The following is a 57,671-nucleotide window of genomic DNA, read 5'->3' on the forward strand; positions in this document are numbered from 1 at the left end:
CATGACCGCCTGATTATCACAAAGGGATATCCGAAGCGCGACGATTCCAGCCGTAGAATTGATGTTCCGTATGACGGATATGAAATCAAGACAATCACACATCCGCACTTCGGCGATAAACCGGTAAAGGTGTTCGCGATAAAGGTGAATATCAGCAATGAATAACAATCCTCGCATTCGCGGGGATTTCTTTTATCTGAACTCGCTACGGCGGGTTTTGTTTTATGGAGATGATAAATGCACTTCCGAGTCACAGGTGAATGGAATGGAGAACCATTCAACAGAGTTATCGAAGCAGAGAACATCAATGACTGCTATGACCACTGGATGATATGGGCGCAGATAGCACATGCAGACGTAACCAATATTCGAATTGAAGAACTGAAAGAACACCAAGCCGCCTGATGGCGGTTTTTTATTGCCTGATTTGCAGGTTCGATTCCCTATTCGGAGATAGCACTCATGCAACACGAACTACAGCCTGATTCCCTGGTTGATTTGAAATTCATCATGGCCGATACTGGCTTCGGTAAAACCTTCATCTATGACCGGATTAAGTCCGGCGACCTGCCAAAAGCCAAAGTTATCCACGGGCGAGCAAGATGGTTATATCGTGACCATTGTGAATTCAAAAATAAGCTCTTAAGCCGCGCCAATGGGTAAAATAGCGGGTAAAATATTTTTCACATCTAAAAAACACCATTCCAATCAATCCCCTGCCGCTTGAAGTAGATGTCTGCAGGGGACACCAGATACCCTTCAAACGATATCTACCTTCACCCCGTAAAAGATAAGTTTGGCAGCACATTTGCCCTATCTACTCATTTTTCCTGCAACAGGTTGAAATCTCAACACGGTCAGAAAACGCTGATGACTAAACAGCCCTGGGCTGGGCGATGTAACCATCACACACAATCCTGATCGCGAAATATGGCGTGACTTGATACTTCACTCCACAATGCTTTCCTTGATGAATTCGCAGGCCCGTGATACACGGGACAGGTCGCTGAATTACGACAATGCCCTGGAAATCAGCGAGCCGTGTATCCGGAGTACATTTGAGCGACTGTACCAGAACATGAATGAGGCGTTTGGATTAGGCGATTATTAGCAGGGCTAAGCATTTTGGTATTATTATTTTCCGGTTGAGGGATATAGAGCTATCGACAACAACCGGAAAAAGTTTACGTTTATATTGCTGAAGGTACTGGCGTTTCCATCACTATTTGCTCACGTTTTTTACTCAGGAAGAAAATGCCAAATAGCAACATCAGGCAGACAATACCCGAAATTGCGAAAAAAACCGTCTGGTAGCCTGCGTGGTCAAAGAGTATCCCAGTCGGCGTTGAAAGCAGCACAATCCCCAACGAACTGGCAATTTGAAAACCAATCAGAAAGATCGTCGACGACAGGCGCTTATCAAAATTTGCCACGCTGTATTTGAAGACGGATATGACACAAAGTGGAACCTCAATGGCATGTAACAGCTTCACTAATGAAATAATCCAGGGGTTAACGAATAGCGCGCAGGAAAGGATACGCAACGCCATAATCACAACACCGATAAGTAATGCATTTTTTGGCCCTACCCGATTCACAAAGAAAGGAATAATCGCCATGCACAGCGCTTCGAGTACCACCTGGAATGAGTTGAGATAACCATACAGGCGCGTTCCTACATCGTGTGATTCGAATAAACCTGCATAAAAGACAGGAAAGAGTTGTTGATCAAAAATGTTATAGAAAGACCACGTCCCCACAATAAATATGACGAAAACCCAGAAGTTTCGATCCTTGAAAACTGCGATAAAATCCTCTTTTTTTACCCCTCCCACATCCGCCGCTACGCACTGGTGTTCCTGATCTTTAAAACGCATGTTGATCATCATAAATACAGCGCCAAATAGAGAGACCAACCAGAAGTTGATATGGGGACTGATACTAAAAAATATGCCAGCAAAGAATGCGCCAATAGCATAGCCAAAAGATCCCCAGGCGCGCGCTGTTCCATATTCGAAATGAAAATTTCGCGCCATTTTTTCGGTGAAGCTGTCAAGCAAACCGCATCCCGCCAGATACCCCAGACCAAAAAAGAGCGCACCCAGAATTAAACCTACAGAAAAATTGCTTTGCAGTAACGGTTCATAAACGTAAATCATAAACGGTCCGGTCAAGACCAAGATGAAACTCATACACCAGATGAGCGGTTTCTTCAGACCGAGTTTATCCTGAACGATGCCGTAGAACATCATAAATAGAATGCTGGTAAACTGGTTGACCGAATAAAGTGTACCTAATTCCGTCCCTGTCAACCCTAGATGTCCTTTCAGCCAAATAGCGTATAATGACCACCACAGCGACCAGGAAATAAAAAAGAGAAATGAGTAACTGGATGCAAAACGATAGTACGCATTTCTGAATGGAATATTCAGTGCCATAATTACCTGCCTGTCGTTAAAAAATTCACGTCCTATTTAGAGATAAGAGCGACTTCGCCGTTTACTTCTCACCATTCCAGTTCTTGTCGACATGGCAGCGCTGTCATCGCCCCTTTCGCCGTTACTGCAAGCGCTCCGCAACGTTGAGCGAGATCGATAATTTGTCGCATTTCTCTTTCATCTGTAGATAATCCCGTAGAGGACAGACCTGTGAGTAACCCGGCAACGAACGCATCTCCCGCCCCCGTGCTATCGACACAATTCACAGACATTCCAGCAAAATGGTGAACTTGTCCTCGATAACAGACCACCACCCCTTCTGCACCTTTAGTCACCAACAGCATGGCGATCTCATATTCTTTTGCCAGCGCGCATATCTCCCGATCGTTCTGTGTTTTTCCACTGATAAGTCGCCATTCTTCTTCCGAGAGCTTGACGACATCCGCCAGTTGTAGCGCCTGCCGCAAACACAAGCGGAGCAAATGCTCGTCTTGCCATAGATCTTCACGAATATTGGGATCGAAGCTGACAAAACCTCCGGCATGCCGGATCGCCGTCATCGCTGTAAATGCGCTGGTACGCGAAGGCTCAGCAGACAACGCAATTGAACAGAGATGTAACCATTCGCCATGTCGCCAGCAGGGCAAGTCTGTCGTCTCTAAAAAAAGATCGGCACTGGGGCGGACCATAAACGTAAATGAACGTTCCCCTTGATCGTTCAGATCGACAAGCACCGCGGATGTCCGGTGCCATTCATCTTGCTTCAGATACGTGATATCGACTCCCTCAGTTAGCAGCGTTCTTTGCATTAACGCACCAAAAGGATCATCCCCCACCCGACCTATAAACCCACTTATTCCGCCTAATCTGGCGATTCCCACCGCAACGTTAGCTGGCGCACCGCCAGGACAAGGCAGTAGCCGCCCGTCTGATTCTGGCAAGAGATCTACGACCGCATCCCCTAAAACCCATACTTTGGCTGGCATTTTTTTCCCTCAAATTCATCTGACTTACGCATAGTGATAAACCTCTTTTTCGCAAAATCGTCATGGATTTACTAAAACATGCATATTCGATCACAAAATGTCATAGTTAACGTTAACATTTGTGATATTCATCGCATTTATGAAATTAAGGGACTTTATTTTTATAAAAGTTAACGTTAACAATTTACCAAATTTGCTTAACCAGGATGATTAAAATGACGCAATCTCGATTGCATGCGGCGCAAAACGCACTAGCAAAACTTCATGAGCACCGGGGTAACACTTTCTATCCCCATTTTCACCTCGCGCCTCCTGCCGGGTGGATGAACGATCCAAACGGCCTGATCTGGTTTAACGATCGTTATCACGCGTTTTATCAACATCACCCGATGAGTGAACACTGGGGGCCAATGCACTGGGGACATGCCACCAGCGACGATATGATCCACTGGCAGCATGAGCCTATTGCGCTAGCGCCTGGAGACGAGAATGACAAAGACGGGTGTTTTTCAGGTAGTGCTGTCGATGACAATGGTGTCCTCTCACTTATCTACACCGGACACGTCTGGCTCGATGGTGCAGGTAATGACGATGCAATTCGCGAAGTACAATGTCTGGCTACCAGTCGGGATGGTATTCATTTCGAGAAACAGGGTGTGATCCTCACTCCACCAGAAGGAATCATGCACTTCCGCGATCCTAAAGTGTGGCGTGAAGCCGACACATGGTGGATGGTAGTCGGGGCGAAAGACCCAGGTAACACGGGGCAGATACTGCTTTATCGCGGCAGTTCATTGCGTGAATGGACTTTCGATCGCGTACTGGCCCACGCTGATGCGGGTGAAAGCTATATGTGGGAATGTCCGGACTTTTTCAGCCTTGGCGATCAGCATTATCTGATGTTTTCCCCGCAGGGAATGAATGCCGAGGGATACAGTTATCGAAATCGCTTTCAAAGTGGCGTAATACCCGGAATGTGGTCGCCAGGACGACTTTTTGCACAATCCGGGCATTTTACTGAACTTGATAACGGACATGACTTTTATGCACCACAAAGCTTTTTAGCGAAGGATGGTCGGCGTATTGTTATCGGCTGGATGGATATGTGGGAATCGCCAATGCCCTCAAAACGTGAAGGCTGGGCAGGCTGCATGACGCTGGCGCGCGAGCTATCAGAGAGCAATGGCAAACTCCTACAACGCCCGGTACATGAAGCTGAGTCGTTACGCCAGCAGCATCAATCTATCTCTCCCCGCACAATCAGCAATAAATATGTTTTGCAGAAAAACGCGCAAGCAGTTGAGATTCAGTTGCAGTGGGCGCTGAAGAACAGTGATGCCGAACATTACGGATTACAACTCGGCACAGGAATGCGGCTGTATATTGATAACCAATCTGAGCGGCTTGTTTTGTGGCGGTATTACCCACACGAGCATTTAGACGGCTACCGTAGTATTCCCCTCCCGCAGGGTGACATGCTCGCCCTAAGGATATTTATCGATACATCATCCGTGGAAGTATTTATTAACGACGGGGAGGCGGTAATGAGTAGCCGAATATATCCGCAGCCAGAAAAACGGGAACTGTCGCTCTATGCCTCCCACGGAGTGGCTGTGCTGCAACATGGAGCACTCTGGCAACTGGGTTAACATAATATCAGGTGGAACAACGGATCAACAGCGGGCAAGGGATCCGCGTCTCTCTTCCCCCTTCACGACCTTCAATAATATGCAATGCAGCTTCCCGCCCGATAATGTCATGTGGAAGCTGAATTGTGGTCAGCGGCGGTAAAAACAGATGCCCGACGCCAACCAGATTATCAAAGCCCATTACGGCGACATCCTGCGGGATACGTACCCCCTTCGCCAGAAGAACCTGATAAGCCACAAAGGCTGCGCGATCGTTACCACATATCAGAACATCAAAATCTGGTTTGCCAGATTGGAAGTGGGCATTGAGTAAACTTTCGAGATCGGTGTAGTGATCATCACCTGTTGCCATGTAAAATTGTTTCACCTCAGCCAGATCTCGTCCAGCATCACGCCAGGCCTGCTCAAATCCCTGCCGACGATACCCTGTTGCCAACGCACTTTCCGGTAGCCAGAAGCATAACGGTTGACGATAGCCCGCCGCGAGCAAATGCAGTGTTGATTCATATTGTGCAGTGTAATCATCAGGGATATAACTGGGTAACGCTGGGTCATCCGCCACACAGTTCGCCAATACAATATTTTCACCATACAGAGACTCAGGCAGCGTGATATGTCGCAGCCCCATTGTAGTATAGATAATGCCATCCGGACGGTGGGCAAGCAGCTGACGTGCCGCGCGGGCAGCGTCATCTTCAGAAAAAATATTGATTAAAAAACTATTCCAGCCGAACTCGCTGGCGGTTTGCTCAATGGCAAGCAGAATATCAACAGAGAAAGGAGTGGTAGCAGTGTCCTGTGCCAGCACGGCGAGAGTCGACGGCTTACGTCCTTGAGCGCGCATTTTACGGGCGGAAAGATCAGGAACATAATTCAGGGTCTGGATTGCCTGCAATACGCGGTCACGCGTTGCAGGACGCACAGATTCTGCATTATGCATCACCCGGGAGACTGTCATCATCGACACTCCCGCCAGGCGTGCGACATCCTTTAATGAAGCCATACCCAAGCCGTTTGCCGTAAAACGGGCACTGTAGCAGAAACAGACGTCACTGGCGAGATCCAACGATATTCTCGACGCCCTATCACCCGACACGGCAATACAATAAAAAGTAACAATAATTCCCGGACAATTGTACCCAATTTCGCCTCTGTTCTCGCCAACGAGTCACCATGTAGGCAAGTAGGTAAAACATGCCAACCTGGAGAAGAAGATATAAATATGGATCATTGTGCTGCCGCTGTATCCCGACATCAGCCCGGAAATTATTGCGATTGCTATCGGTTCCGGTGCGATTGGCTGCACGATCGTTACGGACTCGCTTTTCTGGCTGGTGAAGCAATATTGCGGCGCTACGCTCAATGAAACATTTAAATACTATACGACAGCGACATTTATCGCTTCAGTCATCGCTCTGGCGGGCACATTCCTGCTGTCATTTATCATCTAAGCGCAAAGAGACGTACTATGGAAAACGCTAAAATGAATTCGCTCATCGCCCAGTATCCGTTGGTAGAGGATCTGGTTGCTCTTAAAGAAACCACCTGGTTTAATCCTGGCACGACCTCATTGGCAGAAGGTTTACCTTATGTTGGCCTGACCGAACAGGATGTTCAGGACGCCCATGCGCGCCTGTCTCGTTTTGCGCCGTATCTGGCAAAAGCATTTCCTGAAACGGCTGCCGCGGGGGGGATTATTGAATCAGAACTGGTTGCTATTCCTGCTATGCAAAAACGGCTGGAAAAGGAATATCACCAGCCGATCGCCGGGCAATTGCTACTAAAAAAAGACAGCCATTTGCCGATTTCCGGCTCCATAAAAGCACGTGGCGGGATTTATGAAGTCCTGGCCCATGCTGAAAAACTGGCTCTGGAAGCGGGTTTGCTGACACTTGAGGATGATTACAGCAAACTGCTTTCCCCGGAGTTTAAACAGTTCTTTAGCCAATACAGTATTGCTGTGGGATCAACCGGAAATCTGGGGTTATCAATTGGTATTATGAGCGCCCGCATCGGCTTTAAAGTAACGGTGCATATGTCTGCTGATGCCCGCGCCTGGAAAAAAGCGAAACTGCGCAGTCATGGCGTTACTGTCGTGGAATACGAGCAAGATTATGGTGTTGCTGTCGAGGAAGGACGTAAAGCAGCGCAGTCTGACCCGAACTGTTTCTTTATTGATGACGAGAATTCCCGCACGTTGTTCCTTGGATATTCCGTCGCAGGCCAGCGTCTTAAGGCGCAATTTGCTCAGCAAGGTCGCATCGTCGATGCTGATAACCCTCTGTTTGTCTATCTGCCGTGTGGTGTTGGCGGTGGTCCTGGTGGCGTCGCATTCGGACTTAAACTGGCGTTTGGCGATCATGTTCACTGCTTTTTTGCCGAACCAACACACTCCCCGTGTATGTTATTAGGCGTCCATACCGGATTACACGATCAGATTTCTGTTCAGGATATTGGCATCGACAACCTTACCGCTGCCGATGGCCTTGCAGTTGGTCGCGCATCGGGCTTTGTCGGGCGGGCAATGGAGCGTCTGCTGGATGGTTTCTATACCCTTAGCGATCAAACCATGTATGACATGCTTGGCTGGCTGGCGCAGGAAGAAGGTATTCGTCTTGAACCATCGGCACTGGCGGGTATGGCCGGGTCTCAGCGCGTGTGCGCATCAGTAAGTTACCAACAGATGCACGGTTTCAGCGCCGAACAACTGCGTAATGCCACTCATCTGGTGTGGGCGACGGGAGGTGGAATGGTGCCGGAAGAAGAGATGAATCAATATCTGGCAAAAGGCCGTTAATAACGTTTCAACGCAGCATCGCCATCCTTTCCCTGGGTGAGCGATGCTGCCGATGACGCAGACTTAAGATTCTGCCGTTTTACCTGCTATAGCCTCCTCTTTTTCCATCACCCAACGCCTTTCGCTGTAAACGGCGGTTTCGCAAACCAAACCAAAACCGTAAGTAAGATAAAAGCAATAGCCGCCATACGGAAAATCTCATTTGCAGAAATAGAAAGTGACTGCTGAGTTATTTCATTATTAATTTCATTAAGAACTCCTGAAAGCGAACCATAGTATTTATCCATAATTTGTGACGATGAATTAAACACGGGGTTAAATTGATCGATGGTTGCTGTCAACTGACTATGGTGTAACGATTCGCGGCGTCCCCACAGTGTCATTGTCAACGACGTACCAACTGATCCTGACAAGGTGCGAAAAAAATTACTCATACTCGAGGCATTGGCAAATTTATTATCTGGCAAGCCTGAAAACGAAATCGTTGTTAAGGGTAAAAAGAAACAGGCAACGGCGAATCCCTGAAAAAACTGCGGCAAAATGATGCCTGTAAAATCAATCGTTGGCATAAATGTCACAGAACGCCAGTAATAGCAAACCGCATACATCAAAAAACTAAATGCCACCAACAACCGCATATCAATTTTGTTGCCATAACGTCCTATCAAAGGTGATATTAATAGCGGCATGATACCGATGGGCGCATAGGCAAGTCCGGCCCATATCGCATTATACCCCATCGTTTCCTGGAGTAACTGCGGCATAAGAACTATCGCTCCAGAGTAAAATAAATACGCGCATGTGATACTCACAATACCAATGGTGAAATTACGGGACTTAAACAAACTGAGGTCAAGAATCGGATTCTCTGAGGTCGACTCCCAAATGACTAAAGAGATCAGAGAAATAACTGATACTACTGTTAGTAGTATTATTGTACTCGAGTTGAACCAATCCAGATCGCGCCCTTTATCAAGCATAATTTGCAAGCCACCAACACCGAGCACTAACAGGGTCAGTCCTGGTAGATTCATTTTGACCGGTGAAGTCTCAGTTTCTCTTCCTTTAAGTAAGGTTAAGCATAATGTCAGGACGATAATCCCCATAGGGACATTGATTAAAAATATCCAACCCCAGCTAAAGTTATCGCAAATATAGCCGCCCAATATCGGCCCACATATCGGAGCGATAATCACGGTCATTGACCATAATGCCAGAGCAAATGTTCTTTTTTCTGGTGGATAATTCCTTAATAATAAACTCTGTGACAGTGGAATTAACGGCCCCGCCATTAACCCCTGAACGACTCTAAAAAATATCAGCACATCTAGATTGGTCGATAAACTACACATTAATGAAGACAGCGAAAAAAAGGTTACTGAAAGTAAAAATAACCTTAATTCGCCTATTCTTTGTGCCAGCCTGCCGGTAACAGGGATCGCAATGGCATTTGCTACGCCAAACGAGGTGATAACCCAGGTGCCTTCGTCTGTTGATGCTCCCAGAAAGCCAGATATTGTCGGTATTGCGACGTTAGAAATAGTGGAATCCAACATTTGCATAAACGTCGCTAATGACAATGCAATAGTGACGCACCATAACGTCCCACCGGTTAATGGTGCAGGAGTTGATTTAGTGATTGCCATTAAAGTTGTCCATTATGCGAAATAATGTTGCTAATTTCTTTTTCTATCGGACTGGTATCGATAACTAAAGCCTTACTGGTATAAGCAGGCATGGACGTCACGGTTGAAGCCAGATCGGGCATCTCGGCAATGTCTTCATTCTTCGTATCAATAGTTGCAGTCATCGATAAACCAATGCGCAAAGGGTGTTCCATGAGTTCTTTTGGATCCAGAGAAACTTCAACCGGTACACGCTGAACGATTTTGATCCAGTTCCCTGTCGCATTTTGTGCAGGTAATAAGGAGAACGCATTGCCGGTTCCCATATTGATCCCTGTCACCCGACCATGAAACACAACATTTTTACCATAAAGATCGCTGATAATATTGACCGATTGACCAATCCGTACATCCGTGAGTTGTGTTTCTTTAAAGTTGGCATTAACCCACATTTGACGCGCCGGTACGACAGCCATTAATGATTGTCCGGGACTCACTGTTTCGCCGACCTGAACACTTCTCTGGGCAATATAACCGGTAACCGGACTCTTAATATCCGTACGTTTAAGCGCCAACCAGACTTCTTTGGTTGCATCTGCAGCTTCAATGACTTGTGGCTGACGGTTTAATGGTGTGTTCATTACTAAAGCTTTATTCGCTTTATAAGCCTGGATAGCAGCATTCAATGCCGCTTTGCTACTTATTAACGTATCTTTGGTATGCTCCAGCGCTTCTTTTGAAATAACCCCTTGCTTCGCTAAAGGCACACGACGGTTATAATCTTCTAAAGATTGTTGATACTGAATACGTGCTGAAGCGACTTCGGCACTGTATTGTTTATCCTGTAAGTATAGTTTATTCGTTTGCCGAACAATATTTGCCAGATTATTTTTAGCTTTATTGAGTGCGATAGTGGCATCAGTTTTATCCAGTGAAACTAAAATGTCACCTTGTCGAACGTAGTTCGTATCTTTATGATTAACGACAGTGACGCTGCCTGAGACTTGTGCAGAAATTGGATCTGCATTTCCCGTGACATAGGCGTCATCTGTACTAATCATGTCTTTTAATTCCATTGACCAATAGGCATAGGCACCTGAAAACGCAATAAATAAAACTACCGCTAACAAAGCAAAATATTTTCTTCTGTCAGAATGTTTTTTATTTGAATTAATCTGTTCCACTATTATCTCTCATTTCGCATAGATGAAATTTATGAATTGAATGAAAAGAGTATTCATTCCTCATATCAAACACAGTGCATGTTTTGCACATTATCCCGGGAACGTTGGAGGGCTAATTTAAATGAAGTGCAAAAATAACAACAGAGGACTAAACCGCGGCTTTTGCAATACAATTCTTACGCCTGTAGGATTAGTGAGAAAACTTATAGTGCTCATTTGAAACTATAAATCATCGGTATCATCCCTGATTTTATTGTTGACATTTTATTTATGCCGACTATTTATATGGTATACTTGTCGAATTATCTTAAAGGAAGCTCAAATTTTCTTATTTTTATTGAGAAAATGAGATGATACCTTATGTCTGTATTACTACAAGGAGAAGGGAAATGCTTCATTGCAAAGGGAATAATCTATGAACGCAATAATTATTGATGACCATCCTCTTGCTATCGCAGCAATTCGTAATTTATTGATCAAAAACGATATTGAAATCTTAGCAGAGTTGACTGAAGGCGGAAGTGCCGTTCAGCGGGTGGAAACACTTAAGCCTGATATCGTCATCATTGATGTCGATATCCCCGGAGTTAACGGTATCCAGGTGTTAGAAACGCTGAGGAAGCGCCAATATAGCGGAATTATTATTATCGTCTCCGCTAAAAATGACCATTTTTACGGGAAACATTGTGCTGATGCTGGCGCTAATGGTTTCGTGAGTAAAAAAGAAGGCATGAACAATATCATTGCGGCTATTGAAGCTGCAAAAAATGGCTACTGCTATTTCCCCTTCTCTCTCAACCGGTTTGTTGGAAGTTTAACGTCCGACCAGCAAAAACTCGACTCCTTATCGAAACAAGAAATTAGTGTCATGCGGTATATTCTTGATGGCAAGGATAATAATGACATTGCTGAAAAAATGTTCATCAGCAACAAAACTGTCAGCACTTATAAAAGTCGCCTGATGGAAAAATTAGAATGTAAATCACTGATGGATCTTTACACATTCGCACAACGTAACAAAATCGGCTAACCACATGAAGTTTTTACCCTATATTTTTCTTCTCTGTTGTGGTCTTTGGTCGACCATAAGTTTCGCAGACGAAGATTACATCGAATATCGTGGCATCAGTAGTAACAACCGTGTCACACTTGATCCACTACGTCTGAGCAACAAGGAATTACGTTGGTTAGCGAGCAAAAAAAATCTTGTGATTGCAGTACATAAGTCCCAAACGGCTACGTTGTTGCATACCGATTCGCAGCAACGGGTTCGTGGTATTAATGCTGATTATTTAAATCTTTTAAAAAGAGCGTTAAATATCAAATTAACACTCCGGGAATACGCAGATCATCAAAAAGCAATGGACGCGCTTGCAGAAGGTGAAGTCGATATAGTGTTATCACATTTAGTTACTTCGCCGCCTCTTAATAATGACATTGCTGCAACCAAACCATTGATAATTACCTTTCCGGCGCTGGTAACCACCCTTCACGACTCAATGCGACCGCTTACCTCACCAAAACCAGTAAATATTGCTCGGGTAGCAAATTACCCCCCAGACGAGGTAATTCATCAATCATTTCCAAAAGCAACAATTATCTCTTTTACAAATTTATATCAGGCATTAGCATCCGTCTCAGCTGGGCACAATGATTACTTTATTGGTAGTAACATCATTACCAGCAGTATGATTTCCCGCTATTTCACTCACTCCTTAAATGTAGTGAAATATTATAACTCGCCGCGTCAATATAATTTTTTCTTGACCAGAAAAGAATCTGTCATTCTTAATGAAGTACTCAATAGATTTGTTGATGCTTTAACAAATGAAGTTCGCTATGAAGTATCACAAAATTGGCTTGATACAGGAAACCTGGCCTTTCTGAACAAACCATTAGAACTCACTGAACATGAAAAACAGTGGATTAAGCAGCATCCCAATTTAAAGGTGCTGGAAAATCCTTACTCGCCCCCCTATTCTATGACGGATGAAAATGGCTCGGTTCGGGGCGTTATGGGGGACATTCTTAATATTATTACCTTGCAAACAGGTTTAAATTTTTCTCCGATCACCGTTTCACACAATATCCATGCTGGAACACAGCTTAGCCCCGGAGGATGGGATATAATACCTGGCGCTATTTATAGTGAAGATCGAGAAAATAATGTTTTATTTGCTGAAGCCTTCATAACAACGCCTTACGTTTTTGTCATGCAAAAAGCGCCTGACAGTGAACAAACATTAAAAAAAGGAATGAAAGTTGCCATTCCATATTATTATGAGCTGCATTCGCAATTAAAAGAGATGTATCCGGAGGTTGAATGGATACAGGTCGATAATGCCAGCGCTGCATTTCACAAGGTTAAGGAAGGTGAACTTGATGCTCTGGTCGCGACACAGCTAAATTCGCGTTACATGATCGATCATTACTATCCTAATGAACTTTATCATTTTCTTATTCCTGGCGTTCCGAATGCATCGCTTTCGTTCGCTTTTCCTCGCGGAGAACCGGAACTTAAGGATATTATTAATAAAGCACTGAATGCAATTCCCCCAAGCGAAGTTCTGCGCCTGACGGAAAAATGGATTAAAATGCCCAATGTGACCATTGACACATGGGACCTATATAGCGAGCAATTTTATATTGTTACGACATTATCCGTTTTATTAGTTGGCAGTAGCCTTTTATGGGGATTCTACCTGTTACGCTCAGTTCGTCGTCGTAAAGTCATTCAGGGTGATTTAGAAAACCAAATATCATTCCGAAAAGCACTCTCGGATTCCTTACCGAATCCAACTTATGTTGTAAACTGGCAAGGTAATGTCATTAGTCATAATAGTGCTTTTGAACATTATTTCACTGCGGATTACTACAAAAATGCAATGTTACCATTAGAAAACAGTGACTCACCCTTTAAAGATGTTTTTTCTAATGCGCATGAAGTCACAGCAGAAACGAAAGAAAATCGAACAATATACACACAGGTATTTGAAATTGATAATGGCATCGAGAAAAGATGCATTAATCACTGGCATACATTATGCAATCTTCCTGCAAGTGACAATGCAGTATATATTTGTGGTTGGCAAGATATTACTGAAACGCGTGATCTAATTAATGCACTCGAGGTAGAAAAAAATAAAGCGATAAAGGCTACCGTAGCAAAAAGTCAGTTTCTGGCAACGATGAGTCACGAAATAAGAACACCAATAAGCTCTATTATGGGCTTCCTGGAACTTCTGTCGGGTTCTGGTCTTAGCAAGGAGCAACGGGTGGAGGCGATTTCACTTGCCTACGCCACCGGACAATCACTCCTCGGCTTAATTGGTGAAATCCTTGATGTCGACAAAATTGAATCGGGTAACTATCAACTTCAACCACAATGGGTCGATATCCCTACTTTAGTCCAGAACACTTGTCACTCTTTCGGTGCGATTGCTGCAAGCAAATCGATCGCATTAAGTTGCAGCAGTACGTTTCCTGAACATTACCTGGTTAAGATCGACCCTCAGGCGTTTAAGCAGGTCTTATCAAATTTACTGAGTAATGCTCTCAAATTTACCACCGAGGGGGCAGTAAAAATTACGACCTCCCTGGGTCACATTGATGACAACCACGCTGTTATCAAAATGACGATTATGGATTCTGGAAGTGGATTATCGCAGGAAGAACAACAACAACTGTTTAAACGCTATAGCCAAACAAGTGCAGGTCGTCAGCAAACAGGTTCTGGTTTAGGCTTAATGATCTGCAAAGAATTAATTAAAAACATGCAGGGCGATTTGTCATTAGAAAGTCATCCAGGCATAGGAACGATATTTACGATCACAATCCCGGTAGAAATTACCCAACAAGTGGCGGCTGTCGAGGCAAAAGCAGAACAACCTATAACACTACCTGAAAAGTTGAGCATATTAATCGCGGATGATCATCCGACCAATAGGCTATTACTCAAACGCCAGCTAAATCTATTAGGATATGATGTTGATGAAGCCACTGATGGTGTGCAAGCGCTACACAAAGTCAGTATGCAACATTATGATCTGCTTATTACTGACGTTAATATGCCGAATATGGATGGTTTTGAGTTGACTCGCAAACTCCGTGAGCAAAATTCTTCCTTACCCATCTGGGGGCTTACAGCCAACGCACAGGCTAACGAACGTGAAAAAGGGTTAAATTGCGGCATGAACTTATGTTTGTTCAAACCGTTGACTCTGGATGTACTGAAAACACATTTAAGTCAGTTACACCAGGTTGCGCATATTGCACCTCAGTATCGCCACCTTGATATCGAGGCCCTGAAGAATAATACGGCGAATGATCTACAACTGATGCAGGAGATTCTCATGACTTTCCAGCATGAAACGCATAAAGATCTACCCGCTGCGTTTCATGCACTAGAAGCTGGCGATAACAGAACTTTCCATCAGTGTATTCATCGCATCCACGGTGCGGCTAACATCCTGAATTTGCAAAAGTTGATTAATATTAGCCACCAGTTAGAAATAACACCTGTTTCAGATGACAGTAAGCCTGAAATTCTTCAGTTGCTGAACTCTGTAAAAGAACACATTGCAGAGCTGGACCAGGAGATTACTGTTTTCTGTCAGCAAAATGACTAAATAGCGGCTCCCACAATGTTCAAATGTGGGAGCTATTTACCAGCACATCTTACATTTATGATGAGAACTCCTGGCGAATTTGTTCCCCATGCTGGTCGAGCGTTGCCGCTCCCGGCATAACATGCGGGTCCGCGCAGCCGCTGATTTTTATCGGATTACCCGGCATCATTATTCCCCCGGCTTCAATCAACATATTTCTCGCCTGAGTTTGTGGTAAATTAATGGCCTCAGCCACACTTAATAACGGCGCGACGGGCACACCAACTTCATGTATTCTGGCTAACCAAACTTCAGCTGCCTGCGTTTTTAACGTCCGCTCAATATATTCTTTAAGAATAGCCTGGTTATGTACGCGTAAAATATTGCTGCTAAATCGGGGATCATTAACCAGTTCCGTAAGCTCCAGTGCCTGGCATAACGCAGAAAAAAGCTTGTCATTACCACAACAAATCGTAATCGGCTTATCCTGAGTATCGAAAACATCAAAAGGTGCCATGTAGGGATGGCGATTTCCCAGACGTTGTGGTGACTTCCCAGTTGCGATATATGCCATCAGACCATGCTCCAGAAAACTCAGCGTGGCATCAAACATCGCTATATCGACATGCGCCCCTCTCTGGCTCTTTTCGCGGCCATAAAGTGCACTCACTATTCCGCTGAATAAATAGACACCGCCGCATAGATCCGCAAGAGATGTACCAACGCGCACTGGCGGAGCATCAGGATATCCTGTTTCCATCATTATCCCGCTCATTGCCTGAATGATGGTATCGTAGGCAGGAGCATCTTTTAGCGGACCGGTATGTCCGAAACCTGACGATGAAGCATATATGAGGCGCGGGTTTATTTCTTGAAGCGTTTCCCATGAAAACCCCAGTTTTTCCATTGTACCTGGGCGAAAATTCTCAGCTAATACATCAGCTTGTTTGAGCATATTTATAAATATACTTTTATCGTGATCATTCTTTAAATCAAGAACCACACTCTCTTTGCCATGATTAATAAAACTGTAATAGAGTGACTGTCCATCCACATAGGGACCAAATGTGCGGGTATCATCACCATGACCCGGCGGCTCAACTTTAATTACCCTTGCGCCCATATTACAAAGAAGTTGAGTTCCGAAAGGTCCATTAAGGACATGTGTCATATCGATAACTAATAAGCCTTCAAACGGCCCTTTGCTTTCATTATTTGTCATTTGCTTATGCCTTGAAAAAAGCCGAAGGTGAAAAGACACTTCGGCATTTATGTAAAATCAATAACATGATTAATTATGAAACCAGTCGACTGACATAAATCCACAAGGGAGCCGTGACGACAAAGCCCAGTACGCTCACAGCCAATGACGCTGTACCAGTACGGGTGTAGACATTAAACCGGCTGGCAATAATGATTCCGGAGAATGCCGGCGGTAATGCGCCTGCCAGTACCATCATCTGCAGATGTTCGCTGTTCAAATGACATGCCATACCAACGAGAAGCAGTGCCAGTGGCATCAGAATCAGCTTCAGGAAGGTGTTATAAGCAATTTCGGCACTGAACTCGAATTTATGTGCAGCCAGAGTCAACCCCGCAGCGAATACCGCTACCCCTGAGTTAGCCTTCGCAATCAGATTAAAGGTTGGGTCCCATGCTGCCGGAATTTTTACCCCAACCAACACCAGGATCGTTGCCAGAACAGGTGCCCATACTACTGGCTCCTTTGCCGCAGAAATTAATGCGCTCAGATTACTATTCTTCTTACCATCCGCTCCTGAGGAAGGATTCAGCAAATACAGACCAATAGGAATAGTAATTGCGTTAACAATAATAGAAATAATTGCTACCACTAAACCTGTTGATACGGAATCACCATAAATAGGATCGAGAACTGCAAACCCCAGGAATCCAATGGTAGGTGAACCTGCAATTAATGCACATACTGCTGCTTCTGCATGGGTACGTTTAAAAAATTTGTAGCAACCGAACCAGGAGAAAAAGAAACATCCGACAATAACCACAAGTGATACAAGGGTCAGGCGAGTGTCCGCAAAAATCATTTCCCTGTTTGCCCGGGTAATAGAAACAAATAGAGCCGCAGGAAGAGCGTAGTTTAATACCAGTTTATTAAATGCCCGAGCTTGATCCTCTGAAAAAGTTTCTCGTCTGCCGCTAAAATAACCCAACAGCATGATTACGATAATAGGCAATAAATCGCCAATAAAAAATGTTAGCATAATAGTATTTCCGATAAGGGTCCCCTTACCATCGCATAATAAGTTGGCAAGAGGAGACGATGTCAGTATTTAATTACCAGCGACTTGTTTTGGGTTAAGTTTGGTAATATGGCCACTTTCAGTTCCTGCTGCTGGGTCGATGACCACATTAATAATGGTCGGTTTGCGCGACTGAATTCCGGTGGTTAAAGCATGACGAAGTTCATCTGTCGTGGTGACGTTATAGCCAACGCCACGAAACGCATCCATTAATTTGTCATACCTTGCATGGTGCAACAGATCCGTTGGCGATGGTGCACCAGCGCCGCTGAGGTCAACACCGTCTCCTCTGTAGATGCCGCCATTATTAAAAATAACGATCGTCACCGGCAGGTTATATCGACAAATCGTTTCAATCTCCATCCCACTGAAACCAAAAGCACTATCACCTTCAATGGCGACAACCGGAGAACCAGAGGTCACGCTAGCACCGATGGCATAGCCCATACCGATGCCCATGACACCCCAGGTGCCACAATCCAGACGACGACGTGGTTTATACATATCAATAATATTTCGTGCATTATCCAGGGTATTTGCCCCTTCATTAACTAAATAAATATCCTGGTTCTCGCGCAAAACATCGCGCACGGCACCCAATGCATTAAAGTAATTTAATGGTTGGGTATCTGTACTTAACTTTTCATGCATTTTTTGTGCATTTTGCTGCTTGTGGATATTTAAAATATCGCGCCACACCAGTGGAGTCGTGAATGTGTTTTGTTTCAATTCTGCCAGCATACCTTGCATACTGGATGCAATATCGCCAACGACTGGCACAGCAATGGGGCGGTTGCTGTCAATTTCCTGCGGTTCAATATCCAGTTGAATAAACTGTGTATCTGCCGCCCATCCTTTTTTACCGTGTGCCAGTAACCAATTCAGTCGTGCACCAACAAGCATGACAACGTCAGCATTTGCCAGGGCAAACGAACGCGCAGCTGCCGCAGAAAGTGGATGCGTATCTTCGAGGATCCCTTTCGCCATAGACATTGGCAGGAATGGAATCTGGGCACTTTCAATAAATTCACGAAGCTGTTCATCAGATTGTGAATACGCCGCGCCTTTGCCAAGAATAATTAATGGTCGTTCAGCTTTTGCTAAAAGCAAAATTGCGCTAGTGACTGACTTCGGGCATGGCAATAATGCTGGCGACGGATTTTCAACTTTAACAATCGTGGTTAACGCTTCGTCTTTTTCCATCGTCGCGGCCAGGACATTTGCTGGCAAATCAAGATAAACACCGCCAGGACGACCCGATACTGAGACCCGGATAGCGCGTGCCAATGCAATGCCAAGATCCTGCGGCTGATTAACGCGAAATGCTGCTTTGGCATACGGTTTTGCCGCATTCATTTGGTCCAGCTCTTCATAATCACCTTGCTGTAGGTCGACGATCGCGCGGTCGCTGGAGCCGCTAATCATGATCATCGGAAAACCATTTACCGTTGCATTGGCCAATGCGGTCAAACCGTTGAGGAATCCTGGCGCAGACACTGTCAGGCAGATCCCTGGTTTTTGGGTAAGAAAACCGCTTGCTGCAGCGGCATAGCCTGCCGACTGCTCATGACGAAAACCAATATAACGAATGCCTTCCGCCTGGGCATGGCGCGCCATATCCGTCACAGGAATACCTACAACACCATAAATAGTGTCAATATTATTCTGTTTTAATGCTTCAACGATGATATGCATACCATCTGTCATTTGAAGTTGATCTGACATGATTAATAACCTCGAAATTTTTATAAATTGGGAGCCAGAAGCCCCCGTTAATATCAGATGGCGTGGTTTTGCTTCATTGCAGCAATTTCATCGTCGCTATAACCCAGCTCCTGCAATACAGCAGCGGTATGTTCACCTAATAGCGGCGCAGCTTTAATATCCGGCGTAAAGGCAGAGAATTTCATTGGACAACCAACTGTCAGATATTTTCCACGCAACGGTTGTTCCACTTCGACAACACTGCCACTTTGGCGCAAAGAGGGATCAAGTGAAATTTCTTTCATACTTAAAACCGGTGCACAAGGAATATCAAACTGAGTCAAATAGGCCACCGCTTCATGTTTATCAATAGTGACAGTGTATTTTTCGATTTCAGCAAAAATATCGAAAATATGTGGCTGTCGGGCATGGGCTGTACTGTATGCCGGATCGGTAATCCATTCTGGTTTGCCGATGGCTTTACAGGTGTTTTCCCAGTTTTGCTCCTGAATAGTGAAATAAATATAGGCGTTAGGATCGGTTTCCCAGCCTTTACATTTCAGGATCCAGCCAGGCTGACCGCCACCACCCGCATTACCACCGCGGGGAACTGCATCACCAAATGTGCCATTCGGATACTGCGGGTATTCTTCCAGATACCCCAACTTATCGAGACGCTGCTGGTCGCGTAATTTCACGCGGCAAAGGTTCAACACGGCATCCTGCATTGACATGGTGACTCGTTGCCCACGCCCCGTTTTTTCGCGATGCAGCAAAGCAGCAAGTAAACCGATCAGCAAATGCATTCCTGTGTTGCTGTCACCCAACGCTGCAGCGCTTACCAGCGGCGGACCGTCCCAAAAACCTGTAGTAGATGCCGCGCCACCCGCTGCCTGAGCAACGTTTTCATAGGCTTTTACATTCACATAAGGCGAACACTCATCAAACCCTTTGATCGAACCAAAAATCAGACGTGGATTGATTTCTTGAATATGCTCCCAGGTGAAGCCCATATGATCAATGGCCCCTGGATGAAAGTTCTCGACTAAGATATCAGCTTCGCGGATCAGCTTTTCCATTACCTCTTTGCCTTCCGCTGTTTTGGTATTTAATTCAATAGAACGTTTGTTACTGTTAAGCATGGTGAAGTAAAGCGCATCGATATCAGGAATATCTCGCAGCTGGTGGCGCGTTACGTCACCAACGCCGGGACGTTCAATTTTAATGACGTCAGCGCCAAACCAGGCCAGCATTTGAGTACAAGATGGGCCAGATTGCACACCGGTGAAATCGAGAACTTTAATTCCTTGAAGTGGAGTTGACATAGCAATACCTATTAGTTAATTAAATATGTGTTAATTTAGCGTTTATTTAAGGCATAACGCCTCTATAAATAATCTGCAAAATATCGTCGTAGCTGCACTCGATATTTTTAAATTCCTGTATCAAGTGCTGAAAATCATTTCATCGCTACTTCCAATTCCTTTCTGCATGGTAAGTAGTGAGGACGAAAAGAAGAATATAATAAATATTGGTTCGCGGTAATCAGAGAGAGCCGCGACATTTGTGATGTTATTCTTACAACTGTAAGAAGTGTCAGTGATGTACAAGTAAGGGTATGATTACACTATTTAAAGCGTACCATAAAATATAACATAATAAATGATTTGTGATAATATGGGATTATTGCGGTTTACTTTGAGGAAGATAAAATGCGAGTTTATAGAACCGCGAGCGCCAAATAATTTTATGACCACAACCTGTCGTATTGTGGTCATAAAAAATTGTCGACTGGAGGGAGTTAAATCCTTTACCTCAATATATTGCCTGTCAGGTTTAGTTCACAAACAGTGCTTCGCTATCAACGATGATTCCATCTTCCGCACCTTTAAGCGCCAGGTTTGCCTCGTAGTATTGCTTTTTATCAAGCAGTTTCTGCGCATCAGCAAGTGCATTACGAGTCTGTTTAAGCGGCATCAAATATTGGTTTTCCATTACACCAACACCGGCCAGGCGAAGCTCTTCCATTGCACCCTTTTTATCCCCTTTCGCCATTTTTTCGTTGGCAATTTTTATCGCGGCTTCTTTTTCGGGTGTCGCTACATAACTCTCAGAAATTCCGACAGATGCATTAATGACAATATATTGGTCATCATTGACGTTGGTCTTTTTACCTGGTTTAGCGAACTTTGCCCATTCGGTACTATCATCTGACAGCAAAGCGGAAGCTTCATTGGTCAGTTCTTTTGCCTTTTCCGGATCGCCATGAAACAGAGCCAGGCGCGCTACCTGCACGTCACGCATCGCATATAAACCTTGTTCAGAGATACGCTCTGCTGCTGCCGTTTTCTGGGTTTGCTTAACTTGCTGAGTTTGCTGTTGTGCCGCTACCGGTGCATTATCAGCAGCCCATACAGTTGAAGATGCCAGAATTGCTGTGACCATCGTAGCCATAATTAAACGTTTCATACTTACCTCATTCTTTAACAGTTTTAGAAAACGCCGCCATCATATTGGGTGAGAATGAAATGAGAAATCAGAGAGCAACGGACATTTTGAAAGGGTTATCTTACAACTGTAGTTATTATCGCAAAGCCGCTTTTAGTCTTACAGTTGTAGGAATCTGCTTCCTGTCGCAGAGAACTATTCTTATATACCACAAAGATATGTCATTTATTATATCGATGTAAATACTGATTAATTAAATATAAATACAGCTATAACATCGTAGGTTTTCAGTGAACCATTTTCAGGATATTTTCTATGAAAGTAAACTTAATGCTTTTTAGCTTATTTTTATTTGTCTCTATTATGGCATGCAATGTTTTTGCATTTTCTATTTCTGGTGGTGGTAGTGAGGCGAGCTATAAAGAGACAGAAAAAACGTCAGTGATGACGACAACGCATTCTACAAAACTTCAGCCATCACAGGCGATTTTGTTTAAGATGAGAGAAGATGCACCACCATTAAACCTCACAGAAGACATCACGTCTACTTATCCGACAAAGGCGAATTATCTCATTCATCCTTTGCGATAGCGTCTGTCACCTGGCAGGTGAACAATCATGTCTGATGCTGATGTGAACACCTGCCCAAATGAGCCATCCTGACCCACTATCGCCTGCCATACCCCACCATAAAGCGAATCATCAAGCCACAAGCCGGGGCAAGAAACATAAATATCCCCGTCACCAGTTCATTACCGCCAGTTAACCACATGGTGAAGTAATAAATGAGTGCAGCGAGGATCACCATGCCGAAGAAAGAAGAGATCGCCGATACCATGTTCAGTACCTGACCGATGTATCCGCTTACGCAGACAATACACAGGGCGAGAAACATCCATAAATAAATCATAGCTCAACCTCCTGCCGCGCTAAAAAACCTGTAACTTCAGTCACTTTAATAGTAAGACAATCCTTAACCTCTGGCAATTTTTGCTAAGCATCAATCAAAACAGCATGTTAAATGCAAGACTGTTACGTACGGAAAAATATTTACTTTGCACGATTAATAATCAGTAGCTGAAAGCAGTCAGCGAGTGATAAAGTACAGATACCGCATTCATGCTCCTCGTGGTTATGTCCTGACTAGTCTTTACACTCTTTACAGGAACCATTGTCGTACATGATGGCCTAATCAATTGAGTGTACCGCTGTCGACATGGAATCTTCTGCGATACAACAATTCGTATCTACAGAAGGTAACTATGTTTCCAAAATGCAAATTTTCCCGCGAGTTTCTGCATCCTCGCTACTGGCTCACGTGGTTTGGGCTTGGTGTACTCTGGCTTTGGGTACAGCTTCCTTATCCTGTTCTCTGCTTTCTCGGCACGCGTATCGGCACAATGGCGCGACCATTCCTGAAACGTCGTGAATCTATCGCCCGTAAAAACCTGGAACTTTGTTTCCCGCAGCATTCTGCGAAAGAGCGCGAGAAGATGATTGCCGAAAACTTTCGTTCACTCGGCATGGCGCTGGTAGAAACCGGCATGGCGTGGTTCTGGCCCGACAGTCGCGTACGTAAATGGTTTGATGTGGAAGGGCTGGATAACCTTAAACGCGCACAAATGCAAAATCGCGGCGTAATGGTTGTCGGCGTCCATTTTATGTCGCTGGAACTGGGCGGTCGGGTAATGGGACTTTGCCAACCAATGATGGCCACCTATCGCCCGCATAATAATCAGCTGATGGAATGGGTGCAGACCCGTGGTCGCATGCGCTCTAACAAAGCGATGATCGGCAGAAATAATCTGCGCGGCATTGTCAGTGCACTGAAGAAAGGTGAAGCGGTATGGTTTGCTCCCGATCAGGATTATGGTCGTAAAGGCAGCTCCTTCGCGCCGTTCTTTGCGGTGGAAAATGTCGCCACAACCAATGGCACCTATGTCCTCTCTCGTCTCTCTGGCGCAGCCATGTTGACCGTAACGATGGTAAGAAAAGCGGATTACAGCGGATATCGTTTGTACATCACCCCAGAGATGGAAGGCTACCCGACAGATGAAAATCAAGCCGCTGCCTATATGAACAAGATTATCGAGAAAGAGATCATGCGCGCACCGGAGCAGTACCTCTGGATCCACCGTCGCTTTAAAACGCGCCCGGTGGGTGAATCGTCGTTATACATTTAACAAACGGCGCTCACTCTTTCCCTCCTCAAATCAGCCATAATAACCTCATGGTTTTTATGGCTTTTTTCTTAAGGTTTTTTCCTTCGCTGAATATCTAATTATTACCGTCAGAAATTAAACTGTCGCCGATATGAGACACCTGTAAGTTACTAAAAGTAAATAAGAAAATGCCTCTTGTCTCGTTTCAGTTTTAGGCGTACATTAGCGCCGTCTCGAGCAGTTTAGCTCAGAATTCTGGGATGATGCCCACGGTAAAATACAGGACTTTTAAGGTCGTTTTGCCCGGTGTCAACTCACTGTATCAGGTGTAATGAAGTCATTCAGGCGTAACAGTAATTACGCGGAGAGATGTAAAGTGAAATATTTCTTTATGGGCATTTCTTTTATGGTCATCGTTTGGGCCGGTACTTTTGCCCTGATGATCTAAAAGCAAACTGTGCAATGAAAAACAGGAGCCATCAGGCTCCTGTTTGCATTTCTGGCGAAGGCGTTATTCCGCGTTTTCGTGAATATGTTTGCTGCTGGCAGGTAGTAAACCGTCGGCACGGAACATCGCTTTAATCCCACGAATCGCCTGACGAATACGGTCGCGGTTTTCAATCAGTGCAAAGCGCACATGCGTGTCGCCGTAGTCGCCAAAGCCAATCCCCGGAGAGACACAGACCTTCGCTTCGTTAAGCAATTTCTTGGCAAATTCCAGCGAGCCCATGGCAGCATACGGTTCCGGGATTTTCGCCCAGACATACATCGAAGCCTTCGGCATTTCGACCATCCAGCCCGCTTCATGCAGCCCTTTCACCAGCACATCACGGCGGCGTTTGTACTGTTCGGCAATATCACGCACGCACTGTTGATCGCCCTCCAGCGCCGCAATAGCCGCCACCTGCAACGGCGTAAAGGTGCCGTAATCGTGATAGCTTTTAATACGTGCCAACGCGCTGACCAGCGTTTTGTTACCGACCATAAAGCCGATACGCCAGCCCGCCATGTTGTAGCTTTTCGACAGCGTAAAGAACTCGACCGCCACGTCGCGTGCACCTGGCACCTGCATGATTGACGGCGCTTTCCAGCCATCGTAGACGATATCGGCATAGGCCAGGTCGTGGACCACCAGCACATCGTAGCGTTTAGCCAGCGCCACAACCTTCTCAAAGAATTCCAGTTCCACGCATTGCGCGGTTGGGTTTGACGGGAAGCCGAGGATCATCATCTTCGGTTTCGGATAACTTTCACGAATGGCGCGCTCCAGTTCATTGAAGAAGTCGACACATTCCACCAGCGGCACTGAGCGTACCTGCGCCCCGGCAATCACCGCGCCGTAAATATGAATGGGGTAGCTTGGATTCGGCACCAGCACTGTGTCACCATGATCCAGCGTCGCCAGCATCAGATGCGCCAGGCCCTCTTTCGAACCAATAGTGACGATGGCTTCTGATTCTGGGTCGATTTCAACGTCGTAGCGATCCTGATACCAGCGGGAAATGGCGCGACGTAACCGCGGAATGCCGCGTGACGTGGAGTAACCGTGCGTGTCCGGGCGCTGGGCCACCGTACATAATTTTTCGACGATGTGCGGCGGAGTCGCACCGTCCGGGTTACCCATACTGAAATCGATAATATCTTCGCCGCGCCGACGCGCAGCCATTTTCAGTTCAGCGGTAATGTTAAAAACGTAGGGCGGGAGACGATCAATGCGCGTAAAGCGACGTTCAGGGCGAGTGTCAGCCATAATTTCCTCAGATTAACGTTAGCGCCCGGACCGTCCGAGCGACGCTGCCACGATGGTGGCTGTTTTGAAAATAGCCTGATTAATTTCTGTCTGTCCAGCGTTTTAGAACATTTTTATCAATGGCTTTAAATGAGGAACTCCACTTCAAAAACAGGAAATTTATCTACGCTAACAAGAAAATTACCACTCATTTTATTAACATTATAATTTCAATAAATTTACCAACCAGATGTGCATTATCAAGAGATGCATTGCTAATACACCATTTATCTTTCAATCCCCTTTTAAAATTGTGGTTTTTCCTCAAAAACGGCCTGCTGGTCATCAGCCTTCAGGTTACCTATCATAGAGGTTTAATCCTTATTCAGAGTCACCCGTGCACGAAATATTCAACATGCTGCTGGCGGTCTTCGATCGGGCCGCGTTAATGCTTATCTGCCTGTTTTTTCTCATCCGTATCCGCCTGTTTCGCGAACTGTTGCACAAGTCGGCACACTCACCGAAAGAGCTGCTCGCCGTTACCGCCATTTTCTCGCTGTTCGCCCTGTTCAGCACCTGGTCCGGCGTTCCCGTAGAAGGCTCGCTGGTGAACGTACGTATTATCGCGGTGATGTCAGGCGGAATTCTGTTTGGCCCGTGGGTGGGCATCATTACCGGCGTGATTGCGGGTATTCACCGTTATTTAATTGACATCGGCGGCGTAACGGCGATCCCCTGCTTTATCACCAGCATTCTGGCGGGTTGTATATCGGGCTGGATCAACCTGAAAATCCCCAAAGCACAGCGCTGGCGCGTCGGTATTCTCGGCGGCATGTTGTGTGAAACGTTGACCATGATTCTGGTGATTGTCTGGGCACCAACTACCGCATTGGGGATCGATATCGTCTCTAAAATCGGGATTCCAATGATCCTCGGCAGCGTCTGTATCGGCTTTATTGTGTTGCTGGTACAAAGTGTTGAGGGAGAAAAAGAGGCCAGCGCCGCGCGGCAGGCCAAGCTGGCGCTGGATATCGCCAACAAAACGCTGCCGCTGTTTCGCCATGTCAATAGCGAGTCATTACGCAAAGTCTGCGAAATTATCCGCGATGACATTCACGCCGATGCGGTGGCGATGACTAATACCGATCATGTGCTGGCCTACGTTGGCGTGGGTGAACATAACTATCAGAATGGCGATGACTTCATTAGCCCGACTACCCGCCAGGCGATGAATTATGGAAAAATCATCATTAAAAACAATGATGAAGCCCACCGCACACCAGAGATTCATTCCATGCTGGTGATCCCATTGTGGGAGAAAGGCGTTGTGACCGGAACGCTGAAAATTTACTACTGCCACGCGCATCAGATAACCTCGTCATTACAGGAAATGGCGGTCGGTCTGTCACAAATCATCTCCACGCAACTGGAGGTGTCACGCGCCGAGCAGCTGCGTGAAATGGCAAATAAGGCAGAGCTTCGCGCCCTGCAAAGCAAAATTAATCCCCATTTCCTGTTTAACGCTTTGAACGCTATTTCATCGTCAATCCGCCTGAATCCGGATACTGCTCGCCAGCTGATCTTTAATCTGTCGCGTTATCTGCGCTATAACATTGAATTAAAAGATGATGAGCAAATCGATATCAAAAAAGAGCTGTATCAAATTAAAGACTATATTGCCATTGAGCAGGCCCGCTTTGGCGACAAGCTGACGGTTATCTATGATATTGATGAAGAGGTGAATTGCTGCATTCCCAGCCTGCTGATCCAGCCGTTGGTGGAAAACGCCATTGTCCACGGTATCCAGCCTTGCAAAGGTAAAGGCGTTGTCACCATCAGCGTTGCAGAGTGCGGTAATCGGGTACGTATTGCGGTGCGAGATACCGGGCACGGCATCGATCCAAAGGTGATTGAGCGGGTCGAAGCGAACGAAATGCCGGGCAATAAAATTGGCCTGCTGAATGTCCATCATCGCGTGAAGTTATTGTATGGCGAGGGGCTGCATATCCGCCGCCTGGAACCAGGAACGGAAATTGCGTTTTACATTCCTAACCAACGCACCCCAGTCGCCTCACAGGCTACGTTATTGCTTTGAGCCGGAGTGATATTGTGAAAGTCATCATTGTTGAAGACGAATTCCTGGCACAACAGGAACTGAGCTGGCTAATTAAAGAGCACAGCCAGATGGAGATTGTCGGCACCTTTGACGACGGTCTGGACGTGTTGAAGTTTTTGCAGCATAACCGCGTCGACGCCATTTTTCTGGATATCAATATTCCGTCGCTGGATGGTGTGTTGCTGGCACAAAACATCAGCCAGTTCGCCCATAAACCGTTTATTGTGTTCATCACCGCGTGGAAAGAACATGCGGTAGAAGCGTTTGAACTGGAAGCGTTTGACTACATTCTCAAACCGTATCAGGAGTCACGCATTACCGGGATGCTGCAAAAACTGGAAGCGGCCTGGCAACAACAGCAGACCAGCAGTACGCCTGCCGCGACGGTAACGCGTGAGAATGACACCATTAATCTGGTGAAAGATGAGCGAATCATCGTCACGCCCATTAACGATATCTATTACGCCGAAGCGCATGAGAAAATGACCTTTGTCTATACGCGGCGTGAATCCTACGTAATGCCGATGAACATTACCGAGTTTTGCAGCAAGCTGCCGCCGTCGCATTTTTTCCGCTGCCATCGCTCATTTTGTGTCAATCTGAACAAAATCCGCGAGATCGAACCGTGGTTTAATAACACCTATATTCTGCGGCTGAAAGATCTGGATTTTGAAGTGCCGGTCAGCCGCAGCAAAGTTAAAGAATTCCGCCAGTTAATGCATCTTTAATCGGGAACTTTCATGAAAGCACCAGGCTTGCCCGCCGATCAACAATTTTTCGCCGATCTGTTCAGCGGCCTGGTGCTTAACCCGCAACTACTGGGGCGCGTCTGGTTTGCCAGCCAGCCTACCTCATTGCCAGTGGGCAGTTTATGTATTGATTTTCCCCGTCTGGATATCGTGCTACGCGGCGAATACGGCAATCTGCTGGAAGCAAAGCAGCAACGTATGGTGGAAGGAGAAATGCTGTTTATTCCGGCACGCGCGGCTAATTTACCGGTCAACAACAAACCGGTGATGCTGTTAAGCCTGGTGTTCGCACCGACCTGGCTTGGCTTATCATTTTACGATAGCCGCACCACGTCGTTGTTACATCCTGCTCGCCAGATCCAACTTCCCAGCCTGCAACGCGGCGAAGGTGAAGCGATGCTTACCGCCCTCACCCATCTTAGCCGTTCGCCGCTGGAGCAGAATATCATTCAGCCACTGGTGTTAAGTTTGCTGCATCTTTGCCGTAACGTGGTGAATATGCCGCCGGGCAATTCGCAGCCGCGCGGCGATTTTCTCTATCACAGCATTTGTAACTGGGTTCAGGATAATTATGCCCAGCCGCTCACCCGCGAGAGCGTGGCGCAGTTTTTTAATATCACGCCCAATCATCTGTCAAAACTGTTTGCTCAGCATGGAACAATGCGTTTTATCGAGTATGTTCGCTGGGTACGAATGGCAAAAGCGAGGATGATTTTGCAAAAATATCATCTGTCGATTCATGAAGTGGCGCAGCGTTGCGGGTTTCCGGATAGCGACTATTTTTGTCGCGTTTTCCGGCGTCAGTTTGGTCTGACGCCGGGAGAGTATAGCGCACGTTTTCAGGGCTAACGTCAGAAGGTTAATTCCGTTTCCAGCAGCGTCAGAATACTTTGTGCATCTTGCGCGGCAAACAGCGACTGGCGGAAGTTTTTATTCACCAGTTTACGCGCCAGCTGCGAGAAGACTTTCACATGATTCATCCCTTCGTTAGCGCCCAGCGTCAGCATGATCACCAGTTCGACTTCGCCCATTTCTGACTGCCAGTCAACCGGTTTCACCAACCGGGCAATGCTGATACTGGAATGACGGATCCACTGTGATTTGGTGTGCGGGATCGCCACGCCAAAACCAACGCCAGTAGTAACAATCTCTTCCCGCTGCCAGACATCTTCTTCCAGCTCGAACGGATGTTCAGTACGCCCGTTAACACCGAGGTTACCGCACAGGAACTGGATCGCCTGCTCTTTATTACTAAAGGACTGATCAACAAAGATATTCTCTAGTGCCAGCAGTGGGCGAACGTCTTCTTCCGGCGCAAACGCGGTAAGTAACGCTTCAATTTCCTGCGCGCTGCGGCACTCGCACGCCTGACGCGCCAGTTCCCGACACGCCTCGCTATCCAGTTGACGAAGCTGGCTTTTCACTGCCGGAATACGCGGGCTACTCATGCTTAGCTCATCCAGGCCCAGCCCTAGCAGTAGCGGCAGATAACGACTTTCACCGCCCAGTTCACCGCAAATACCTACCCATTTGCCGCGCTGATGCGCAGCGGTAACAATCTGCTGCAACATGCGCAGGAACGATGGCGTAATCGGGTTATACAGCGGCGATACGCGCGGGTTATTACGATCGACTGCATACAGATACTGGGTCATATCGTTAGAACCGATACTGAAGAAATCGACCTCATCGCAGAAGTGGTCGATGATGTAGCACACCGACGGCACTTCCACCATGATACCCAGCGTAATCGTCTCTGCATGACGCAGGCCATCGCGCTTAAGCTCAACGATCGCTTTTTGGAGCTCACCCTTCACCCATAAGATCTGATCGAGACTGTGGACCATTGGGATCATCAACTGGGCGTTGCCGAAACTGGCAGCGCGCAAAATCGCCCGCAATTGAGTACGGAACAGGCCAGCAAATTCCGGGTAAATACGTACCGCGCGATAGCCGAGGAACGGGTTCTCTTCCTGGGGAATGTTGAGGTAAGGAATGCTTTTATCGCCACCGATGTCCATCGTGCGGAAGATAATCGGCTTGTCGCCCGCCGCCAGTAGCACCTGCTGGTACGCTTCAAACTGTTCCTGCTCGTCCGGCGCGCTGTCGCGATCCATATAGAGCATTTCGGTACGAAACAGCCCAACGCCTTCCGCGCCGTTAGCAAACGCGCCTGGGGCTTCCAGAGCGGTGCCAATATTCGCCGCAATATCAATACGTTTGTTATCACGGGAATAGGCCAGCTGCGCGGCAGCTTGCGCCTGTTGTTTTTGGCGTTTATCCGCCAGCGTCTGCGCCACCTGGTAATAACCGCTCACCGCATCGTTGGGATTAATTGCCAGTACGCCGCACTGGGCATCAAGCACTGCAGGTTGCCCGGCATAACGGGCAATCGCATCCAGCGGCAGGCCGCTCAGTACCGGGATCGCCGAAGCGCGGGCCAGAATCAGGGTATGCGAGGTGCGCCCGGTTTTCTCCAGAATCATGCCCGCAAGATTTTTTAAATCGAGGCTCAAAAACTGGCTTGGGGTTAAATCTTCAGCCACCAGAATGGTCGGTTTTTCAAGCACCAGATTATTGCGCGGTTTTAGTTCCGGCCAGGTGATATGCAGCAACTGTTCGCTGATATCGCGAATGTCGCTGACCCGCTCGCGCAGATAATCGCTGGCAGAAGCAGAAAGTTTGGCACAAATCTGCTCCATATTGCTGATGATCGCCGCCCCCAGCCCCTGATGCTGTTCTGCCATCAGGTGACGGATATTGCCTGCAAATTCATCATCCTGAATCAGCGACAAATGGGCGCTGAGGATAGTTTTGCTTTCGCCGTCACGCTCACGCAATTGCTGGTTCAGTTGCTCGGCAAGCGTTGCCAGACTGTGCTCCAGTAGGGTGGAATCTTGCGCACTCGCAGGGATCACCCGATAACTGTCGAGGCTGTCGCTCTGTAACAGGGTCAGTGTACCCACGCCAACGCCGCTTGCCAGCACGTTGCCGTACAGTAAATCCGGGTTCAGGCGGCTTAATGAACGCGGCAGCGGATGCGCCGTCAGTTCTGCCAGCGTCGGCTGGACGCTATCGCTGTCGATAAAGCGCACCTGGATATACTCTTCCAGCACTCGCCGCGCCTGCTCTTCATCGCTACCGCTAATGTTCAGGCTGCAACTGTCATTAAATAAAGTGCCAGTGCCAATCAGCGCCAGCGAGCTTTTCGCATCGGCCTTTGCGTTCTGGCGATGGTTAATAAAAGTGATTTCGCTTTGCCACTGGCTGCACTGCTCTTTAAGTTCCCACGCCGGACGAGCATGTAGACCGTTAGGCAAAGGACAGAGAAATTGAATCGTTAACATAACCGCTCCGGGTTAATCAGGAGATCATCTAAAATCCGTCAGTTGAACAACCGTCTCACGCGTAAGACGTTGAATAAGGGCAGATAAAAGTTGCTCCATCTGCAAAATGTCACGGCAGTCGGCAATCGATGCGGCGCAATGTCCGTGGCGGGTTGCAGGCCCCATCACCACTGTGGGTACGCCAGTGCCGGTTAAATGCACCGCCCCGCCGTCCGTTCCGCCGTTGCTGAACATATCTGACTGCAACGGTACGCCAATTTCTGCCGCCACGGTTTCGATCCACGCGGTAAGTTTTGGCGGCGCAATCAGCGACTTGTCGCTTAACACCAGCATCGGGCCGTTACCAATCTGGCGATGGTTAGCCGCGCCATAATCAAAGTTTTTCGCCCAGCAGGCGGTATCAAGCACAATGGCGACATCCGGCGACACCGCGCGGGTGGCAGTTTGCCCGCCGCGTAAGCCAACCTCTTCGCTGGAACTTGCCACCAGCCACACTTCCGCAGGCAGCTCGGCGTCGTGCAGCTCACGCAGTAACGTCACCAGCAGATAGCAACCGAGGCGGTCATCAAAGGCTTTCCCCATCACCCGCTGGTGAGGGAGAACCTGAAAAGTGGTATCGAAGGTGACGCGATCGCCTGGACGAATTCCTGCCTGCATCACTTCGTCACAGGAGCGCGCGCCAATGTCCACGCGCATGGCGCTGACGTCATTCCCCTGCCGGTCGCCGTCAAGCAGGCCTGGAATTTTGCACTCTTCACGGGTAGTGATACGCACCGACTGAAGCTGGCGGGCAGCCATGCGTACATTGCCAACCGGCAACACATCGATCGCCCCTTCGCGGGAGATGCTGCGCACCATAAATCCCACTTCGTCCATATGCGCACAGATCATCACCTTCGGACCTGTCGACTCATTGAGTCGGATCAGCACCGATCCCAGCCCATCAAATCGCACTTCTTTTTGCAGGCGATCCGCTTCTTCCCGCAGGATCTGCCGTACTTCCTGTTCTGAGGAGGCGATCGCATCTGCCTCGCTCAACGCTTTTAAGAGCGATAAATCCATTATGCCTCTCCCGTGAGCAACACTGTTTTCGGCATGGCGTAGAGCACTTCTGCGCCTTGCGGGGTGACCAGCACGACATCTTCAATGCGCACGCCCCCTTGTCCTGGCAAATAAATCCCTGGCTCCACGGTCAGTAACATACCTGGCTGTAGCGTCGTAGTGTCCCGCGGTGAAAAACGCGGTTCTTCATGGACTTCAATACCGATAGCATGACCGGTGTTATGGCCGAAAAACTTGCCATAACCGGCCTCGGTAATCACGCGGCGCGCGGCATCGTCAACCTGCTGGCAGCGCACGCCGGGGCGAATTACAGAGATTGCCGCGAGCTGTGCCTGCAGGACAATCTGATAGACGTTAAACAGCGGGTGAGATTCGGCGCTCACCCCTTCGCCATTCACCAGCAAGGTGCGCGTCATATCAGAGCAGTAGCCCTGATACAGCGCACCGAAATCGAGAGTGACAAACTCGCCCGCTGCAACAATCTTGTCGCTGGCTTTACCGTGCGGCAGCGCCCCACGCCAGCCACTGGCGACAATGGTATCGAAAGAGGCTTTTTCTGCGCCCTGCCGGCGCATAAACCACTCCAGTTCAGCGGCTATCTCGCATTCGCTCATCCCCGCCTGAATAAAGCGGCGAATATGCTCTGCGCCACGATCGGCAATCCCGCAGGCAAGGCGGATTTTCTCCACCTCTTCTGGCGTTTTGATTTGCCGCAGCACATCCGGCGTGGCGCTCACCAGTTTCGCATTGAGTTCGAACTGCCAGCGGTGCGCGGTTTCCCAACTCACCTGCTGGCCTTCAAAACCGAGCGTTTGCAACTGCTCATCGGCAATGATTTGTCTGACGATGGTGGCAAGCGTGTGCATCGCGTCGAGCAAATGCAGCTGGTAACCTTGCGTGCGGGCTTCTACATCCGCGTAATAGCGCGAATCCACCAGAATGTGCGCACTTTCACGGCTAATCACCACATAACCTGATCCGGTGGAGATCCCCAGATGCGGCTGTTTGTTCTGCCGTGAGGAGAGAAGCACCGCATCCAGTTGTTGCGCCTTAAGCCAGTCGCGCAGCGAAGCGAGTAATGTCATCAGGATTGTCCTTCTTACAGGCTATCGATTAACAATTTGCCTTTACGGAACATCATCAGACGCAGGAACACCACCATCAGCGCAGTTATGACTGCCCCCAGCGCGATCCCCGCCATGTAGACGCCGAGGTTAGTGACCAGCGGCCATGCCCAGATAGCGGACTCCGGAAACCATTGCACTGCGCCCAGCCAGACAGCGGCGGTTGAGCCGACAATCGCGCCGACCATATACGACGGAATGGCGGTGATAGGGCTTTCCAGTGCAAACGGAATCGCACCCTCACTGATCCCCATAAACGCCAGGAACATCGCGGTTTTACCCTGCGGATAAAGCTGGGCGTTGAACAAGCGTTTGCCAGTTAAGCGACGATCGATAATGGTCGCCAGACCCAGACCAATCGGCGGAATAACGATAGCGATAGAACGTGCAGTGACCGGTAATACGTGGTCAGTGGTAAAGCTGAAGGCAACGAAACCTGCCGCTTTGTTGATCGGGCCACCAAGGTCGATTGCTGTCGCCGCGGCGATCCCCATTGCGTACATCAGCGCGCCCTTCTCACCTGCAGCGGTCAGCACGGTACGGATACCGCCGTTGATCCAGCCACCAAAGGGGGTGATGACGTAGTACATCGCCAGCATGACAAAAATGGCGGAAAGAATCGGTAGCAAAAATGTGGTTTTGAACGCTAACAGGAAATCCGGTAACTGGATTTTCTGGTTCATCCACTTCACGAGGTAACCGGCAACGATAGAAATAATCAGCGCACCAATGAAGGTGGACGGCACCGGCGAAGAGGTCGCCCATTGCATCGTGCTGGGATCGAAGTTCAGCAGTTGCGTCGGCTGGGTAGACATCAAGCCGCCGATAAATCCAGCCGGGAACGCCAGTTTGCCACCGATAGAGTTCGCCACAAAAGCAGCAAACATCGGAATGGCAAAACCAAACAACACACCGCCGAAGGACTGCGACAGCCAGGCAAATTTCAGTAAGGAGAGGTCGAAACCGGAGAATTTCCCGCTATTAAGAGCATCCATGATGCCGATATCAGCAGGAATTTTAAGCCAGCTATAAGCAATCAGCTGACTGAAAGCGAGGATCACACCGCCCATAATTAAGGTCGGCACCATGCGTGAAATCCCTGACATCACATGCTGCGGGAGTTCACCCCAGAAGCTGGATTTAGAGGCCTGCGGATTCTTAACTGCCGCTGCCGCACCGGATGCGCCATGCACAACGGTTGCACTGCGTTTTTTAATGGCCATAACAATTATCCCTGTCGAATATTACTGTTGTTCAGAGGCAATCATCTCTTCGATTTCTTTGATGATTCCTGCAGCGTTTTTAATTGCGTCCTGCAAAGTGATTTCATAAACGTCGCGTGATTCGAAACGCTCGTTATCTTCCGGGGTAACTGCCACGGAGTGGATGATGATGGTCGCTTCGGCGATATCCTGCGCCGTCAGGCGATTCTGGATACCGTCCGCGCCCTGGGTTTCAATTTTCACTTCATAACCGGCTTCTACCGCCGCTTCTTCCAGCGCCTGAGCGGCCATAAAAGTGTGAGCCAGGCCCATTGGGCAGGCACATAAGGCAATCAGTTTCTTACTCATCGTTAATTCCTCGTTCAGTGATAGTTGACGAGTGAAATTATGAACGTGCAAAACAAATCGCCGTTACCAGACAAATAATGCATTTACTGGAGAATTAATCCCGCTGTACGGAAGTGTGACGCAGGTCGGCCTTGTGAGGGGACACAAAGAAAAATTTAATTAACTGTATGATTTAAAAGATTATCGGGAGAGTTACCTCCCGATATAACAGGAAGGATTTAGAGAATGTGACCTAAGGTCTGGCGTAAATGTGCACCGGAACCGAGAAGACCCGGATTGTCATGGACGATGAGATATACCGGAATATCATGGACATATTCCTTAAAGCGCCCTTTATCTTCAAATGCGGCGCGGAAACCAGAGGCTTTGAAGAACTCAAGAAAGCGCGGCACGATACCACCCGCAATAAACACGCCGCCAAATGTCCCGAGATTGAGCGCCAGATTGCCGCCAAAACGGCCCATAATGACGCAAAACAGCGACAACGCGCGGCGGCAATCGGTGCAGCTGTCAGCCAGCGCGCGTTCGGTAATATCTTTTGGCTTGAGATTTTCTGGCAGGCGGTTGTCGGCTTTAACAATTGCGCGATACAAATTCACCAGCCCAGGGCCAGAAAGCACGCGTTCCGCCGAAACATGACCAATTTCCGCACGCAATATTTCGAGGATAATGCCCTCTTCTTCACTATTCGGCGCAAAATCAACGTGACCGCCTTCTCCTGGCAAGCTTACCCAACGCTTATCGACATGGACCAGATGCGCAACCCCAAGCCCTGTTCCGGCACCGTAAACCGCAATAGGCTTACCTTCTACCGGTTCTGCGCCACCAAACTGAATCAGATGCTCTTTTTTCAGCATCGGGATCGCCATCGATACAGCAGTAAAATCGTTAATAATTTCCAGATGGCTAAAACCGAGATTCTTTTTCATTTCGGCAATTGAGAACGCCCAGGTATGGTTGGTCATTGCCACCCAGTCACCGGTAATTGGGCAAGCGATGGCAATACAGCCGTCTTTCACCTCGACCTTATGTTCTTCAAGATAAACGCGAATGACCGCTTCGAGGCTGGGGTAATCAAGCCCTGAATAGGTCTTAGCCTGCGAGATTTCACCACTGGCAATATCACACAGAGCAAGACGTGCGTTGGTGCCGCCCACATCACCGACTAATGCATACTTTGTCATTCTTCAACTGCTCCGCTAAAGTCAAAATAATTCTTTCTCACACTGTAAATACCTGGGGGCATAACAACAACGCCGGAAAGGCAGGCTCCCTGTAAATATCGATCTGGGTCACACAATTACTTTATCGTTTCAGCACCAATTGCAGCGATGCCTTTTTGCAAGCTGGGCAAACTAAGTATCTGACCCCGCATAAGGAATAGAACATGCTCCATCCGCGAGCCAGAACCATGTTGTTATTATCGCTCCCCGCCGTGGCAATTGGGATTGCGTCCAGTCTTATTCTGATTATGGTGATGAAAATCGCCTCGGTATTACAGAATTTGCTCTGGCAACGACTACCGGGAACTCTGGGGATAGCCCAGGATTCACCTCTCTGGATCATCGGTGTATTAACGCTAACGGGTATTGCGGTGGGGTTGGTTATCCGTTTCAGCCAGGGTCATGCCGGACCAGATCCCGCCTGTGAACCGCTTATCGGCGCACCGGTTCCGCCCTCTGCGCTACCAGGACTTATCGTAGCATTAATTCTCGGTCTTGCTGGCGGCGTCAGCCTGGGGCCGGAACATCCTATCATAACCGTCAATATCGCCCTTGCCGTCGCCATTGGCGCTCGTCTGTTACCGCGCGTCAACCGAATGGAGTGGACTATTTTAGCCTCTGCCGGAACCATCGGCGCGCTGTTTGGCACACCTGTTGCGGCGGCATTGATATTTTCGCAAACCTTAAATGGCAGTAATGAAGTTCCGCTATGGGATCGTCTCTTTGCGCCGTTAATGGCGGCAGCAGCTGGTGCACTTACTACCGGATTATTTTTCCATCCTCATTTTTCACTGCCCATTGCGCATTACGGACAGATGGAAATGACCGATATTCTCAGCGGTGCAATTGTCGCGGCGATTACCATCGCAGCAGGGATGGTCGCCGTATGGTGCTTACCACGGTTGCACGCGATGATGCATCAAATGAAAAATCCGGTGTTCGTGCTGGGTATTGGCGGATTTATTCTCGGTATTCTGGGGGTTATTGGTGGACCGGTTTCGCTGTTTAAAGGGCTGGATGAGATGCAGCAGATGGTGGCAAATCAGGCTTTCAGCACCAGCGATTACTTTTTGCTGGCGGTGATAAAACTTGCCGCCCTGGTCGTTGCTGCCGCCAGTGGCTTTCGCGGTGGGCGAATCTTCCCGGCAGTGTTTGTCGGCGTGGCATTAGGGTTGATGCTTCATGAGCACGTTCCCGCCGTTCCAGCGGCAATAACCGTTTCCTGCGCTATACTCGGCATCGTGCTGGTGGTAACACGCGATGGCTGGTTAAGTCTTTTTATGGCGGCAGTCGTTGTACCCAATACCACATTGCTACCGCTGCTCTGTATCGTCATGCTCCCGGCATGGCTGTTATTAGCAGGTAAGCCGATGATGATGGTCAACCGTCCGAAGCAACAGCCACCCCACGATAACGTTTAGCAAAAAATGCTCTCCTTTATGATTTAAGAGTTATGGCGATGATACGGCGCTTTACCTCCCCGTAATATTGCGTTAACAGGCCGCTGACGGCTTCGATCGTGAAGGAGAATAACAATGTTCAGGTCACTGTTTCTGGCGGCCGCCCTGATGGCATTTACCCCGCTTGCGGCAAACGCAGGTGAAATCACCCTACTGCCATCAATCAAATTACAAATTGGCGATCGCGATCATTACGGTAATTACTGGGACGGTGGTCACTGGCGCGACCGTGACTACTGGCACCGCAATTATGAATGGCGTAAAAACCGCTGGTGGCGTCATGATAATGGCTACCATCGTGGCTGGGATAAGCGTAAAGCGTATGAGCGTGGCTATCGTGAAGGCTGGCGCGATCGTGACGATCATCGTGGAAAAGGCCGCGGACATGGACACCGCCATTAAACGCATCCGTCAATGGAGCACAATGCCTGATGCGACGCTAGCGCGTCTTATCAGGCCTACAAACCAGCTCTTTAACGCGTAGGGCGGATAAAGCATTTACGCCGCATCCGCCAATGGTGCCAAATGCGACGCTCATTCAACTACAATCCCAGTGCCGTTCCTACCAGTAACCAGATATTCAGCGCCACTACCAGCACCACAATCACCCAGCCTGTCTGTTTTACGCGTTTACTGTTCACCAGATCGCCCATCAACTTGCTGTCACTGGTGAAAATCAACAGTGGAACCAGCGCCAGGGCGATACCAAAACTTAACAGCACCTGACTCATAACCAGAATCCGTGTCGGATCTAATCCCATCAGAATGACGATAAATGACGGCAGCATGGTGACTGTACGACGCACCCACAGCGGGATATGAAAGCGAATGAAGCCCTGCATCACTACCTGCCCCGCCAGCGTCCCCACCACCGTTGAAGACAGTCCGGCAGCAACCAGGCTTAATCCAAAGACCGTTGCCGCAGCATGGCTTAACAGCGGTTGCAGCGTCAGATAAGCCTCATCAAGATCGGCAACACCAGTATGACCAGAAAAGTGGAACGCCGCCGCAGCTGTAGCCATCATCGCCAGATTGACAAAACCGGCAATCGTCATGGCGATAGCCACATCCCATTTGGTGGCGGAATAACGTTGTTGACGCGAACCGCCATGTAAATGCTGAGTGAGCGAAGAGTGCAAATAAATCACATGCGGCATAATCGTCGCCCCTAACACGCCCGCTGCCAGGAAGACCGCCTCCGAAGTAGGTAAACTCGGGATCACCATTCCTTTACCCAGCTGCGCCAGGTTAGGCTGGGAGAAAATCAACTCGACAATGTAAGCCGCGGCAACAAACAACAGTAACCCGCCAATCACTTTCTCCAGCGGTTTTTGCCCGCGACGTTGCAGCATTAAAATAAGGAAAGTCGCGATCCCCGTCAGCACCGCGCCCTGCAACAACGAAACACCAAGAATGAGTTTAAAACCGATCGCCGCACCAATAAATTCCGCCAGGTCGGTTGCCATCGCAATAATTTCTGCCTGAACCCAATAGAACCACACGACGGGACGCGGGTAGTGATCGCGAATCTGCTCCGCCAGATTTTTACCGGTGGCAATCCCCAGTTTGGCCGAGAGGATTTGAATCAGCATCGCCATCAGGTTAGCCCAAACGACAACCCACAATAACTGATAGCCGAAGCTGGCACCCGCCTGAATATTGGTCGCAAAGTTACCGGGATCGATATAACCAATCGCCGCAATGAACGCAGGTCCCATTAATGCGAGCCTCATCTTGCGCGCCGCCCGTCCGCTGCTACTCTCAACGCGATAGTTCGTCATCTTGTGCCTCTAAAACATAGCCTTTGCTATGTTTTATGCTACGTTAAATGAGAATGATTATCAAATTCATTTAAATGGGTTGTGATGATTTCTCTGATAGACCAGGATTATGACTACGAAAAGATAGATGACTCGAATGTTATGGTTATGTTTAATATTAGCACATTTACATAACCTTCCGCTTCCATACACAACATAGCAGAAATGTATGACAGATCACTATTTTTGAAGCTTGTCACAGGACGTCATTATAGTGTGTGTCAGATCTCGTTTTCCTTAACCATGTTACATAGAATGTGCACGGAAATTTAACCTGCCTCATATTTGGAGCAAATATGGACCGCGTCCTTCATTTTGTACTGGCACTTGCCGTTGTTGCGATTCTCGCACTGCTGGTAAGCAGCGACCGCAAAAAAATTCGTATCCGTTATGTTATTCAACTGCTTGTTATCGAAGTGTTACTGGCGTGGTTCTTCCTGAACTCCGACGTTGGTCTGGGCTTCGTGAAAGGCTTCTCCGAAATGTTCGAAAAACTGCTCGGTTTTGCCAACGAAGGGACTAACTTCGTCTTTGGTAGCATGAATGATCAAGGCCTGGCATTCTTCTTCCTGAAAGTGCTGTGCCCAATCGTCTTTATCTCTGCGCTGATCGGTATTCTCCAGCATATTCGCGTATTGCCGGTGATTATCCGCGCAATTGGTTTCCTGCTCTCCAAAGTCAACGGCATGGGCAAACTGGAATCCTTTAACGCCGTCAGCTCCCTGATTCTGGGTCAGTCTGAAAACTTTATTGCCTATAAAGATATCCTCGGCAAAATCTCCCGCAATCGTATGTACACCATGGCAGCAACGGCGATGTCCACCGTGTCGATGTCCATCGTTGGTGCATACATGACCATGCTGGAGCCGAAATACGTCGTTGCGGCGCTGGTACTGAACATGTTCAGCACCTTTATCGTGCTGTCGCTGATCAACCCTTACCGTGTTGATGCCAGTGAAGAAAATATTCAGATGTCCAACCTGCACGAAGGTCAGAGCTTCTTCGAAATGCTGGGTGAATACATTCTGGCAGGTTTCAAGGTTGCCATTATCGTTGCCGCGATGCTGATCGGCTTTATCGCCCTGATCGCCGCGCTGAACGCACTGTTTGCCACCGTGACTGGCTGGTTTGGCTACAGCATCTCCTTCCAGGGCATCCTGGGCTACATCTTCTATCCGATTGCATGGGTGATGGGTGTTCCTTCCAGTGAAGCACTGCAAGTGGGCAGTATCATGGCGACCAAACTGGTTTCCAACGAGTTCGTTGCGATGATGGATCTGCAGAAAATTGCTTCCACGCTCTCTCCGCGTGCGGAAGGCATCATCTCTGTGTTCCTGGTTTCCTTCGCTAACTTCTCTTCAATCGGGATTATCGCGGGTGCGGTTAAAGGCCTGAATGAAGAGCAAGGTAACGTGGTTTCTCGCTTCGGTCTGAAACTGGTTTACGGCTCTACCCTGGTGAGTGTGCTGTCTGCGTCAATCGCAGCACTGGTGCTGTAAGACCATACATAAAAAAGCCGGGGATAATTCCCCGGCTTTTTTACGCCTGTTAATCAGCTAATGGCTGCGGACGACCAATTAAATATCCTTGCAGATATTGCACCCCAAGTTTATGCAATAGCGCCTGCTGCTGTGGCGTCTCGACAAACTCCGCGACCACACTCAATGACTTCGCTTTCGCCAGATCGGTAATTGATCTCACAATCATCGCATCCAGCGTGTTCGTGACGATATCTTTCACAAAGACGCCATCAATTTTGATGATATCAGCCTGCAAACGCTTTAACCGTTCGTAGTTGGCATATCCGGTGCCAAAGTCATCAATCGCAATCCGGAAACCAAACTTATGCAGCTGCTCGATGTTGTACATGCTGCTTTCTGCGTTAGAAAACGCCTGCTCCTCGGTGATCTCAAGAATGACCGCCTGCGGGGAGATGTAATAACGCTTAAACAGACGAATAATCCGCCCGGCAATATTCTTTTGCAGCAGCGTGAGCGGCATTAAATTGACTGAAAAGCGTGGACCTTTTTTGTCGCAAGGGTGTGTTGCCAGCCACTTCAACAAGGATTCCAGCACTTGCAAATCAAAACGCGCGCTAAGGTTAAACTGAGCAATAAGGGGCAGAAACTTATCCGGGGTCATAATGCCGCCGTCATACTTCAGTCGCGCGAGGATCTCATCATAACCTTCACCCTCTTTGTTGCGAATTGGCTGGGCGTAGAGCAGCAAATCACCCTGATCTAACGCCGTGCGAATGGTATTCAGCAATAGCACCTGTTTAGTGGTTTGCCCGGAAACCATCTCCTCTCTGCTATCCAGCGCCAGCACATGATGATGTGCGCAGGATTGCTCCGCCAGCCAGCTTAACTGCCCCAACAAGGGTTGCAGGGTTTCCTGATTTCCATCAAAACGCCCCCAGGCAGCACCATAGCCCATATCCAGCCCGGTATTGTTCCAGTGAATTTGCCGACTATTCAGGATGTTAACCATATGCTGGAGTCGCCCTTCCGTTTCCGGCCCGCTCAGCACTAACAGCAGTTCACTACCCGGCAATTGATACAACTTTTCGTTTTCCTGCATCAACGGCAGCAGCGTACGGTAAATTGAGCGGATACAGTGAACGCGCATTATTAAGCCGTAATGACGACTCATAAACTCAAGATTATCAATGCGCAGGCAGCAAAAACTCTTGCCCGCCTCTTGCTCCGGCGCTTGCTCCAACGCACGAAAGTTGGGTAGAAGCGTTAACGGATCGGTCAGCGCCTGCAAATGCCAGCGGCGGTTAAGCCATTCACTACGATGATAAATACGCACCATATAGAGCAGGCAAACACTAAAGGAAATCAGTACTGCGAGAATAAATGCCAGCGAATATTCGGTTAGTACCCCTTGCAAAAAGTTCTGGTTGTAATTCAGAAGGCAAAGCGTTGAAACAGCCCAGGTGAGATTTAAAAACGGATAGCGAATCTTACCGACACCGAGGGTAAAGATGATAAAGAAAACAGGTACCAGGTAACCGGCAATAAAGTCATTTTCATACGGTGTGCACATCAGAAGTAGCAGCACGCTAAGAGCTGCCAGCCAGCTTAAGGTAAATGCGCGTTTCTCTTTGCTCAACGACGGAGCGATATCCCTACGCCACAATATCTGTGCAAAGTGGGAACTTACAATCATGCGGGTGAGATAGTAAAAAAGCATGTTGTAAATCAGCACTGCGGTGAAAAGGCTTAGCAAATCAACGACCGTGAAAATGGCATCCGCATCGCCGAAAAAGGTAGATATCTTTAGCGGAAAATCAAAGAAATTTCCCACAAGATACATGCTGCATTTGATGCCAATCGGCGCCACCAAACCAAGCCAGAACAGACGTTGCCAGACGTATCGGCTGGTCAATCCATAACGCCAACGCGTCCCCAATTGCCAGCGTAATATTGCACAGGCACACAGGACTGCAAACGCCTGGCTGCCGATCATGACGGCGGTCTGTAAAAAAGAGAGATGCAGGTTCCACAGATTGGTGCAAAACATCCCGCATAAAATGGGAACGACACCACGCCAGCCAAAGATAAACAAGATTGACAGCATTACGCACAGTGGCATCCACGCCAGAAAGATATAATTGGAATGGATAACAGCAAGTGGCGAAATTAAACGGGATAGCTGAATAAGTACCACGGTGAGCGTAAACGCTAGTGTGAATATCTTGATATTTTTTATCAGGTTATGCTCCACAAACATGAGTACACTACTCTCACTGATCGGGGTTTTCAGGCACACAAATAATAAGTTTATTCGCATCGCGAAGCAAACAGGGGCCAGCCTGTTGCTGTTTTTTCAGTCAGTGATGCATTCACCACACGGCACTGCCAGGATATAGACTGTATTACAAAAGCGGCAAAAGGCAGAGACAAAAAACCCCCGCTTTGCAGCGAGGGTTTGAAATTTGGTGGAGCTAAGCGGGATCGAACCGCTGACCTCTTGCATGCCATGCAAGCGCTCTCCCAGCTGAGCTATAGCCCCACGAGTCGTTTACGTACCAAATTTACTGGGTGCAAAATTTGGTGGAGCTAAGCGGGATCGAACCGCTGACCTCTTGCATGCCATGCAAGCGCTCTCCCAGCTGAGCTATAGCCCCATCACGTAAAGCTTGTCGAGTTGACGGGCGGCATCATATGAATTCCGCCCGAATGTGTCAACGGCAAATTGCCACGTGTAGTTTCAATCGCTGAAAAATCAGGCAAATGAACAATTTTGGAAAACCGCTCGCATTCAGTAGTTATTCATGTCACGGTTTCCTGTAAAGTGGTGTTATAAAATGAACTACTAATAGACCCACATACATTCAGGGAATTGTTATGTTCAAGGAGAGGATGACGCCAGATGAACTTGCCAGACTGACCGGCTATAGCCGCCAGACCATTAATAAATGGGTACGCAAGGAAGGCTGGACAACGTCACCAAAACCAGGCGTCCAGGGTGGCAAAGCTCGACTGGTTCACGTCAATGAACAGGTTCGTGAATATATTCGCAATGCTGAACGTCCAGAAGGTCAGGGAGAAGCGCCAGCCCTTTCTGGTGATGCGCCGCTTGAAGTGTTGCTGGTGACACTGGCGAAAGAGATGACGCCAGTTGAACAAAAACAGTTTACATCCTTGCTTCTGCGGGAAGGGATTATCGGATTGTTACAACGCTTAGGGATTCGCGATAGCAAATAATATGAAAAGATTACGCAATAAAATGACCACCGAAGAACTGGCTGAATGCCTCGGCGTGGCTAAACAAACTGTTAACCGTTGGATCAGAGAAAAAGGCTGGAAAACGGAAAAATTTCCCGGCGTGAAAGGCGGTCGTGCCAGACTTATTCTGGTCGATACGCAAGTTTGCGAGTTTATTCAGAACACGCCAGCCTTCCATAACACACCGATGCTTCTGGAAGCCGAAGAACCCCTTGCCGAATACGCACCGGGTATTCGCACTCCTGCTTATCGGCAAATCATCAGCGCAATAGACAACATGACTCACAGTGAGCAAGAAAAAGTTGCGCAATTTTTGTCACGCGAAGGAATTCGTAATTTTCTTGCTCGTCTCGACATAGATGAATCAGCATAAATAAAAAACGGCAGGGGTATCTCTCCTGCCGTTTATCTTTTATGCGCTAATTACTGCTGATTTTCGCGTTCAGCAATAAAAGCCAGCGCTTTGTTGATACGCTCGATACTGCGGGTCTTACCGATTGCGTGAACGGTAACATCCAGCGCTGGAGACTGCCCCGCACCGGTAACGGCGACACGCAGCGGCATACCAACTTTACCCATACCCACTTCCAGCTCATCCGCCGTCGCCTGAATAGCGTGATGAACGTTTTCAGCGGTCCAGTCAGTAATCGCAGTCAGTTTGTCACGAACCACTTCCAGCGGCTGACGCGCTACCGGACGCAGATGTTTTTTCGCGGCGTCGGCATCGAACTCAGCAAAATCTTCGTAGAAATAACGGCAGCTCTGTGCCATCTCTTTCAGCGTCTTGCAGCGTTCGCCCAGCAGTTTCACCAGATCAGCCAGCTGCGGGCCGTTACGGGTATCGATATTTTCCTGCTCAATGTGCCACTGTAAGTGAGTAGCAACATACTCCGGCGGCAACGCGTTAATGTAGTGATGGTTCAGCCACAGCAGCTTGTCGGTGTTGAACGCACTGGCAGATTTGCTGACGGCATTCAGAGTGAAGTATTTAATCATCTCTTCACGAGTGAAGATTTCCTGATCGCCGTGGGACCAGCCCAGACGCACCAGATAGTTCAGCAGTGCTTCTGGCAGATAACCATCATCACGATACTGCATTACGCTGACCGCCCCGTGACGTTTGGACAGTTTTTTACCGTCATCGCCGTTGATCATAGAAACGTGCGCGTAAACCGGTACCGGCGCTTTCAGAGCCTTAAGAATGTTAATCTGGCGCGGTGTGTTGTTGATATGGTCTTCGCCACGGATAACGTGGGTGATTTCCATATCCCAGTCATCGACAACCACACAGAAGTTATAGGTTGGGGAACCATCGGTACGGCGGATAATCAGATCATCCAGCTCCTGGTTGCTGAACTCGATCGGACCACGGATCTGATCGTCAAAAACAACAGAACCTTCCTGCGGGTTAGCAAAACGTACGACACACGGCTCATCATCAGCGTGATGCTCATGACTGTGGCGGCAGCGACCGTCATAACGCGGCTTCTCACCTTTCGCCATTTGCTCTTCGCGCAGCGCTTCCAGGCGCTCTTTAGAGCAATAGCATTTATAAGCTGTGCCCTCTTCCAGCATCTGATCGATCACCGCGTTGTAGCGATCAAAACGTTTGGTCTGGTAGTACGGACCTTCATCCCACTCCAGGCTCAGCCAGTTCATGCCATCCATAATGGCTTCGATAGCTTCCGGCGTGGAACGCTCAAGATCGGTGTCTTCAATACGCAGCACGAACTCACCGCCGTGGTTACGTGCAAAAAGCCAGGAGTAAAGAGCAGTACGCGCGCCGCCAACGTGCAGATAGCCTGTTGGGCTTGGCGCGAAGCGAGTTTTGATTTTCATGAAATGGCCTTACGTTTAGAAAGATGCCGACAACCGGCAAATCCTGGAAAAATTGAGTGGGCGATATTCTATCACTCCCGCCTGATTCCTCAATGTAGTTCGGGTTGCAACCTTACGCATTATTGTTTTCGTTGACAAATTGCGCAACACGGTCTGTTTTGCGATCATCTTGCTTAAATTTACGACGAACGAACAATTTCTTTAGAAAATGCGTTGACTCATTTTGAACTCTCCCTATAATGCGACTCCACACAGCGGGGGTGATTAGCTCAGCTGGGAGAGCACCTCCCTTACAAGGAGGGGGTCGGCGGTTCGATCCCGTCATCACCCACCAACTACTTTATGTAGTCTCCGCCGTGTAGCAAGAAATTGAGAAGTGGGTGATTAGCTCAGCTGGGAGAGCACCTCCCTTACAAGGAGGGGGTCGGCGGTTCGATCCCGTCATCACCCACCACTTTCTCGCCAGCTAGATTTCTTGTAACAATGTGAAGTACCGAAGTGGGTGATTAGCTCAGCTGGGAGAGCACCTCCCTTACAAGGAGGGGGTCGGCGGTTCGATCCCGTCATCACCCACCACTTCGGGTCGTTAGCTCAGTTGGTAGAGCAGTTGACTTTTAATCAATTGGTCGCAGGTTCGAATCCTGCACGACCCACCAATGTAAAAAAGCGCCCTAAAGGCGCTTTTTTGCTATCTGCAATTTGCGAAATTGCCTGATGCGCTTCGCTTATCAGACCAACTATGTCCGGCAGTTCCCGTGCCTCTCATCTACTGCGCCAACGCCGCCAGCAGTTTAACCAACGCGGGCGTCACCTGCTGCGTTTCATAAACAATATATAAGTCTGCCGGGATGCGTTCTTTGAGCGGACGGAATATGACACCGGGCCAGTTCATCTGCGCGTAGCTGTCCGCTATCAATGTGATACCAATACCCATACTGACCATGGCGAGTACCGTTTGCGGTTCATTAACTTCGCGAATAACAACCGGTGAAAATCCCACCTGCTGGCAAACTCGCTGCAAAAAATCCCAGTCAGTGTACACGGGCGGCATTGTAACGAAATACTCGTCACGTAGCGCTTCCAGCGGGACGGTGGAAAATGATGAGAGATGATGCTCTTCAGGCATCGCCACCAGAAACGCCGATTCATGCAACCGTAAGCTGGTAAAACCAGTCGGTGGTTCTGTCGCCATTCGCCAGATCCCGGCATCAAGTTCGCGGCGTTCCAGCAAGGCCATTTGCATCGCTGGCATCTTTTCGCGAAACAGAACTTCAACGTTAGGATTTTCTCTAAGGAATCGCCGCATAACCGGGCGCATCCGTCCCCACATTGCCGTTCCCACAACCCCGAGTTCAATCCGCCCTGCTTCTCCCCGACCTATTTGTTCAACCCGAGCCAATACATTATTTGCATTCACCAGCAATCGACGCGATTCTTCCATCAAGATTTTGCCCGCGTGTGTCAGTACGACGCTGCGCGAATGGCGAATAAAAAGCTGCGTGCCGAGTTGATTTTCCAGCTCTTTAATATGAATACTGAGCGGAGGCTGAGACATATTTAAACGCGCTGCTGCGCGACCAAAATGCAACTCTTCCGCTACGGCAAGAAAATAACGGAGCAACTTAAGATCTGTTCTATATACGCGTTCCATAATTAAGTGCTCCATATAAAAAATATATCGTATTAAATTATCATGGCATAAAGTATTTCACCACCAGATATCCGACATACATAAACACGATGGATAATATACCCGGCAATACATTTGGAACAGGAATAGGTAATCGCACGATTGTAAACAAAGCACCAATGCCAAAACCAACGCCAGAAGAAAATAAAATATCTTTCACTAATTAACCTTTATCATAAAAGCAGCCCCAAGGAACAGAGCTGCGAATCCTTTTAATGTGTAACTGAACGATGCGTTATCTTTTCAGGGTCATGGTTATATTTAAACCCAAAGAAAAATATCACTGCGAGGAAAAGAGCATACCCTGCAAACATCAGCCAAATGGTATGCCAATCTTTTACGCCATCCACCGAGAAGTAATCCACTGCCATACCGCTCAGAATCGAGCCAACCCATGCGCCGACGCCATTTACCATCGTCATAAAAAGGCCCTGGGCGCTGGCACGAATGCTGGAATCAACTTCCTGTTCGACAAAGACCGAACCAGAAATATTGAAGAAATCGAATGCACAACCGTAAACAATCATCGACAGCAACAGCAAAATAAACCCGGTTGGTGATGGATCGCCATAGGCAAAGAAGCCAAAGCGCAGCGTCCACGCCACCATACTCATCAGCATGACGGTTTTAATACCGAAACGCTTCAAAAAGAACGGTATCGTCAGAATGAAACCGACTTCAGCCATCTGTGAAACTGACAGTAAAATGGACGGGTATTTCACCACGAAGCTATCAGCAAACTCAGGATTACGGGCGAAATCATGCAGGAATGGGTTGCCAAAAACGTTGGTAATTTGCAGCACCGCGCCCAGCATCATGGCGAAGAGGAAAAAGATAGCCATGCGTGGATTTTTAAACAGCACGAAGGCATCCAGACCCAGCTTGCTGGCAAGCGATGTAGTCGCTTTTTTCTCCGCAACCGGAATCTTCGGCAAAGTCAACGCATAAGCCGACAGCAGCAATGACGCACCGGACGCGATATACAGTTGCAGACTACTCAATTCCAGATGCAGCAGGCTTACTGCCCACATGGCGACAATGAACCCCACCGTACCAAAAACGCGAATGGGCGGGAAAGCGGTCACCGGGTCAAGCCCTGCCTGGGCAAGACAGGAATAAGAGACGCTGTTCGATAACGCAATAGTCGGCATAAACGCCATCGCATTGACTAACATCACCCAAAACATCATATCCGGATCAGTTACGGATGCCGCATAAAAAAGTACGCCCGCACACACCAGGTGGCACAGCATGTATGCACGTTCCGCACGCAGCCATTTGTCTGCGATGATCCCCATTATACCCGGCATAATAATCGCGGCGATCCCTTTGGAACTGTAAACCATGCCAACATTAGCGCCGGTGAAATGAAGGGTATTAATCATGTAAGAACCGAGGGTAACCAGCCAGCTCCCCCAGATAAAATATTGCAAAAAGGACATTACCTTTAAGCGCAAAGCGATGCTCATAATCGTTTCCTTGTCGCATCATATGGCCTCACTCAGTAAGGCCGTTTATTGTTGTTTTACTCAGGCAATTTTGCGCAGAAAGCCGCAAATAAGATTAATAAAGTTTTGCTTTGAGAGTTCCGCTGCTGCCAGCGTTTGGGCATGAGAAAGCTTCACGTCACTCAGACCTTCCGCCATGTTGGTAATCGCAGAGACCGCAACGACTTTAAGTTCGCAATGGCGAGCTGAAATAACCTCAGGCACCACAGACATACCAACAACATCCCCACCAATAATTTGCATCATGCGAATTTCCGCCGCAGTCTCGAAATTCGGCCCCGGATACGAGACGAACACGCCCTCCGTCAGAGGGAACCCCTCTTCTTTCGCCACTTTTTGTAACAGTGCGCGGTATTCCGCATCGTAGGCATTCGCCAGCGAGAAGAAGCGCTCACCAAAACGTTCATCATTAAGACCCACCATCGGCGTTCCCGGCATGGTGTTGATGTGATCTTTCAATGCGACCAGACTGCCGGCCCCCACTTCAGGGCGCAGTGAGCCAGCCGCATTGGTGCAGAACAGCAACTCGCAGCCCAGCAACTTAAAGGTACGGATTGCATCCGTCATGATGGTCATCCCACGACCTTCGTAGAAATGTCCGCGACCTTTCATACACGCCACTGGCCCCCCCTGGAGATACCCCAGCACCAGCTCACCCGCATGACCGTGTACGGTACTTACCGGGAACCCAGGCAGCTTTTCGTAGGAAATTGCGACCGCGTTCTCAATCTGATCGGCCAGCGCGCCCAGCCCGGAACCTAAAATAAAGGCCACTCGTGGCGTGAAATCAGGTTTATAAGTCTTGATAATATCTACGCAATACAGTGGGTTATGAGAAAACTGAGCCTGATACATATATATCCTTTTTTTGTAGGGTGGAATCTAACGCCTTTTTATAACGAGATTGCCCTACCTCATACCAATACACTTTTTTCATGTATCCGATAGTTATTCGATATCGATATATTTATATTTTTTCACTATTAATAGGCTGAAAAAACTGTATTGGTACTCTCCTTTCCCTTGCATTAACAATATGCCGCTTTTAATCAACCTTTTATTAAGCAATCAACTAATAACGATCGGCATAGGGAATTATGCTATGAAAAAACATCTTTTTACTCTGACACTCTCTTCTGTATTGGCGATACCAGCAGTATCCCATGCAGAATTTAAAGGCGGTTTTGCTGATATAGGTATTCATTATCTTGACTGGACTAGCAGAACCACTGAGAAATCGTCGACCAAATCACACAAAGATGATTTTGGATATCTGGAACTGGAAGGCGGCGCTAACTTTAGTTGGGGAGAAATGTACGGGTTCTTCGACTGGGAAAACTTTTATAATGATCGTCATGATAAACCGGGTAGCGAGCAGCGTTATACATTTAAAAATACCAACCGTATTTACCTGGGTGACACCGGATTTAATCTCTACTTGCATGCGTATGGCACCTACGGTTCTGCGAATCGTGTGAATTTCCATGACGATATGTTCCTTTACGGGATCGGCTACAATTTCACCGGCAGCGGTTGGTGGTTCAAACCGTTCTTTGCAAAACGCTATACAGACCAAACCTATTATACCGGCGATAACGGTTATGTCGCCGGTTGGGTTGCAGGTTACAGCTTTATGCTGGGCAGTGAGAAATTCACCCTCACCAACTGGAACGAGTACGAGTTTGATCGTGATGCCACCTACGCGGCAGGTAATGGCGGCAAAGAAGGTCTGAACGGTGCCGTCGCACTTTGGTGGAATGCAACTTCACACATCACCACAGGGATTCAGTATCGTTATGCGGATGACAAACTGGGCGAAGATTTTTACCAGGATGCGATAATCTACTCCATCAAATTTAATTTCTGATTGATTACTGCCGGAGCTCCCGGCAGTATGAATTCACTCTATATCTGATACAACGGATCCCCTTCCCGCCCAGCCATTAGCGCATTGCCCTGGTCTCGTACTACGTCCCATAACGCTTCAGCGGCGGTGGAAAGTGAACGGTTCTTCCTGCGCACCAGCATCAACTGGCGTTCAACCACTGGCGTAATGCGCTTTACCACCAGTGGGCTACCTTCAGGCAATGGTAGCGCCAGTGCGGGAAGAATACTGATGCCGATGCCTGCGGCTACCATCGGGAACAGCGTCGCCGGATGACCAATCTCCTGCACAATATTCGCCTGAATACCGTTGCGCGCCAGCGCTGCGTCAATCAGCGGTCGGCTGCCTGACGCGTAATCCTGCAACACCAATTTCGCTCCCTGTAATGCCTGCCAGGGGACATAATCTTCCACGGCCAAAGCGCTATCGCGATGGCAAAGCAGAAAGAAAGGCTCGGAAAGAATCACTTCACATTGCAGATCGCCCACTGGGCCAGGATCGATGACGATGCCAAAATCGACATCTCCCTGGCGAATACTTTCCATCACCCACTGCTGCGGACGATCGTGCAGGACAAACTGAATATCTGGATAGCGGCGATGGCTTTCAGCAATGCATTGCGGAATAAGATGCGCGGAAATGGTCTGGCTGGCAGCGACCCGAACTTTTCCGCTCAGTTGTTGCCCCATACGCCCGGTATCGCGCAACGTGCTGTTAAGTTCATCCAGCAGTCGCTCAAGACGCAAAGCCAACTGCTGCCCTGCATCTGTAAGCACCACTTCACGCGTGGTTCTGTCCAGCAGGCGAACACCAGTATGATTTTCCAGCTCCTTCACACTGTGACTCACTGCCGACTGGCTCAGGCCGATACGCTCTCCTGCACGACTAAAACTTTTCTCCTGCGCTACTGTGACGAAAACCTTTAATTGCTTTAAAGAATAATTCATCTGTTTTTTTCATGAATGGATGCAATAAATCAATTTTATTTCTCAAACTGGAAGAAGCACAATAGAACCATCGATCATCTGGAGTCTTTATGAAACTTTTTCGTATCCTCGATCCTTTCACCTTAACCCTGATCACGGTGGTGTTGCTGGCATCTTTCTTTCCGGCCAGAGGCGATTTCGTCCCCTTCTTTGAAAATCTGACCACTGCAGCGATTGCTCTGCTGTTCTTTATGCACGGCGCGAAGTTGTCGCGTGAGGCGATTATTGCTGGCGGTGGTCACTGGCGACTGCATTTGTGGGTAATGTGCAGCACCTTCGTGCTGTTTCCGATTCTGGGCGTGCTGTTTGCCTGGTGGAAACCGGTAAATGTCGACCCGATGCTCTACTCCGGTTTTCTCTACTTGTGCATTCTCCCCGCGACCGTGCAGTCTGCAATCGCCTTCACGTCAATGGCGGGCGGTAACGTCGCGGCGGCGGTTTGTTCTGCGTCAGCATCCAGCCTGCTGGGGATTTTCCTTTCACCATTGCTGGTTGGTCTGGTGATGAATGTTCACGGTGCAGGGGGCAGCCTTGAGCAGGTCGGTAAAATTATGCTGCAACTGTTGCTGCCATTTGTGTTGGGGCATCTTTCCCGGCCTTGGATTGGTGACTGGGTGTCGCGTAATAAAAAATGGATTGCGAAAACTGACCAGACGTCCATTCTGTTGGTGGTTTATACGGCATTCAGCGAAGCCGTCGTTAACGGTATCTGGCACAAAGTTGGCTGGGGATCATTGCTGTTTATCGTGGTGGTCAGTTGCGTTCTTCTGGCTATCGTGATTGTAGTTAACGTCTTTATGGCACGCCGACTGGGCTTCAATAAGGCAGATGAAATTACTATCGTCTTTTGTGGTTCGAAAAAGAGTCTGGCAAATGGCATCCCGATGGCAAACATTCTGTTCCCCACATCGGTGATCGGTATGATGGTGCTGCCCCTGATGATTTTCCATCAGATCCAATTGATGGTCTGTGCGGTGCTGGCGCGTCGATACAAACGCCAGACCGAACAGTTACAGGCGCAGCAGGAAAGCAGCGCCGATAAAGCTTAAAGCGGACGCTTCAGGGGCTGGACCAGTTGCGTCAGCCCCTCGGTTTTAATCAGCAGCGTGATTTGCATTAGCTCACCGAGCTTCCCTGCCGGGAACTCATCTTTGCGGGCAAACCACAGCAGATACTCCTCCGGCAGGTCGATTAAGCGACGCCCTTTGTACTTGCCAAACGGCATTATCGTATTGGCTATTTCAATCAGCTGCTCTTTTTCCATCTCAGCTACCCAGCAAACGCAGCATTTCCGTTTCGTCGATGACTTCAATGCCCAGTTCCTGCGCCTTCGCCAGTTTAGATCCTGCAGCTTCACCCGCTATCACCAGATCGGTTTTCTTCGACACGCTGCCCGCGACTTTCGCCCCCAGTTCGACCAGTCGAGCTTTAGCGTCATCACGCGACATCTGGCTTAAGCTGCCCGTAAGCACCACGGTTTTACCAGCAAACGGACTGTCAATCTCTTCCGCATTGATAACGATCGGCTCAGGCCAGTGAACACCTTCCGCCAACAGCTCGCTGATGACATTGCGGTTGCTTTCTTCGGCAAAGAAGTTGTGAACGTGGGAGGCAACGACAATTCCAACATCAGGCACCTTTTGCAGCTCTTCAATCGACGCGGCTTCCAGCGCTTCCAGCGTGCCGAAATATGCCGCCAGACCTGCTGCGGTAGCCTCGCCAACTTCACGGATACCAAGTGCATAGAGGAAGCGGGCAAAGGTGGTTTCTTTCGCTTTTTCCAGCGCGTTAACCACGTTTTGTGCCGATTTCGGCCCCATACGCTCCAGTCCGGTCAGTTTGCCTGCGGTGAGTTTGAACAGATCCGCCGGAGTGTGGACATATTCTTTTTCAACCAGTTGATCGATGATTTTGTCGCCCATTCCGTCAACATCCATCGCACGGCGGGAAACAAAGTGTTTCAGAGACTCTTTACGCTGCGCACCGCAAATCAGGCCACCGGTACAGCGGGCAACCGCTTCACCTTCCACACGCTCGACGTCAGAACCACATACCGGACAATGCGTCGGGAATACAACCTCACGGGTATCTTCCGGGCGTTCAGAAAGCACGACGTTAACCACCTGCGGGATCACGTCGCCAGCGCGGCGAATAACCACTTTATCGCCAATGCGTAAACCAAGACGTTCGATTTCGTCAGCATTATGCAGTGTAGCGTTACTCACCAACACGCCAGCAACATGGACAGGTTCCAGACGCGCAACAGGCGTAATCGCGCCAGTACGCCCAACCTGAAACTCGACGTCACGCACAAAGGTCATCTGTTCCTGCGCCGGGAATTTAAACGCTACCGCCCAGCGCGGGGCACGCGCGACAAAGCCAAGCTGCTCCTGCTGTGCCAGTGAGTTGACCTTAATCACCACGCCGTCGATATCAAAGCCCAGCGTCGGACGGTCTTCTTCTACTTTGTGGTAGAACGCCAGCACTTCTTCCGCCGATTCACAAAACGTTACCCGATCGCTGACCGGCAAACCCCACTTTTTAAATTGCAGTAAACGGCCAAGATGAGTATCCGGCAGCTCGCCACCTTCCAGAACACCGACGCCATAGCAGAAGAAAGTGAGCGGTCGCTTCGCTGTAATACGCGGATCAAGCTGACGCAGTGAACCAGCTGCCGCATTACGTGGGTTAGCAAACACTTTCCCGCCCGTGCGTCGCGCATCTTCGTTAATCTTTTCGAACCCCGCCTGCGGCAGGAACACTTCACCACGCACTTCCAGACGCGCCGGGATATTCTCTCCGTGTAGCTTCAGCGGAATGGCGCGAATAGTACGCACATTAGACGTAATATCTTCCCCGGTGGTGCCATCGCCACGCGTCGCGGCACTGACTAAAACGCCATTTTCATACAGAATACTGACGGCAAGACCATCCAGCTTCAGCTCACAGCACCAGGTGACCTTCTCGTTGCTTTTCAGACGGTCCTGCACTCGTTTGTTGAAGGCAAGAAAGCTTTCTTCATCAAAAACGTTATCCAGCGACAGCATTGGCACTTCATGGCGGATCTGGCTGAAAGCCGCCAGCGGCGCAGCACCTACACGTTGGGTAGGCGAATCAGGCGTAATCAGTTCTGGATGTTTGGTTTCCAGCTCGCGCAGTTCGCGCATCAGCCTGTCGTATTCAGCGTCGGGAATTTCCGGCGCATCCATCACATGATAAAGATATTCATGATGGCGAAGCGTCGTTCGCAGTTCTGTCAGTTGTTGTTCGATTGATTCCATATCGCACCATCAATGCTAAAAACCCCCGACAAGCGGGGGTTCGAAGAGGAGTTAATTTGCCTTAAGTGTATCAGGCGTTGGCGTCTTTGACTTCGCGGATGATGTCCTGGTACTCGCGCAATTTCTGCGGAGTCATCATACGGCGCTGATCGTCAAGCACTACACCGCCCACTTCATCGGCAATATGCTGCGCAGATTGCAGCATCAGCTTAAAGTTCTGCAGCTCGTCACCGTAAGACGGTACCTGCATAAAGATAGTGACACCCGGAGTAGTGAAATCCTTCATTTCAGGATCAAAGGTTCCCGGTTTCACCATATTCGCCAGGCTGAATAACGCCGGGCCGCTGCCATCCGGGCTAAGATGACGATGGTAAATGTTCATATCGCCAAAAATGAAGCCCGCTTGTTGAATGCTGTTAAGAAGCAGTTCACCGTTTAACTCGCTACCGTGATGCGCCGCGACGTTCATGATAATCACCGCCTCTTTGCGCTTCGGTTTATCCGTAACTGGAGCCGGTTCCGCTACAGGCTCAGGCTGTGGTGCCGCTACGGGTTCTGCAGGCTGGAAAGCCTGTTGTGCCGGTTGCGGTGCTGAATGCACTGGCTGCGGCGCTGACGCGACCTGTGGCGAAACAGGCTGCTGCAACGGCTGTTCAGGCTGCGGCTGATAGGCAGGCTGCTGCACAGGTTGCTGCACCGGCTGCGTTGGACGCGGAGCATGTTGCGGCGGTACCTGCGCTTCAGGCGGCTGCTGGACCGGTTGACGCGGCTGCGCAGACGCATAAGGCGGTTGGTACTGGTGTTGCGGCGACGGACGAGCAACCTCATGCTCCTGGGCGTTAGCCGGGGCATGATTCACGCGGTGAACACGAACCTCACCAACGCCCTCATCATCTTCGACATCCTCGTCATAAGAATCGTCGTCACGTTTTGACTTCATTCGTTTTAATGGCCGATCGCGGAACATAGAAGATCGTTCTTTACGGCTGGTCCAGAAACCATGTACCAGTAAAGCGATTATGGCGATCGCGCCAACAATGATTAATATCAGACGCAAATCCTGCATCATTATATTCTCTGTTGTTCTAACACCTTGCCACCACGGCAAACATTTACTCACTAAGAGTATTTGCCGATTACCTCAAGTGCAAGTGCACTATTAACTTTCACAGCACAAAGATAGATGAAATCGTGCTTTTTGCTGTTTTTTCGAACATATCCTAACTGTCCATTGCGCAATTACCCGGTAAAATACGCAGAATTTTCCTGGGATTGGTCAAAAGGAGCTCATCCTGATTATGGTTTCATCATTCACATCTGCCCCACGCAGCGGTTTTTACTATTTTGCGCAAGGCTGGAAGCTCGTCTCGCAACCTGGGATTCGGCGTTTCGTTATTTTACCGCTGCTGGTCAATATTTTGTTGATGGGGGGCGCATTCTGGTGGCTCTTTACGCAACTCGATGTCTGGATCCCGACTCTCATGAGTTATGTTCCGGACTGGTTACAATGGCTGAGCTATCTGTTGTGGCCCCTGGCTGTCATCTCTGTGCTGTTAGTGTTTGGCTATTTCTTCTCAACGATTGCTAACTGGATTGCTGCTCCGTTCAACGGTTTATTGGCTGAACAACTGGAAGCAAGACTGACTGGCGCTACACCGCCAGATAC

General features: G+C 48.4%; 51 protein-coding genes, 6 tRNA genes and 2 pseudogenes (1 of these 59 running past the window's edge). 27 read left to right on the plus strand and 32 right to left on the minus strand.

The window, feature by feature from the left end; all coding sequences use genetic code 11:
- From C4F37_RS16040 to C4F37_RS16055, 4 genes and pseudogenes are all read left to right on the plus strand, one after another.
- Positions 1 to 165, plus strand: a pseudogene (locus tag C4F37_RS16040) (ASCH domain-containing protein); the annotation flags it as partial.
- 72 nt (positions 166 to 237) lie between these two features.
- Complete coding sequence (locus C4F37_RS16045; RefSeq protein WP_000545733.1) at positions 238 to 405, plus strand: hypothetical protein; 168 nt, start codon at positions 238 to 240, stop codon at positions 403 to 405.
- Positions 406 to 462: 57 nt separating this feature from the next.
- The gene (gene torI / locus C4F37_RS16050; RefSeq protein WP_001163428.1) at positions 463 to 663 is read left to right on the plus strand and encodes a response regulator inhibitor TorI; all 201 of its coding nucleotides are present in this window, start codon (positions 463 to 465) and stop codon (positions 661 to 663) included.
- 241 nt (positions 664 to 904) lie between these two features.
- On the plus strand, positions 905 to 1,111 hold the full coding sequence (locus C4F37_RS16055; protein WP_224922710.1) for a DUF4942 domain-containing protein: 207 nt from the start codon (positions 905 to 907) through the stop codon (positions 1,109 to 1,111).
- Between the two features lie 79 nt (positions 1,112 to 1,190).
- On the opposite strand, the gene C4F37_RS16060 is transcribed toward C4F37_RS16055, so the two are convergent.
- Positions 1,191 to 2,438 (minus strand): oligosaccharide MFS transporter, encoded by a 1,248-nt coding sequence (locus tag C4F37_RS16060; RefSeq protein ID WP_001539262.1) that lies wholly within the window; start codon positions 2,436 to 2,438, stop codon positions 1,191 to 1,193.
- Positions 2,439 to 2,506: 68 nt separating this feature from the next.
- On the minus strand, positions 2,507 to 3,424 hold the full coding sequence (locus C4F37_RS16065; protein WP_001557103.1) for an aminoimidazole riboside kinase: 918 nt from the start codon (positions 3,422 to 3,424) through the stop codon (positions 2,507 to 2,509).
- A 215-nt stretch (positions 3,425 to 3,639) separates the two neighbouring features.
- Between C4F37_RS16065 and cscA the strand changes: the two genes are divergently transcribed.
- Entirely contained in the window at positions 3,640 to 5,073 is a 1,434-nt protein-coding gene (gene cscA, locus C4F37_RS16070) for a sucrose-6-phosphate hydrolase (RefSeq protein WP_000194520.1), read from the plus strand.
- Between the two features lie 7 nt (positions 5,074 to 5,080).
- Here the strand turns inward: cscA and C4F37_RS16075 are convergent, their stop codons facing one another.
- Positions 5,081 to 6,076, minus strand: a complete 996-nt coding sequence (locus tag C4F37_RS16075) for a LacI family DNA-binding transcriptional regulator (RefSeq protein ID WP_001335436.1) — start codon at positions 6,074 to 6,076, stop codon at positions 5,081 to 5,083.
- 229 nt (positions 6,077 to 6,305) lie between these two features.
- Here C4F37_RS16075 and C4F37_RS16080 point away from each other — a divergent pair.
- Both C4F37_RS16080 and dsdA read left to right on the plus strand, forming a co-directional pair.
- Positions 6,306 to 6,524, plus strand: a pseudogene (locus C4F37_RS16080) (GntT/GntP/DsdX family permease); the annotation flags it as partial.
- Positions 6,525 to 6,541: 17 nt separating this feature from the next.
- The gene (gene dsdA, locus C4F37_RS16085) at positions 6,542 to 7,870 is read left to right on the plus strand and encodes a D-serine ammonia-lyase (RefSeq protein ID WP_001539266.1); all 1,329 of its coding nucleotides are present in this window, start codon (positions 6,542 to 6,544) and stop codon (positions 7,868 to 7,870) included.
- A 107-nt stretch (positions 7,871 to 7,977) separates the two neighbouring features.
- Here the strand turns inward: dsdA and emrY are convergent, their stop codons facing one another.
- Both emrY and emrK read right to left on the minus strand, forming a co-directional pair.
- Positions 7,978 to 9,516 carry a multidrug efflux MFS transporter permease subunit EmrY gene (gene emrY, locus C4F37_RS16090; protein WP_001539267.1) on the minus strand — a complete coding sequence of 513 codons (1,539 nt, stop codon included), beginning with the start codon at positions 9,514 to 9,516 and terminating at the stop codon, positions 7,978 to 7,980.
- A complete protein-coding gene (gene emrK / locus C4F37_RS16095) occupies positions 9,516 to 10,679 on the minus strand; it encodes a multidrug efflux MFS transporter periplasmic adaptor subunit EmrK (RefSeq protein ID WP_001539269.1) in 1,164 nt (387 codons plus the stop codon). Before emrK ends, emrY begins: the two co-directional genes overlap by 1 nt.
- Positions 10,680 to 11,094: 415 nt before the next feature.
- Between emrK and evgA the strand changes: the two genes are divergently transcribed.
- Together evgA and evgS are read left to right on the plus strand one after the other, a co-directional pair.
- Complete coding sequence (gene evgA / locus C4F37_RS16100; protein WP_000991370.1) at positions 11,095 to 11,709, plus strand: acid-sensing system DNA-binding response regulator EvgA; 615 nt, start codon at positions 11,095 to 11,097, stop codon at positions 11,707 to 11,709.
- 4 nt (positions 11,710 to 11,713) lie between these two features.
- Positions 11,714 to 15,307, plus strand: a complete 3,594-nt coding sequence (evgS, locus tag C4F37_RS16105; RefSeq protein WP_001774009.1) for an acid-sensing system histidine kinase EvgS — start codon at positions 11,714 to 11,716, stop codon at positions 15,305 to 15,307.
- A gap of 55 nt (positions 15,308 to 15,362) precedes the next feature.
- Here evgS and yfdE read toward each other — a convergent pair whose 3' ends face one another.
- The 5 genes from yfdE to C4F37_RS16130 form a co-directional block, all read right to left on the minus strand.
- The gene (gene yfdE, locus C4F37_RS16110) at positions 15,363 to 16,508 is read right to left on the minus strand and encodes a CoA:oxalate CoA-transferase (protein WP_001774010.1); all 1,146 of its coding nucleotides are present in this window, start codon (positions 16,506 to 16,508) and stop codon (positions 15,363 to 15,365) included.
- A gap of 73 nt (positions 16,509 to 16,581) precedes the next feature.
- Positions 16,582 to 17,526: a transporter YfdV gene (gene yfdV, locus C4F37_RS16115; RefSeq protein WP_000955028.1), complete on the minus strand. Its 945-nt coding sequence runs from the start codon at positions 17,524 to 17,526 to the stop codon at positions 16,582 to 16,584.
- A gap of 69 nt (positions 17,527 to 17,595) precedes the next feature.
- Complete coding sequence (gene oxc, locus C4F37_RS16120) at positions 17,596 to 19,290, minus strand: oxalyl-CoA decarboxylase (protein WP_001774011.1); 1,695 nt, start codon at positions 19,288 to 19,290, stop codon at positions 17,596 to 17,598.
- 53 nt (positions 19,291 to 19,343) lie between these two features.
- Positions 19,344 to 20,594, minus strand: coding sequence for a formyl-CoA transferase (gene frc, locus C4F37_RS16125; protein ID WP_000106759.1), 1,251 nt, complete (start codon positions 20,592 to 20,594; stop codon positions 19,344 to 19,346).
- Between the two features lie 511 nt (positions 20,595 to 21,105).
- On the minus strand, positions 21,106 to 21,738 hold the full coding sequence (locus C4F37_RS16130) for a YfdX family protein (protein WP_000825598.1): 633 nt from the start codon (positions 21,736 to 21,738) through the stop codon (positions 21,106 to 21,108).
- A gap of 294 nt (positions 21,739 to 22,032) precedes the next feature.
- On the opposite strand from C4F37_RS16130, the gene ypdI reads away from it, so the two are divergent.
- Positions 22,033 to 22,308 carry a colanic acid biosynthesis lipoprotein YpdI gene (ypdI, locus tag C4F37_RS16135; RefSeq protein ID WP_000867655.1) on the plus strand — a complete coding sequence of 92 codons (276 nt, stop codon included), beginning with the start codon at positions 22,033 to 22,035 and terminating at the stop codon, positions 22,306 to 22,308.
- A 76-nt stretch (positions 22,309 to 22,384) separates the two neighbouring features.
- On the opposite strand, the gene C4F37_RS16140 is transcribed toward ypdI, so the two are convergent.
- On the minus strand, positions 22,385 to 22,627 hold the full coding sequence (locus C4F37_RS16140) for a YfdY family protein (RefSeq protein ID WP_000639875.1): 243 nt from the start codon (positions 22,625 to 22,627) through the stop codon (positions 22,385 to 22,387).
- A gap of 352 nt (positions 22,628 to 22,979) precedes the next feature.
- Here C4F37_RS16140 and lpxP point away from each other — a divergent pair, with 352 nt between their 5' ends.
- Together lpxP and ypdK are read left to right on the plus strand one after the other, a co-directional pair.
- Positions 22,980 to 23,900, plus strand: a complete 921-nt coding sequence (gene lpxP, locus C4F37_RS16150; RefSeq protein WP_000484022.1) for a kdo(2)-lipid IV(A) palmitoleoyltransferase — start codon at positions 22,980 to 22,982, stop codon at positions 23,898 to 23,900.
- 355 nt (positions 23,901 to 24,255) lie between these two features.
- Entirely contained in the window at positions 24,256 to 24,327 is a 72-nt protein-coding gene (ypdK, locus tag C4F37_RS16155; RefSeq protein WP_010723117.1) for a membrane protein YpdK, read from the plus strand.
- Between the two features lie 63 nt (positions 24,328 to 24,390).
- Here ypdK and alaC read toward each other — a convergent pair whose 3' ends face one another.
- A complete protein-coding gene (gene alaC / locus C4F37_RS16160; protein ID WP_001774012.1) occupies positions 24,391 to 25,629 on the minus strand; it encodes an alanine transaminase in 1,239 nt (412 codons plus the stop codon).
- A 376-nt stretch (positions 25,630 to 26,005) separates the two neighbouring features.
- On the opposite strand from alaC, the gene ypdA reads away from it, so the two are divergent.
- The 3 genes from ypdA to C4F37_RS16175 are packed head-to-tail and all read left to right on the plus strand — an operon-like array spanning position 26,006 to position 29,322.
- On the plus strand, positions 26,006 to 27,703 hold the full coding sequence (ypdA, locus tag C4F37_RS16165; protein ID WP_000544377.1) for a two-component system sensor histidine kinase YpdA: 1,698 nt from the start codon (positions 26,006 to 26,008) through the stop codon (positions 27,701 to 27,703).
- A gap of 14 nt (positions 27,704 to 27,717) precedes the next feature.
- Positions 27,718 to 28,452 (plus strand): two-component system response regulator YpdB, encoded by a 735-nt coding sequence (gene ypdB, locus C4F37_RS16170; RefSeq protein ID WP_001295458.1) that lies wholly within the window; start codon positions 27,718 to 27,720, stop codon positions 28,450 to 28,452.
- Positions 28,453 to 28,464: 12 nt separating this feature from the next.
- Positions 28,465 to 29,322: an AraC family transcriptional regulator gene (locus C4F37_RS16175; RefSeq protein WP_001539274.1), complete on the plus strand. Its 858-nt coding sequence runs from the start codon at positions 28,465 to 28,467 to the stop codon at positions 29,320 to 29,322.
- A gap of 2 nt (positions 29,323 to 29,324) precedes the next feature.
- Here the strand turns inward: C4F37_RS16175 and ptsP are convergent, their stop codons facing one another.
- The 6 genes from ptsP to glk form a co-directional block, all read right to left on the minus strand.
- Positions 29,325 to 31,820 carry a phosphoenolpyruvate--protein phosphotransferase gene (gene ptsP, locus C4F37_RS16180; RefSeq protein ID WP_001539276.1) on the minus strand — a complete coding sequence of 832 codons (2,496 nt, stop codon included), beginning with the start codon at positions 31,818 to 31,820 and terminating at the stop codon, positions 29,325 to 29,327.
- A gap of 24 nt (positions 31,821 to 31,844) precedes the next feature.
- Entirely contained in the window at positions 31,845 to 32,882 is a 1,038-nt protein-coding gene (gene ypdE / locus C4F37_RS16185; protein WP_000366071.1) for an aminopeptidase, read from the minus strand.
- Positions 32,882 to 33,967, minus strand: a complete 1,086-nt coding sequence (ypdF, locus tag C4F37_RS16190; protein ID WP_001539277.1) for an aminopeptidase — start codon at positions 33,965 to 33,967, stop codon at positions 32,882 to 32,884. Before ypdF ends, ypdE begins: the two co-directional genes overlap by 1 nt.
- Positions 33,968 to 33,981: 14 nt before the next feature.
- Positions 33,982 to 35,229 (minus strand): PTS fructose transporter subunit IIC, encoded by a 1,248-nt coding sequence (locus tag C4F37_RS16195; protein WP_000985306.1) that lies wholly within the window; start codon positions 35,227 to 35,229, stop codon positions 33,982 to 33,984.
- Between the two features lie 21 nt (positions 35,230 to 35,250).
- On the minus strand, positions 35,251 to 35,577 hold the full coding sequence (locus C4F37_RS16200; RefSeq protein WP_000038456.1) for a PTS fructose transporter subunit IIB: 327 nt from the start codon (positions 35,575 to 35,577) through the stop codon (positions 35,251 to 35,253).
- A 218-nt stretch (positions 35,578 to 35,795) separates the two neighbouring features.
- Positions 35,796 to 36,761 (minus strand): glucokinase, encoded by a 966-nt coding sequence (gene glk, locus C4F37_RS16205; RefSeq protein ID WP_000170355.1) that lies wholly within the window; start codon positions 36,759 to 36,761, stop codon positions 35,796 to 35,798.
- A gap of 203 nt (positions 36,762 to 36,964) precedes the next feature.
- Between glk and C4F37_RS16210 the strand changes: the two genes are divergently transcribed.
- Together C4F37_RS16210 and ypeC are read left to right on the plus strand one after the other, a co-directional pair.
- The gene (locus C4F37_RS16210) at positions 36,965 to 38,221 is read left to right on the plus strand and encodes an ion channel protein (protein ID WP_001557106.1); all 1,257 of its coding nucleotides are present in this window, start codon (positions 36,965 to 36,967) and stop codon (positions 38,219 to 38,221) included.
- Between the two features lie 114 nt (positions 38,222 to 38,335).
- On the plus strand, positions 38,336 to 38,662 hold the full coding sequence (gene ypeC / locus C4F37_RS16215; RefSeq protein WP_000490072.1) for a DUF2502 domain-containing protein YpeC: 327 nt from the start codon (positions 38,336 to 38,338) through the stop codon (positions 38,660 to 38,662).
- Positions 38,663 to 38,802: 140 nt separating this feature from the next.
- Here the strand turns inward: ypeC and C4F37_RS16220 are convergent, their stop codons facing one another.
- Together C4F37_RS16220 and C4F37_RS28420 are read right to left on the minus strand one after the other, a co-directional pair.
- Positions 38,803 to 40,041: an Nramp family divalent metal transporter gene (locus C4F37_RS16220; protein ID WP_000186369.1), complete on the minus strand. Its 1,239-nt coding sequence runs from the start codon at positions 40,039 to 40,041 to the stop codon at positions 38,803 to 38,805.
- Entirely contained in the window at positions 40,022 to 40,078 is a 57-nt protein-coding gene (locus tag C4F37_RS28420) for a hypothetical protein (protein ID WP_418134935.1), read from the minus strand. The genes C4F37_RS16220 and C4F37_RS28420 overlap by 20 nt, the downstream gene beginning before the upstream one ends.
- A gap of 298 nt (positions 40,079 to 40,376) precedes the next feature.
- Here C4F37_RS28420 and nupC point away from each other — a divergent pair, with 298 nt between their 5' ends.
- A complete protein-coding gene (gene nupC / locus C4F37_RS16225; protein WP_000376337.1) occupies positions 40,377 to 41,579 on the plus strand; it encodes a nucleoside permease NupC in 1,203 nt (400 codons plus the stop codon).
- A gap of 49 nt (positions 41,580 to 41,628) precedes the next feature.
- On the opposite strand, the gene C4F37_RS16230 is transcribed toward nupC, so the two are convergent.
- The 3 genes from C4F37_RS16230 to C4F37_RS16240 form a co-directional block, all read right to left on the minus strand.
- Entirely contained in the window at positions 41,629 to 43,818 is a 2,190-nt protein-coding gene (locus C4F37_RS16230) for a bifunctional diguanylate cyclase/phosphodiesterase (protein ID WP_001539283.1), read from the minus strand.
- 206 nt (positions 43,819 to 44,024) lie between these two features.
- A tRNA-Ala gene (locus C4F37_RS16235) sits at positions 44,025 to 44,100 on the minus strand.
- 39 nt (positions 44,101 to 44,139) lie between these two features.
- Positions 44,140 to 44,215, minus strand: a tRNA-Ala gene (locus tag C4F37_RS16240).
- Positions 44,216 to 44,435: 220 nt separating this feature from the next.
- On the opposite strand from C4F37_RS16240, the gene C4F37_RS16245 reads away from it, so the two are divergent.
- Together C4F37_RS16245 and C4F37_RS16250 are read left to right on the plus strand one after the other, a co-directional pair.
- Positions 44,436 to 44,795: a YfeC-like transcriptional regulator gene (locus C4F37_RS16245; protein WP_000472021.1), complete on the plus strand. Its 360-nt coding sequence runs from the start codon at positions 44,436 to 44,438 to the stop codon at positions 44,793 to 44,795.
- Position 44,796: 1 nt separating this feature from the next.
- Positions 44,797 to 45,189 carry a MerR family transcriptional regulator gene (locus C4F37_RS16250; protein WP_000826499.1) on the plus strand — a complete coding sequence of 131 codons (393 nt, stop codon included), beginning with the start codon at positions 44,797 to 44,799 and terminating at the stop codon, positions 45,187 to 45,189.
- A 50-nt stretch (positions 45,190 to 45,239) separates the two neighbouring features.
- Here C4F37_RS16250 and gltX read toward each other — a convergent pair whose 3' ends face one another.
- A complete protein-coding gene (gltX, locus tag C4F37_RS16255) occupies positions 45,240 to 46,655 on the minus strand; it encodes a glutamate--tRNA ligase (RefSeq protein WP_000695662.1) in 1,416 nt (471 codons plus the stop codon).
- Positions 46,656 to 46,913: 258 nt separating this feature from the next.
- Here gltX and C4F37_RS16260 point away from each other — a divergent pair.
- From C4F37_RS16260 to C4F37_RS16275, 4 genes are all read left to right on the plus strand, one after another.
- Positions 46,914 to 46,989, plus strand: a tRNA-Val gene (locus tag C4F37_RS16260).
- 44 nt (positions 46,990 to 47,033) lie between these two features.
- Positions 47,034 to 47,109, plus strand: a tRNA-Val gene (locus C4F37_RS16265).
- Between the two features lie 46 nt (positions 47,110 to 47,155).
- A tRNA-Val gene (locus tag C4F37_RS16270) sits at positions 47,156 to 47,231 on the plus strand.
- A gap of 4 nt (positions 47,232 to 47,235) precedes the next feature.
- Positions 47,236 to 47,311: transfer RNA gene (locus C4F37_RS16275), tRNA-Lys, on the plus strand.
- A gap of 110 nt (positions 47,312 to 47,421) precedes the next feature.
- Here C4F37_RS16275 and xapR read toward each other — a convergent pair.
- The 4 genes from xapR to xapA are packed head-to-tail and all read right to left on the minus strand — an operon-like array spanning position 47,422 to position 50,708.
- A complete protein-coding gene (xapR, locus tag C4F37_RS16280; protein ID WP_000442954.1) occupies positions 47,422 to 48,306 on the minus strand; it encodes a DNA-binding transcriptional regulator XapR in 885 nt (294 codons plus the stop codon).
- Positions 48,307 to 48,346: 40 nt separating this feature from the next.
- The gene (locus C4F37_RS16285) at positions 48,347 to 48,505 is read right to left on the minus strand and encodes a DUF1427 family protein (RefSeq protein WP_000651752.1); all 159 of its coding nucleotides are present in this window, start codon (positions 48,503 to 48,505) and stop codon (positions 48,347 to 48,349) included.
- Between the two features lie 52 nt (positions 48,506 to 48,557).
- Positions 48,558 to 49,814 carry a xanthosine/proton symporter XapB gene (gene xapB / locus C4F37_RS16290; RefSeq protein ID WP_000020390.1) on the minus strand — a complete coding sequence of 419 codons (1,257 nt, stop codon included), beginning with the start codon at positions 49,812 to 49,814 and terminating at the stop codon, positions 48,558 to 48,560.
- Positions 49,815 to 49,874: 60 nt separating this feature from the next.
- Positions 49,875 to 50,708 (minus strand): xanthosine phosphorylase, encoded by an 834-nt coding sequence (gene xapA / locus C4F37_RS16295; RefSeq protein WP_000283875.1) that lies wholly within the window; start codon positions 50,706 to 50,708, stop codon positions 49,875 to 49,877.
- A 247-nt stretch (positions 50,709 to 50,955) separates the two neighbouring features.
- Here xapA and C4F37_RS16300 point away from each other — a divergent pair, with 247 nt between their 5' ends.
- On the plus strand, positions 50,956 to 51,720 hold the full coding sequence (locus C4F37_RS16300; RefSeq protein WP_000716367.1) for a nucleoside-specific channel-forming Tsx family protein: 765 nt from the start codon (positions 50,956 to 50,958) through the stop codon (positions 51,718 to 51,720).
- Between the two features lie 38 nt (positions 51,721 to 51,758).
- On the opposite strand, the gene C4F37_RS16305 is transcribed toward C4F37_RS16300, so the two are convergent.
- Entirely contained in the window at positions 51,759 to 52,685 is a 927-nt protein-coding gene (locus C4F37_RS16305; protein WP_001539285.1) for a LysR family transcriptional regulator, read from the minus strand.
- Between the two features lie 89 nt (positions 52,686 to 52,774).
- On the opposite strand from C4F37_RS16305, the gene C4F37_RS16310 reads away from it, so the two are divergent.
- The gene (locus C4F37_RS16310; protein WP_000765604.1) at positions 52,775 to 53,773 is read left to right on the plus strand and encodes a bile acid:sodium symporter family protein; all 999 of its coding nucleotides are present in this window, start codon (positions 52,775 to 52,777) and stop codon (positions 53,771 to 53,773) included.
- Here C4F37_RS16310 and C4F37_RS16315 read toward each other — a convergent pair.
- The 3 genes from C4F37_RS16315 to zipA form a co-directional block, all read right to left on the minus strand.
- The gene (locus C4F37_RS16315) at positions 53,770 to 53,988 is read right to left on the minus strand and encodes a DUF3820 family protein (RefSeq protein WP_000410201.1); all 219 of its coding nucleotides are present in this window, start codon (positions 53,986 to 53,988) and stop codon (positions 53,770 to 53,772) included. The genes C4F37_RS16310 and C4F37_RS16315 overlap by 4 nt on opposite strands.
- Position 53,989: 1 nt before the next feature.
- Positions 53,990 to 56,005, minus strand: a complete 2,016-nt coding sequence (ligA, locus tag C4F37_RS16320) for an NAD-dependent DNA ligase LigA (RefSeq protein WP_001539287.1) — start codon at positions 56,003 to 56,005, stop codon at positions 53,990 to 53,992.
- Positions 56,006 to 56,075: 70 nt separating this feature from the next.
- A complete protein-coding gene (gene zipA / locus C4F37_RS16325) occupies positions 56,076 to 57,074 on the minus strand; it encodes a cell division protein ZipA (protein ID WP_001539289.1) in 999 nt (332 codons plus the stop codon).
- A 229-nt stretch (positions 57,075 to 57,303) separates the two neighbouring features.
- On the opposite strand from zipA, the gene cysZ reads away from it, so the two are divergent.
- On the plus strand, positions 57,304 to 57,671 hold the 5' portion of the coding sequence (cysZ, locus tag C4F37_RS16330; RefSeq protein WP_000254839.1) for a sulfate transporter CysZ. 394 nt of this gene lie beyond the right edge of the window; 368 of the gene's 762 nt are visible here — the first part of the coding sequence; the start codon lies at positions 57,304 to 57,306; the stop codon falls past the right edge of the window.

The sequence above is a fragment of the Escherichia sp. R1 genome (assembly GCF_003000935.1).
GTDB lineage: Bacteria > Pseudomonadota > Gammaproteobacteria > Enterobacterales > Enterobacteriaceae > Escherichia > Escherichia coli.

Bases quoted from the DNA above. Each gene is read 5' to 3' on its own strand.
- evgA (WP_000991370.1), top strand. From the start codon at position 11,095: ATGAACGCAATAATTATTGATGACCATCCTCTTGCTATCGCAGCAATT.
- yfdV (WP_000955028.1), bottom strand. From the start codon at position 17,526: ATGCTAACATTTTTTATTGGCGATTTATTGCCTATTATCGTAATCATG.
- cscA (WP_000194520.1), top strand. From the start codon at position 3,640: ATGACGCAATCTCGATTGCATGCGGCGCAAAACGCACTAGCAAAACTT.
- C4F37_RS16060 (WP_001539262.1), bottom strand. From the start codon at position 2,438: ATGGCACTGAATATTCCATTCAGAAATGCGTACTATCGTTTTGCATCC.
- ypdI (WP_000867655.1), top strand. From the start codon at position 22,033: ATGAAAGTAAACTTAATGCTTTTTAGCTTATTTTTATTTGTCTCTATT.
- ligA (WP_001539287.1), bottom strand. From the start codon at position 56,005: ATGGAATCAATCGAACAACAACTGACAGAACTGCGAACGACGCTTCGC.
- xapA (WP_000283875.1), bottom strand. From the start codon at position 50,708: ATGTATCAGGCTCAGTTTTCTCATAACCCACTGTATTGCGTAGATATT.
- C4F37_RS16075 (WP_001335436.1), bottom strand. From the start codon at position 6,076: ATGGCTTCATTAAAGGATGTCGCACGCCTGGCGGGAGTGTCGATGATG.
- C4F37_RS16175 (WP_001539274.1), top strand. From the start codon at position 28,465: ATGAAAGCACCAGGCTTGCCCGCCGATCAACAATTTTTCGCCGATCTG.
- C4F37_RS16245 (WP_000472021.1), top strand. From the start codon at position 44,436: ATGTTCAAGGAGAGGATGACGCCAGATGAACTTGCCAGACTGACCGGC.
- C4F37_RS16065 (WP_001557103.1), bottom strand. From the start codon at position 3,424: ATGCCAGCCAAAGTATGGGTTTTAGGGGATGCGGTCGTAGATCTCTTG.
- C4F37_RS16230 (WP_001539283.1), bottom strand. From the start codon at position 43,818: ATGTTTGTGGAGCATAACCTGATAAAAAATATCAAGATATTCACACTA.
- xapR (WP_000442954.1), bottom strand. From the start codon at position 48,306: ATGGAACGCGTATATAGAACAGATCTTAAGTTGCTCCGTTATTTTCTT.
- C4F37_RS16315 (WP_000410201.1), bottom strand. From the start codon at position 53,988: ATGGAAAAAGAGCAGCTGATTGAAATAGCCAATACGATAATGCCGTTT.
- C4F37_RS16045 (WP_000545733.1), top strand. From the start codon at position 238: ATGCACTTCCGAGTCACAGGTGAATGGAATGGAGAACCATTCAACAGA.
- evgS (WP_001774009.1), top strand. From the start codon at position 11,714: ATGAAGTTTTTACCCTATATTTTTCTTCTCTGTTGTGGTCTTTGGTCG.
- ptsP (WP_001539276.1), bottom strand. From the start codon at position 31,820: ATGTTAACGATTCAATTTCTCTGTCCTTTGCCTAACGGTCTACATGCT.
- nupC (WP_000376337.1), top strand. From the start codon at position 40,377: ATGGACCGCGTCCTTCATTTTGTACTGGCACTTGCCGTTGTTGCGATT.
- lpxP (WP_000484022.1), top strand. From the start codon at position 22,980: ATGTTTCCAAAATGCAAATTTTCCCGCGAGTTTCTGCATCCTCGCTAC.
- C4F37_RS16195 (WP_000985306.1), bottom strand. From the start codon at position 35,229: ATGGCCATTAAAAAACGCAGTGCAACCGTTGTGCATGGCGCATCCGGT.
- gltX (WP_000695662.1), bottom strand. From the start codon at position 46,655: ATGAAAATCAAAACTCGCTTCGCGCCAAGCCCAACAGGCTATCTGCAC.
- yfdE (WP_001774010.1), bottom strand. From the start codon at position 16,508: ATGACAAATAATGAAAGCAAAGGGCCGTTTGAAGGCTTATTAGTTATC.
- C4F37_RS16210 (WP_001557106.1), top strand. From the start codon at position 36,965: ATGCTCCATCCGCGAGCCAGAACCATGTTGTTATTATCGCTCCCCGCC.
- ypeC (WP_000490072.1), top strand. From the start codon at position 38,336: ATGTTCAGGTCACTGTTTCTGGCGGCCGCCCTGATGGCATTTACCCCG.
- torI (WP_001163428.1), top strand. From the start codon at position 463: ATGCAACACGAACTACAGCCTGATTCCCTGGTTGATTTGAAATTCATC.
- emrY (WP_001539267.1), bottom strand. From the start codon at position 9,516: ATGGCAATCACTAAATCAACTCCTGCACCATTAACCGGTGGGACGTTA.
- xapB (WP_000020390.1), bottom strand. From the start codon at position 49,814: ATGAGCATCGCTTTGCGCTTAAAGGTAATGTCCTTTTTGCAATATTTT.
- ypdE (WP_000366071.1), bottom strand. From the start codon at position 32,882: ATGGATTTATCGCTCTTAAAAGCGTTGAGCGAGGCAGATGCGATCGCC.
- alaC (WP_001774012.1), bottom strand. From the start codon at position 25,629: ATGGCTGACACTCGCCCTGAACGTCGCTTTACGCGCATTGATCGTCTC.
- oxc (WP_001774011.1), bottom strand. From the start codon at position 19,290: ATGTCAGATCAACTTCAAATGACAGATGGTATGCATATCATCGTTGAA.
- C4F37_RS16140 (WP_000639875.1), bottom strand. From the start codon at position 22,627: ATGATTTATTTATGGATGTTTCTCGCCCTGTGTATTGTCTGCGTAAGC.
- C4F37_RS16250 (WP_000826499.1), top strand. From the start codon at position 44,797: ATGAAAAGATTACGCAATAAAATGACCACCGAAGAACTGGCTGAATGC.
- C4F37_RS16220 (WP_000186369.1), bottom strand. From the start codon at position 40,041: ATGACGAACTATCGCGTTGAGAGTAGCAGCGGACGGGCGGCGCGCAAG.
- C4F37_RS16310 (WP_000765604.1), top strand. From the start codon at position 52,775: ATGAAACTTTTTCGTATCCTCGATCCTTTCACCTTAACCCTGATCACG.
- glk (WP_000170355.1), bottom strand. From the start codon at position 36,761: ATGACAAAGTATGCATTAGTCGGTGATGTGGGCGGCACCAACGCACGT.
- C4F37_RS16300 (WP_000716367.1), top strand. From the start codon at position 50,956: ATGAAAAAACATCTTTTTACTCTGACACTCTCTTCTGTATTGGCGATA.
- C4F37_RS16305 (WP_001539285.1), bottom strand. From the start codon at position 52,685: ATGAATTATTCTTTAAAGCAATTAAAGGTTTTCGTCACAGTAGCGCAG.
- zipA (WP_001539289.1), bottom strand. From the start codon at position 57,074: ATGATGCAGGATTTGCGTCTGATATTAATCATTGTTGGCGCGATCGCC.
- frc (WP_000106759.1), bottom strand. From the start codon at position 20,594: ATGTCAACTCCACTTCAAGGAATTAAAGTTCTCGATTTCACCGGTGTG.
- ypdF (WP_001539277.1), bottom strand. From the start codon at position 33,967: ATGACATTACTCGCTTCGCTGCGCGACTGGCTTAAGGCGCAACAACTG.
- C4F37_RS16200 (WP_000038456.1), bottom strand. From the start codon at position 35,577: ATGAGTAAGAAACTGATTGCCTTATGTGCCTGCCCAATGGGCCTGGCT.
- C4F37_RS16130 (WP_000825598.1), bottom strand. From the start codon at position 21,738: ATGAAACGTTTAATTATGGCTACGATGGTCACAGCAATTCTGGCATCT.
- dsdA (WP_001539266.1), top strand. From the start codon at position 6,542: ATGGAAAACGCTAAAATGAATTCGCTCATCGCCCAGTATCCGTTGGTA.